A 56,189-nucleotide genomic window follows, 5' to 3' on the forward strand; every position below is an offset into this window, starting at 1 on the left:
CCTGGAGGACTGGGACCTCGACGGCCTCTGGATCGCGATCCAGGACGTCTGGCCCGTCAGCTTCCTCCAGGACGAGATCGACCTCGACGGCGTCGACCGCGAGACGCTGATCGACACGCTCGCCGAGGACGCGATCAAGCTCTACGACAAGCGCGAGGAGGAGCTCGGCGAGGAGCTCATGCGTGCGCTCGAGCGCTACCTGCTGCTGCAGATCATCGATCAGCGCTGGCGCGAGCACCTGTACGACATGGACTACCTGCGCGAGGGCATCCACCTGCGCGGATTCGCCCAGATCGATCCGCTGATCGCGTACAAGAACGAGGCCTACGACCTCTTCACCGACCTGATGAACACCATCTGGTCGGACTTCGCCCGCATGATCTTCCACGTCGAGGTGGAGATCGAGGGCGAGGGCGAGGAGGCCGCCGGGCAGCTTCCGCCCCCCGTGTTCCCGTCCGCCGCGGGGCAGCCCGCCGGGCTGAACTACTCCGGCGGGGTCGGCACCACCCAGCCGAGCGCCCTGATGGACGCCGCGGCCGGTGGCACGGTCGCCGGCGAGCCGTACTACGCGGACGGCGAGGAGCTGCCCGCCCCGGTGCAGCAGCGCGTGCTGGACAGCCACGAGACGACGGGTCGCAACGACCCGTGCTGGTGCGGATCGGGCCGGAAGTTCAAGAAGTGCCACGGCGCCTGACCTAAAGGACCGCGGCGGTGCGGTCGATGCATCTCCGGATGGGCCGCTCCGCCACCTCCCCCGCCGTGCCGTTCGGCACGACCCCGAGCGAACGCGTCACGATGGCGCGGTCGCTGGCCGTGCTGTACGCGGCCGGGGGCGCGCTGGCGAACGTGACGGTGCTCGTTCCGCACGCGCACAACACCGAGGAGCTCGGTGTCCTCGCACCGGGGACGCTGGCGCTGATCGTCGCCGTCCTGCTGTACCGGTTCTCGGGCCGCGTCAGCGTGGGCGCGCTGCGGCTCCTGCTCGCCCACGGCGCGATCCTCGTCACCGTCTGCGTCATCTTCGGCGGGGACAGCGCGGACGCCTACCCGTTCCTGTACCTGTGGGTGTCGCTGTACGCCTGCTATTTCTTCAGCACGGGGATCGCGGCCGGCATGGTCGGCTTCTGCATCGTGCTGCACGCCGGCGCGCTGACGATCGGGCTGACCGACCACACGACACCGGGTGTGCACTGGCTGATGGCCACGGGCACCCTCGTCGTCGGCGGGCTCCTGATCAGTCGGCTGACCGCGGCGATCCGGGCCCAGTCGGAGGACCTCGCGACGGTGTCGCGGATGGCCGGCGGGCTCTCGGACGTGGAGGAGTTCGCGCAGGCGACCTGCGAGTCGCTCCGGGGCTCCTCCGGGGCGGACGTCGTCATCTTCCTCGAGCCGGTCGAGGTCGGGCTGCAGGTCACCGCGATGGCGGGCGCCTCGGAGGCCGGCATGGCCTTCGCGGGGGACGCCGCCCGCAAGGGCATGCAGCGGGCGTTCCGCGGCGGCGAGCCGGTCGAGCTGCTCGACGACGTGGACGACGGGCACCGCAGCCGGCTGAGCGGGCACATCATCGGGCTCGCGCAGCCGGTCGTGCGGGACGGGGAGACCGCGGCCGTGCTGGCGGTCGCGTGGACACGGCCGCGGCGCGCCCTGCCCGACCGCGTCCGCACCGCCGCCATGCTGTTCGCGGCGGAGGCCAGCCTGGCCCTCGACCGCGCGGCCCGCGCGTCGGAGGATCGCGAGCGGCAGGCGCTCGAGATCAACGACAACATCGTGCAGGGCCTGGTCGTCGCGAAGTACTGCGCGCAGCGGGGCGACAACGAGGAATCGATCCGGGCGATCGACGAGACGCTCGGCCGGGCGCGGCGGCTGATCACCGATCAGCTGCAGAACGTCTCGCGCGGGCGCAGCGGCGCCATCCGTCCCGGCGACCTCGCCCGCACCGAGGCGTCGAGCGTCGACCTCGAGGACCCCGCGGCCACCCGCTGAACATTCCTCGGAGGATGGCGGGGGTCTGGCCCGCCGGATCCTCCGGTCGCATCCGTCAGGACGTCGGGCGCGGGGCCGGGAGGGGGACGTCGCGCGCCCGCTCCACCGCCGCGCGGACGGTCCGCGCGTTGATCCGCACGCCGTCCCAGACGTCCGGCGGGTAACCGCCCGCGAGGGTGACGAGGATCGGGACGCCGGCCGCCCCCGCATGGTCCAGGACCAGCGCGTCGCGCGCGGCCAGCCCGTCGAACGACAGCGCCAGGCGGCCCAGCCCGTCGCCCTCCCACGGGTCCGCGCCCGCGAGGTAGACGATCAGGTCGGGCACCCCGAAGGCGCGCGCGGCCACCTGCAGCGCGTCGGCCAGCGCGCTCAGGTACGCGGCGTCCCCCGTCCCCGCCGGCAGCTCGACATCGAGGTCGGAGGGGATCCGCTTGAACGGGTAGTTGCGCTCGCACTGCACGCTCAGGGTGTACGCGTCCGGGTCCGGCCCGAGCAGCTCGGCGGTGCCGTCGCCCTGGTGCACGTCGCAGTCGACGATCAGGACGCGCTGCGCGGCATCTTCGGCCCGCAGGGCGAGCACGGTCACGGCGAGGTCGTTGAACAGGCAGTAGCCGCGGGCGCTCGCACGGCCGGCGTGGTGCGTGCCGCCGCCCAGCATCACCCCGACGCCCTGGCCGTCGAGGGCGTCCCGGGCGGCGTGCAGCGTGCCCTGCGTGCCGCGGCGCGCGCGCTCGACGAGCTCCGCCGACCACGGAAGGCCCAGCACGCGGGACTCGCGACGCTCCAGGGCGCCCGTGCGCAGGCGCTCCAGGAACGCGTCCTCGTGGACCGTGCCCAGCGCCGCCCACGAGATCGCCTCAGGGGTCAGGACGTCCGCCGCCCGCAGCGTCCCGTCGTTCACGAGCGTGTCCCGCAGCAGCCGGTACTTGCCCAGCGGGTAGCGATGCCCGGCGGGGAGGGGGAACGGGAAGTCCGCGTGGGACCAGGTGCGCATCCCGCTTGAGGATGGCGGGTCGGGGGACCGTTCAGGTGCCGCGTGGCGGCGGGCCGCCCACGCTGCCGCCGGCGCCGCCACCGCCCTGCTGCGCAACGCCGCCCGGGCCGTGTCGCCCGCGGCCGCCCGGCAGGCGGTCGACGATCCGGCCCGCCCGCTCGATCGCGCCCTCGAGCGGCTCGCCGAGGTCCAGCGCCCGCTGCAGCAGCGGGAGCGCCGCCGCGATCTCGGCCCCGCGCTTCGCGATCTCGGCGCCGACGGCCTGGGTCGACCGCGCCTCGGCCAGCAGCGCGTCGCCCAGGTGCTCGAACTGGCTGCCGAGCGCCGTGATGTCGCTCGCGCCGCGCTCCAGGCGGTTGCCGAGCGCGGTCAGGACGTCGAGCTGCCCCTCGATCCGATCGGCCTTCGCCTCCAGCCGCTCGAGCAGATCGACCGCCCGCTCAGCCGTGGTGGCCAGGGTGTGCAGATCGTCGAGCGTCCGCAGCGCGAGCCGGGACGGGAGCAGGACGGCGTCGATCAGCGGGTTCACGCCTCCGACGATACCCTCGGACGAGCCATGGCCGCCCCATCTTCCAGTGATCTGACCGTCTCCCAGCGCATTGCGGCCATCCAGTCCGCGCTCGTGGTCCTGCACGACGGCATCGACCCCGACGCGCTGCAGGCACGCGCCGCCGAGCTCGAGGCGCAGATGGGCGAGCCGGGCTTCTGGGACGACTCGGACGCCGCCGCGAAGGTCAGTGCCGAGCACGCGCGCGCGTCCCGCAAGGCCGAGGCCTTCACGACCCTGACTGCGGATGCCGAGGACCTCGAGGCGCTCGCCGAGATGGCGCTCGAGGACAAGGAGATGGCGGGCGAGCTGACCGAGCAGATCGCGTCGGTCGAGTCGCGGATCGCCGCCCTCGAAGAGGAGCGGCTGTTCAGCGGCAAGTACGACGGCGGCGACGCGCTCGTCACCGTCAACGCGGGCGCGGGCGGCACGGACGCGCAGGACTGGGCGGAGATGGTCCTGCGCATGGAGATGCGCTGGGCCCAGGCCCGCGGCTTCAAGGTCGAACTGCTGGAGGCCAGCGCGGGGGAGGAGGCCGGCATCAAGACCGCCACCTTCCGGGCCGAGGGCGAGAACGCCTACGGCCTGTTCGGCGCCGAGAAGGGCGTCCACCGCCTGGTCCGCATCAGCCCGTTCGACTCGCAGGCGCGCCGGCAGACGGCGTTCGCCGGCCTGGAGGTCGCGCCCGTCATTGACGACGTGGGGGAGATCGTCATCGACATGGACGACGTCGGGGTCGACACCTACCGCGCGTCCGGCGCCGGCGGCCAGCACGTCAACAAGACCGACTCGGCCGTCCGCCTGACCCACCGCCCGTCCGGCATCGTCGTGCAGTGCCAGAACGAGCGCTCGCAGACCGCGAACAAGGAGACCGCGCTGAAGATGCTGCGCGGCAAGCTCGTCGAGCTGCGCGAGCGCGAGCGGATGGAGGAGATCGCCAAGGAGAAGGGCGAGGTCCAGGACGTCGGCTGGGGCTCGCAGATCCGCTCCTACGTGCTCGCGCCCTACACGATGGTCAAGGACCACCGCACCAACGTGGAGGTCGGCGACCCTACGAAGGTCCTGGACGGCGACCTCGACAACTTCATCCGCGCCGAGCTGCTGCGCCGGGCCGGGGTCGCCGACGCCGCGCCGGCGGGGGACGGGGCCTAGCCACGATGCCCGGGGCCGGCGGCGCGGACGGGGACGGATCCGCGGCCGGGGCCGGGGGCGCGGGCGCGGCCGGCGACCACATCCATCCGCGGCAGCCGACCGCGCCGTACTTCGACGCGGTCCTCGCCTACGGCCTGCGGGGCTCGGGCCGCTTCCACGTCCCCGGGCACAAGGGCGGCAGCGGCGCAGATCCGGCCCTCCGCCACGCGCTGGGCGACCGGGCGCTGGCGCTCGACGTCCCCCAGGACATCCACGGGATCGACCTCGGGACGTCGCCCACGCCGTACGAGCAGGCCGAGGCACTGGCCGCCGAGGCGCACGGCGCGGCGCGGACGTTCTTCCTCACCAACGGCGCGACGCAGGGCAACCACGCGCTGATGCTGGCGCTGGCGCCGCTCGGCACCCGCGTCGTCTGCCAGCGCAACTCCCACGCGTCGATCGTCGACGGGCTGGTCCTCAGCGGCGGGCTGCCGACCTTCGTGCACCCTGAGGTCGACGACGCGCTCGGCATGGCGCACGGCGTCACGCCGGACGGGCTGCGCGCTGCACTCACGGCCACCCCGGACGCCGCCGCGGCGTTCGTGGTGTCGCCCACCTACTACGGCATGTGCGCGGACATCGCCGGGCTGGCCGAGGTCGCGCACGCGGCCGGGGTGCCGCTCGTCGTCGACCAGTCCTGGGGGCCGCACTTCGGCTTCCACCCGGACGTCCCCGCGAGCGCGCTGCAGCTGGACGCCGACGCGGTCCTTACCAGCACCCACAAGATCGCCGGGTCGCTCACGCAGTCGGCGATGCTGCACCTGTCGGCGTCGGGACGGGTCGACGCCGAGGCGGTCGCCCGCGCGATGCGGCTCGTGCGGTCCACGTCGCCGTCGTCGCTGCTGATGGCCTCGCTGGACGCCGCGCGGCGGCAGCTCGCGGTCCACGGGGAGGCGCTCCTGCACGAGACGCTCGCGGTCGTCGACCGCACGCGGACGAAGCTGGCCGCGACGGCGGGCCTGCGCGTCCTGGGCCCTGAGCTCGTCGGCCGGCCGGGCATCGCCGCCTGGGACCCGCTGCGGATCGTGCTGGACGTGCGCGAGACCGGCCGCAGCGGCTACGACGTGGCGGAGGCGCTGCGCGGTGCCTACGACGGAAACGTCGAGCTTGCGACCGCGGCGACGATCGTGCTCGTGGTGGGCCTGGCGGAGTCGGCGGTCGCGCTCGACCGCGTGGCCGGCGACCTCGACGAGACGGTCGGCCGGATCGCGCGCCACGGCGATGCCCGCGGCCCCGTCGTCCGACCCCCGGCGGCGCCGCCCAGCGAGACCGTCGTGCCGCCGCGCGAGGCGTTCCTGGGCCCGGCGGAGCAGGTGCCGATCGCCGACGCGATCGGGCGGGTGTCCTGCGAGTCGATCGCGGGCTACCCGCCTGGCATCCCGGCGCTGCTCCCTGGGGAGCGCGTCACGGCGCCGGTGGTCGCCTACCTGCAGGCGATCCTAGCCGGCGGCGCACGCCTGCACGGCGCCAGCGACCCGCAGCTGCAGACGATCCACGTCCTGCGCACCTAGCGCTGCGCGGCCGACACCCACCGCGCCCCCGGACGGCCGAGACCCGGAGTCCGATGCTGGTCGGGTCTCGGCGCCGCCGGGGCGCGCGTCAGGCGACCTGCAGGACCGGCTTCCCGACGACCGTGCGGTCCGCGAAGCCCTGCAGCACGGCCGGGCCCTGCTCGAGCGGGACGGCCGGGCCGGCGTCCAGGTGCATGCGGCCCTCGGCCATCCAGCCGAACGTCTCGGCGGCGGTCCGGGCCGGGAACGTGGGGTCGGCGGCGATGAAGCCGCCGTAGTTCACGCCGACCACGTCGTGCGACCGCAGCAGCAGCCGGTTCACCTTGATCTCGGGGATCGTGCCGCCCGCGAAGCCGACGACGAGCAGCCGGCCCTCCGGCGCCATGCAGCGCAGCGAGCCCGCGGCCACGTCGCCGCCGACCGGGTCCCAGACGACGTCCGCCCCGCGGCCGCCGGTCAGTTCCTTGACCGCGGCGCCCCACTCGCCGGTGCTGTCGATCGCCTCGTCGGCCCCCGCAGCCAGGGCCGCCGCGCGCTTCTCGTCGGTCGACGCTGCCGCGATCACGCGCGCGCCCAGGGCCTTGGCCACGCCGATCGCCGCCAGGCCCGTCCCGCCGGCCGCCCCGTGCACCAGGAGCGTCTCGCCCGCGGCCAGGCGTCCACGGCGCACGAGGCCCAGGTGCGCGGTCCCGGCGTTGATCACGGCACCGGCCGCGGTGACGTCGTCCACGCCGTCCGGAAGCGGGAAGGTCAGCGATGTGGGGGCGGCCGCGACCTCGGCGTAGCCGCCGGTGAACGTCATCGCCGCCACGCGCTGCCCGACGACCAGCGACGAGCCCGCCGGCGCGCTGCGCACCGTCCCGGCGATCTCCATCCCCGGGATGAACGGCAACGGGGGCTTGATCTGGTACTCGCCCTTGGTGATGAGCATGTCGACGAAGCCGACCCCGGCGGTGCGGACGTCGATCAGCACCATGTCGTCCTGCGCCTCGGGGACGGGGACGTCCTCGATCTTCAGGCCGCTCGGGCCGACGGTGTCACGGAGCATCAGGGCACGCATGGGACAGACCCTAGATAACCACCCGAGGTCCTATCCTTCCGCGTCCCATGGTCAGCCCCGCCGTCGACCCCGCCCTGATCGCCGACCTCGTCGCGCGCGCCCTCGCCGAAGACGTCGGGACGGGGGACCTCACCAGCGCGGCCACCGTGCCGCCGGGGACCCGGGCAACGGCACGCGTCCGGCAGAAGGCGCCCGGGGTGATCTACGGCCTGGCGGCCGCGGCGGAGGCGTTCCGCCAGACGGACCCCGGCGCGGCTTTCACCACCCTGGTCGAGGAAGGCGTCTGGCGCGAGGACGGGCCCGTCTTCGAGGTCGCGGGGGACGCCGCCGCGCTGCTGGCCGCCGAGCGGACCGCGCTGAACATCCTCGGGCGCCTGAGCGGCGTCGCCACGATGGCTGCGCGCTACGTGCGGGAGGTCGACGGCACGGGCGCCACGATCCTCGACACGCGCAAGACGACCCCGGGCCTGCGGCTGCTCGAGAAGGCAGCGGTGGTCGCGGGCGGGGCCAGCAACCACCGCATCGGCCTGTTCGACGCCGTGCTCATCAAGGAGAACCACTCCGCGATGGCGGGCGGTGTCGGTGCCGCTGTGCGTGCCGCCCGGGCCCACGCCGGCGATGGTGTCCTCGTCGAGGCCGAGGTCCGCAACCTGGCCGAGGTCGACGAGGCGCTGGAGGCCGGGGCGCCGCGCGTCCTGCTCGACAACATGTCCGTCGCGCAGCTGCGGGCCGCCGTGCAGCACATCGCCGGTGCCGCCGAGACCGAGGCCAGCGGGAACGTGAACCTGGACACGGTCCGGGCGATCGCGCAGACGGGAGTACAGTTCATCTCTGTCGGGGCGCTCACGCACTCGGCTCCGACGCTCGATCTGTCCCTGATCCTGACTCCAGAGAAGGCCCGATGATGAGCGAGCTCCTGACCCTCGAATCGATCCCGGCCCTCCAGGCGGAGGTGCGCGCGCTGGCCAAGGAGCGCGACGCCGTGATCCTCGCGCACAACTACCAGCTGCCCGAGATCCAGGACGTCGCCGACTACGTGGGCGACTCGCTCGGCCTGAGCCAGATGGCCGCGAAGTCCGAGGCGTCCGTCATCGCGTTCTGCGGCGTGCACTTCATGGCCGAGACCGCGTCGGTCCTGTGTCCGGACAAGAAGGTCCTGATCCCTGACGTCGACGCGGGCTGCTCGCTCGCCGACTCGATCACCCCGGGCGAGCTGCGCGACTGGCAGGCCAAGTATCCCGGCGCGCAGACCGTGATGTACGTCAACACCACCGCCGAGATCAAGGCGCTGACCGACTACTGCGTCACCTCGTCCAACGCGGTCGCCGTCGTCGAGCACATCTACCGCGAGCACGGGCAGGACACCGAGATCCTCTTCGGGCCGGACATGTTTCTCGGCGCCTACGTCGAGAAGACGATCGGCCGCCCGCTGCACGTCTGGGACGGCGAGTGCCACGTGCACGCCGGCATCCGTCCGTCGGACATCGAGGACGTCCGGGCCGCCAACCCCGGCGCCGACTTCCTGATCCACCCGGAGTGCGGCTGCTCGACGAGCGTCATGGAGTACGTCGCCGCCGGGGACGTCGACGCGTCCGGGGTGCACATGCTCTCGACGGGCGGGATGCTGCAGTACGCCGAGGACCACAAGGGCGACGGCAGCACGGTCATCATGGCGACCGAGGTCGGGATGATGTACCCGCTGCAGCAGGCGGCGCCGGACGTGAACTTCATCGCGGCCAACGAGAAGGCCAGCTGCCGCTACATGAAGATGATCACGCTGCCGAAGCTGCGCGACTGCCTGCGCGACCTGTCCGGCGAGGTCAAGGTCGCCCCCGCGATCGCAGAGAAGGCGCGCATCCCGATCGAGCGCATGGTCTCGATCAACGCATAGCCGACCCCGCAGCGCGCCACTTTCACGCAGAAGCGACAACGAGAGCGGTACGGGCGTGCCAGACTTGCGCCCATGCTGACCGACCACACCCGCCGCGGCTTCGTGGCGGGCAGCGCGCTGACCGCCGGCGCCGTCCTGCTCGACGGGCCCAGCGCCCTGGCGAAGGGCTTCCGGGCGGCCAGGCCGAAGGTCCCGGTGGCCACGCGCGGCGGCTTCTCACTGGGGGTGTCGTCCGGCTTCCCGAACACGACCGGTGCTGTGCTGTGGACGCGGGTCGACGACCTCGCGAAGAGCTCGCTCATCACGCTCGAGATCAGCACGGACAAGGGCTTCCGCAAGGTCGTCCAGCGCAAGCAGGTCACGGCGTCCTCGGTGCGCGACTTCACCGCCCGGACCCAGGTCAAGGGCCTGAAGCCGGGGACCGAGTACTTCTACCGCTTCCACACGAAGAAGACCGACTCCATGGTCGGCCGCCTGCGCACGCTGCGGCCCGCCGACTCCGCCGAGCCGGTCCGGGTCGGCGTCCTGTCCTGCCAGTCCTACGAGGCGGGCTACTACACCGCGATCGCCGGGCTGGCCGCCGAGCCGGACCTCGACCTCGTCCTGCACCTGGGCGACTACATCTACGAGCACCACTTCTACGACGGCCCGGCCGAGCGCAAGGACACCACCGGCCCCAACAAGGACGGCGACGTGCAGACGCTGGCCGAGTTCCGCGCGAAGTACCGCCTCTACAAGAGCGACCCGGACCTCATCGCGATGCACGCCGCACACCCGTTCGTGTCCATCTGGGACGACCACGAGGTCGAGGACAACTACGCCGGCGACCGGCCGGACTCGGCCAGCACCGACCCGGAGAACCTCGAGAACGACAACGAGTACCCGCGCCGGGTGCCGTTCGCCGAGCGCCAGCGCGCGGGCTACCTGTCGTACTTCGAGTACATGCCGCGGATCCGGAAGGCGAACGACACGACCATCTACGGGTCGATCCCGCTCGGTGCGAACGCCACGGTCTTCCTCACCGACCAGCGCCAGTACCGCACGCCGCAGCCCTGCAACGACGCGCTGCTGGCCCCCTGTCTGGACGGATCGAACCCCGCATCCTCGATGCTCGGCGCGAAGCAGAAGACGTGGTTCAAGAACGCGCTGAGGTCCGACAAGGCCAAGTGGAAGCTGTGGGCCAGCGAGGTCATGCTGATGAGCCTCGACGCGGCACCGGGCCTGGCCGTCAACCAGGACGGCTGGGACGGGTACGCCGCCGAGCGCGCGGAGCTCCTGAACTTCGCGCGCAGCAACGGCATCAAGAACCTCGTCGCGCTGACGGGCGACATCCACACCTACGCGGCGGGGACGATGACGACGACCGGGCGCGCGTCGGGCACCCCGGTCGGGACCGAGTTCGTGGGCGGCTCGGTCAGCTCCCTCGGGCTGTCGGACATCTTCGGCCCGGCCGCCGGCGCGCTGGCGCTGCTGCCCGCGACGAACCCGCACCTGGCCTACCTGAACACCGAGCGCCGCGGCTACATGGTCGTCGAGGCGACCGCGGACCGCCTCGACGTGGCGTTCCGCTCACCGGCGTCGACGCTGGTCGCCAAGAGCCCGGTCACCACGCTGAAGTCGTTCAGCGTGGCGAGCGGCTCGACGCGGGTCGTGGTCCGCTGAGCACGTCGACCGACGCTCGGCGGCCGGCCGGTGGCGCCGGCCACACCCGCTGTCAGGTTCTGCCCATGATGAGGTGCACAACCTGACAGCGGACGGCTACCAGGCTCGCGCCCCGGGACCCGGCCGTTGCGGCAGGCAAGCGCCGACCCCGTCCCGGCCCGCCGTTCCCACAGCCGCCACGACCGCGACGGTCCTCGGCGTCAGCGCCACCTACCCACCCACGCGAGCATCACCGCCCTGTCCGCGCGAAGGAGCGTCTCTCCGTCGCGCCCGCCGGAACCGTGTGCCGCCTCAGCCGAACTCGGACGCCTCGTGCGGGCCCACGCAGGCGATCGCCAGCGTCGTCGGGTCCACGCGCCGGGCGATGTCCGCGACCTCGTCGAAGGTGACCGCGTCCATCCGCGCGATGTGGACGTCGGGGTCGATCTGGTCGCCGTAGACGATCGTCTGGTTCGCGGCGGTGCGCGCCACCGCGTTCGTGTTCTCGAAGCCCAGGACCAGGCGGCCGGCGGTGTACGCGCGAGCCCGCTCGACCTCCTCCTCCTTCGGCCCGTCGGCGTGCAGCTCGGCGACGATCTCCTTGATGCGCGTGAACGCCTCGGCGCACTTGCCGGACTCCAGGCCCGAGCCGATCTGCAGGACCGGGGTGTCCGCATAGGCGTGCGCCACGGAGTAGACCGAGTAGCAGAGCCCGCGCTGCTCGCGGATCTCGTCGAACAGCCGCGAGCCCATCGAGCCGCCGAGCAGGGTCGAGTAGATGCTCAGGGCGGCACGCTCCTTCGGGTTGCTCACGTCGACGTCCGGGCGGTAGCTCAGCCGAAGGTGCGACTGGTTCGAGTCGCGCTGCGTCACCAGGACCTTGGGGTCGAACGCCGGGGCGGGCTCGAAGGACTCGGGCGGCGCGACGTCCGGGAAGCGCTCGAAGAGCTCGTGCGTCGCCGCGCCCTCGGCCAGGTGGGACACGTTGCCGACCACGAACGCCCCGCCGCGCGTCCCGGCCCAGCGCCGGTCGCGGAAGGCGACGATGCCGTCGCGCGTGAACGTCCGCAGGTGCTCCTCGGGGCCCAGGACGGGACGGCCGAGCGGGTGGTCGCCGAACGCAGCCCGGTCGATGAGCTCCTCCGCGACGGCCGAGGGCTGGTCGGCGTAGCGCGCGATCTCCTGGATGACGACGCCGCGCTCCTTGTCGAGCTCCTCGGCGTCGATCAGCGGACGGCCGACGAAGTCGCTGAGCAGGTCCAGCGCCTCCATCGTCGCCTCGGCGCGGACCGTGATGTGGAACGCGACGAGGTCGTGGCTCGTGTACGCGTTCAGCGAGCCGCCCATGCGCTCGGCGGTTTCGTTGACCTTGCGGTAGTCGTCGTACTTCTGGCCGCCCTTGAACACGAGGTGCTCGAGGAAGTGGGCCATGCCGTTCTCCTCGGGGCGCTCGGTGCGGGCGCCGGCGTCGAAGGCGACGAGGATCGTCGTGGCCTTCGTCCCCTCCAGGCCGATACGGTGCAGGGGCAGGCCGTTGGCGAGCGTCTCGGTGCGGATCTCGGGCATGCGGCCAGTCTATGAATGTCAGCCTGCAACCCGTCTTGCAGTGGGCGGCGTCGTGCAGGGAAAGCAGGAGGGCACGGCTAACCTCGGTCGACGATGGCCATCTCCGAACGGCATGCCCGAAACCTCGAGCGCACTCGTGCGCGGCCGGACCAGCAGGTCCCCAACGTCATCGAGTTCCGTGGCGTCTCCAAGCAGTTCGAGTCCGGGGACACGGGTCTCGACGACGCGACGTTCTCGATCCAGCGCGGGGAGTTCGTCTTCCTCGTGGGCCACACCGGCTCGGGCAAGTCGACGATCATGCGCCTGCTGATCAAGGAGCACGAGCCGTCCGGGGGCACGATCCGCGTCGCCGGCCACGACCTCTCGCAGCTCGAGCGCAAGAAGGTCCCGTACTACCGCCGCAACCTCGGGATCGTCTTCCAGGACTTCAAGCTGCTCCCGAACCGCACCGTGCACGACAACGTCGCGTACGCGCTGCAGGTGACCGGCGGCACCCGCAAGGACATCCGCGCGAAGGTGCCGGACATCCTGCGCCTGACGGGCCTGTCGACGAAGCTGCACAACTTCCCCGACCAGCTGTCCGGCGGTGAGCAGCAGCGCGTCGCCGTGGCGCGCGCGTTCGTCAACCACCCGCCGCTGCTGATCGCGGACGAGCCGACCGGCAACCTCGACCCCGAGACGTCGATCGGGATCATGCAGCTCCTGTACCGCATCAACCGCACGGGGACGACCGTCCTCGTCGCGACGCACGACCACGCCATGGTCGACCGCATGCGCCGCCGCGTGATCGAGCTGGCCGGTGGCCGCGTCGTCCGCGACGAGCTCACGGGCGCCTACCGCGAGGGCGAGGTGTCGACGGGTGAGTTCGGCGCTCTCATGCGCGGTGAGCCCGCGCCTGCCCCGCGCCGCCTGCCGGATCCCGGCGACCTCTTCGACGACGCCTTCTAGGCCGGAGCCTCTTTCAGACATGCGTTTCTCGTTCTTCCTCCGTGAGGCGATGCGGTCCGTCAACCGCAACGCCATCCCCAGCTTCGCCGCCGTGGCCTCCGTCGTCGTGACGGTGCTCGTGCTCGGCGTCTTCATCCCCGTCGTGCAGGCGACGACCGGCGCGGCCAACGAGGTCCGTGGCCGCGTCCTCGTCGACGTGTTCCTCAAGACCGACGCCAAGAAGGCGGACGTCGACCGCGTCGAAGCCCTCCTGGCCAAGACCAAGCACGTCGGCAAGGTCCAGTTCGTCTCCAAGGACCAGGCCTACAAGCAGGAGAAGAAGCGCAACCCGGAGGCCTACCAGCTGCTTGGGTCCAACCCGCTGCCGGACACCTTCCGCGTCACGCCGGACAAGGCCGACAACGCCCTGGCGCTGCGGGACGAGCTGGCGCCGCTGTCGGCGTCCGGCTCGCGCACCTCGATCGACCCGATCATCGAGAAGGTCGAGAACCGCAAGGACCAGACCGGCAAGATCCTCACCGCCACGCGCGTGGTGAAGCTCGCGATGTTCGCGCTCGCCTTCCTGCTGGTGATCGCCTCGATCCTCCTGATTTCCAACACGATCCGCCTGTCGCTCTTCTCGCGGCGCCGCGAGGTCGAGGTCATGAAGCTCGTCGGCGCGACCGACTGGTTCATCCGCTGGCCGTTCGTGATCGAGGGCGTGGTGCTCGGTGCGCTCGGCGGCGTCGTGGCCATCATGCTGCTCGGCGTCGGCAAGATCGCCCTCGTGGATCCGCTCACCAGCGACTTCGCGCTGATCGCCTCACCGGAGACGATCTCGTTCGGGCTCCTCGTGTCGCTCCTGCTCGTGGCGAGCGTCGCTGTGTCAGGCCTGGGCGCAGGGCTGTCGCTCAGGCGCTTCCTGCGCGTCTGACCAGCTAGCCTGACAGGGGCGGCCTGTGCCGTCCCCTCACCGTGAGCACCGTCCGCCGTCTCATCCCCACCGTGTCAATCGTGCTCGTCGTCCTCGTAGGCGGCATGTGGCTCGGTGGGCACCCGCAGTTCCTGCCCGGGTTCGCGCGGGACGCCGTCGTCGACGACAAGACCGACCGGATCGCCGACGCGATCGAGAAGGTCCAGGACGTCTACTACCGCAAGATCACCGACCGGCAGGTCTCGGACACGGCGATCAAGGGCATCGTCGCCGGCCTCGACGACCGCTTCTCGAACTTCTTCACGGCCAAGGAGTACGCGGCCTTCCAGCGCGAGCAGAGCCCGCGGTTCTCGGGGATCGGCGTCGCCGTCGACACCGACAAGGACGGCCTGTTGATCGTCAAGGTCTACCCCGACTCGCCCGCGAAGGACGCCGGCCTGCAGATCGGGGACGTCCTCACCACGGCGGCCGGCCGCAGCCTGCGGGGGCTGACCGTGAAGAAGGCCGCGTCGATCATCACCGGCCCGATCGGCACGACCGTCAAGATCGCCTACCGCCGCAAGGGCAAGACGAAGACGATCACGCCGACGCGCGCGACCATCAAGCAGCCGCTGGTCGAGTCCAAGCTCGTGCGCGAGGACGGCAAGAAGGTCGGCTACGTGAGCCTGTCCCAGTTCGGCCCCGGCGCCCACGCCGAGGTCTACGCCGCGCTCGAGAAGCTCATCAAGCAGGGCGCGGACCGGTTCGTCTTCGACCTGCGCGGCAACGGCGGCGGCCTCGTCAGCGAGGCCCAGCTGATCGCCAGCGCGTTCATCCGCTCGGGCCCGATCGTCACGACCAAGGGCCGCGCCGTCGAGTCCAGCACCCTGAACGCCACCGGGGACCCGGTCGCGCCCACCCAGCCGGTCGTGGTCCTGGTGAACAAGGGCACCGCGAGCGCGTCGGAGATCGTCGCCGGTGCGCTGCAGGACACCAAGCGCGCCGAGATCATCGGGACGCGGACGTTCGGCAAGGGCGTCTTCCAGCAGATCATCGAGTTGCCCGACGGCAGCGCGCTCGACATCACCGCCGGCCAGTACTTCACCCCGAGCGGCCGCAACGTCGGCGGCAAGGGCGTCACCGCGGGGTCCAGCGTCAACACCGGTGCGGGCATCGCGCCGGACGTCGACGTCGAGGACGACCCCGACACCAAGACGCGTGACGAAGCCCTCGACACGGCGCTGTCCGTGGTCGCCGGGCAGTCCGCGAAATAAATGAGTGGAGACGGGAAGGGCAAGCGCAAGGGCCCGCCCGGCGGCTCCAAGCCCGCGAGCAAGAAGAAGAAGGCCCACCGCAAGGGCACGGGACCGGGCGGTCCCAAGAAGGGCGCCGCGGCCGGATCGTCCGGCGGTCCGAAGTCCGCCCGCAAGCCGGGCGCGCACCGGCCGTCCGCGTCCGGACGGGGCGACGAGGGGGGTCCCGTCGAGCGCCCCGCCGCGCCGCGCACCAGCGGGCGCAGCCGCCAGGCCGAGCCCGCCGCCGCCGGCGAGACCGTCGTCTGCCGCCTGGAGCACCGCGGCCGCCAGCTGAGCGCCGTCCCGTTCTTCGCCCGTGGGCCGCGGATCCCGATCGAGCGGGCCCGGGACGGTGGCCCGGACGACCTGGTGCTGCTGCAGACCCCGCGGTCGGCCCGGGGCGCGCCGAAGGTGCTGCGGGTCCTCGGCAAACCGGACAACGCGTCGGTCGTCATCGAGGCGCTGATGCTGGACCGCGGCCTCGCCCGTCGCTTTCCGCCCGGCGTCGAGAAGGCCGCGGAGGAAGCGCGTGACGCCGGCCGCGCCGGGCAGCTGGACCACATCGGTGGAGCCGCACGCGAGGACCTGCGCCGGCTGACGACGTTCACGATCGACCCGGTCACCGCGAAGGACTTCGACGACGCGATCAGCGCCGAGGCGATCGCGCCCGGACACTGGCGGGTCTGGGTGCACATCGCCGACGTCAGCGCCTTCGTCCGCCCGGGCTCCGCCGTCGACCGCGAGGCCTACCGCCGGGCGACGAGCGTCTACGTCCCCGGCAAGGTCGAGCCGATGCTGCCGGGGCAGCTGAGCAACGACGCGTGCTCGCTGCGGCAGGACGTCGACCGCCTGGCGGTCACCGCCGAGCTCGAGGTGCGCGGCGACAGCGTCGTGAAGGCGCGCTTCTTCCGGTCGACGATCCGCTCCGACCAGCGTCTGGACTACGACCGGGTCGACCGCATCTTCGCGGGGATCGAGCGTGCGGAGGAGCCGTGGGCCGAGCCGCTGGCCGCCGCCCGCGGCGCCGCTGCCGCGCTCGGGTCGCGCCGCGCGGGGGACGCGCTCAGCATCGAGTCCGCCGAGCCGCAGTTCAGCTTCGACCGGGCCGGGCACGTCGACGGCGCGCAGGTCGGGGTCCAGACCGAGTCGCACACGCTGATCGAGCACCTGATGGTCGCCACGAACGAGGCCGTCGCGCGGCTGCTGTCCGACCGGTCGGTCTCGTCGCTCTACCGCGTGCACGAGAAGCCGGACGGCGCCCGCGTCGAGCGCCTGGTCGAGCAGCTCGCGTCCCTCGACGTGGCGACGCCCGCCGTCCCCGAGCACATCACCCCGGACATCGCCGCGCGCGCGATCGTCGAGGCGTCCCGCCTCATCGACCAGCACGCCACGCGGACGGGCCACGGCCGGCGGGCGCTGACGTCGCTGCTGCTGCGCTCCCTGAAGCAGGCGCACTACGCGCCGAAGAACCTGGGGCACGCCGGCCTCGGGCTGACCCACTACGCGCACTTCACCTCCCCGATCCGTCGCTACCCGGACCTGATCGCCCACCGGGCGCTCCTGAGCGCGATCGGCGCGGGCGAGGACGCGCCGCGCGGCAGCGCCATGGATGAGGCCGCCGTCACGACGTCCGCCCGCGAGCGGGACGCCATGAAGATCGAGCGTGCCGCCGATGACGTCGCGCGCTGCTTCCTCCTGGAGCGCGAGCTGTTCGAGGGCTCCGGCGGGACGGGCCGCCCGTTCCCCGGTGAGGTCGTCGGCATCATCGAGGCGGGCGCGTTCGTCAGCTTCGGGGGGCCGGACTCGAGGGCGCCTGGCGGGTACGAAGGGATGCTCCCGGTCCGCCGCATGCACGGGGACTGGTGGAACCTGAACGAGGCCGGGACGATCCTGTCCGGCGCGGTCAGCAAGGAGTCGATCCGCCTCGGCGACGCCTTCACCGTGAGCGTGCACCGCATCGACGCGCCGCGGGGCCGCGTCGACCTCGACCTCTCGTAGCTCCCGGGCCGGACGGCCCTGGACAGTTGTCCTACTCAGCTTCCGGCGCCGGACGCCGATGACATTCCCTGCGAGGACAACCAGCTTGGCGTGGTGCAGGGGGGACACCTTCACCGCTCCGGAGTACCAGCTTGTTTCCCCACGCTGCGAGGCGCCCTCCGGGCGTCTCGCGGCGTTTAAGGTCTAGGCTGGACATGTGGCAAAGGGCGGCAAGCGCAAGATCAACGAAGGCGACGTGGCGAGCAACCGGCAGGCGTCGTTCCGGTTCGAGTTCACCGACAAGCTCGAGTGCGGGATGGTCCTGACCGGGACCGAGATCAAGGCGATCCGGACCGGCACCATCCAGCTCAAGGACGGCTACGTCCTGATCCGCGAGGGCGAGCTCTTCCTGCACAACGTCCACATCCCGCCGTACGGCCCGGCGGCGCGCGACAACCACGACCCCGAGCGCGTGCGCAAGCTCCTCGCGAACCGCAAGGAGATCGACAAGCTGGTCGCGGAGACGAAGGAGAAGGGGTACGCGCTGATCCCGACCCGCGTCTACTTCAAGGGGTCCAAGGCCAAGGTCGAGGTGGCGCTGGGCCGGGGCAAGGACCGGTTCGACAAGCGCGAGTCGATCAAGAAGAAGGACATGGCGCGGGACGTCCAGCGCCAGCTCCGCGACGCCGAGCGGTAGCAGGAGCGTTCCGGGCGCCTCCCGTTCAGGGCCGGTCGCCGAGCCAGAAGCGGGGACCCGGGCCGTGTCCGGCCGCGCGGTCGTACGGGTTCGCCATCGGGCAGCGCGCCAGGGACAGGCAGCCGCACCCGATGCAGTCGCCGAGGCTGCTGCGCAGCCGCTCGAGCTCGGCGATGCGCGCATCGATGAGCTCGGTCCAGGGGCCGGAGAGCCGCGACCAGTCCCTGCCGGTGGGGACCCGGTCCGTCGGCAGCTTGGCGAGCTCGCCCGCGATCTGGTCGAGGCTCAGCCCGACGCGCTGTGCGAAGACGATGAATGCGATCCGGCGCAGCACCGCCCGTGGATAGCGGCGATGACCGGAGCCGGCCCGGTCGGACTCGATCAGCCCGCGCTCCTCGTAGAACCGCAGCGCCGAAGCGGCGACACCGCTGCGCGTCGCGACCTCCCCGATGGTCAGCACCTGTGTCATGCCGCACATCGCACCACGATCCGCGCTTGACTTCAAGTTCACTTGAGGTTCTACGGTCGCTGCATGACCACACATGAGATCCCTGACCACACCGTCACCGAGGCCGTCACCGCCTGGCCCGGCATCACCACGGAGTACGGCTCGCGCGGCGAGTTCTCGTTCCGCCTGGGCCGGCGCGAGATCGGCCACCTCCACGGCGACCGCGTGGCCCACTTCGGCTTCCCCCGCGGCGTCTGGGACGAGCTCATGCGCGATGGCATCGTCCAGAAGCACCCGATCGACAAGCCCGGCTGGGCGGCACGACGGATCGCCGGACCGGAGGATGTCGCGATCGTCATCACGCTGATGCGGCTGAACTACGACCGCGTGGTCGCCCGTCACGGCGTCCCGGCGCCGGCGTGACGCGTAGTCGCGGGGGGACCTTACGCGCCAGTGCATGCATGGCATGCACCAGCGCGCGAGGTCCCGATGTGTCTCAGCCCGCGAAGGGTCAGGCGTCGCCGAAGTCCCGCTCGAGGTGCGTCGCGTCCATGCCCCAGACCAGCAGCGCGATCAGGCCCAGGTAGACGACGGCGACCAGGATGCGGTCGCGGGGACGCACGTCGTAGTAGGCCCGCTGCTCGTCCCCGCCGGCGCGGTAGGTCTTCCACCGCCGGTAGGTTTCGAGCCCGGCGAACAGCGCGATCAGGATGATGATCGGGTTCGGGACGAGGAACACGAGCAGCACGATCCCGAAGAAGCCGACGAACCACATCCACGGGGACATCGCCGCCATCGCGCGGCCGCCGTCAAGGGGAACGACCGGCAGTAGGTTGAACAGATTCAGGAAGAACCCGGTGAACGCCAGGGCCCGGAACATCTCGTTCCCGCTCGCCTCCGCGATCGGGATGCACGCCGCGGCGCCCAGCGAGCCGAGGATCGGGCCGGCCAGGCCGACGCGGGCCTCGGCGAGGGCGTTGCCGCCCAGGGACTTGGCCCAGACGACGGCGCCCATGAACGGGATGAAGACCGGCGCGCTGGCCTCCACGCCCTCGCGCCGCAGCTGTATGACGTGGCCCATCTCGTGCACGAACAGCAGGACCACGAAGCCCAGCGCGAACTTCCAGCCCCAGATGAGCGAGTAGGCCGCGACGCTGACCAGCATCGTGCCGGACGTCGTCAGGATCTTCAGCTTCGGAATCGCGAGCAGCGCGACCTTGCCGAACTTCAGGATCAGCAGCCCGAGCGCGAAGAGCGCACCGCCGAGCCGCCGCCACCACGGGCGCTGCGGCTCGCCGAACGCCGTCCCGGACGACGGCGCGGAATCGAGGTACGGCGTGGTCGACGCCGCGTTGTTCGCGACCCCGGTGCCCGTGAGCGGACGCGCCCCCGGCGGTGGGGACGGCGGAAGCCAGCCGGGCGGCGGGGTGGAGGACGGGTGGTCCATCACCCCAGTGTGGCAGCCTCGACCGGCGCTTCCGCGCCGTCCCGTCAGCCCCCGGCGAGCACCGCCTCGGCGGCCGCCTCGGCCTCGGTCAGCTGCTGCTCGACGAGCGCGATGCCGCTGCGCCAGAACCCCGGGTCGGTGAGGTCGAGGCCCGCGATCGCTGCCAGCTCCTCCGGCGACTTGGAGCCGCCGGCGCTCAGCATCGCCACGTAGTCCTCGACGAACGGCTCGCCGACCTCCAGGTAGCGCCCGTAGACCGACAGCGCCAGCAGCTGCCCGTACGCGTACGCGTAGACGTACCCGGGGCTCCCGATGAAGTGGGGGACGTAGGACCACCACGACTTGTAGTTGTCCGTGACCTCGACGGCGTCGCCGAGCAGCTCGACCTGGGTCGCGCCCCAGAGCTCGCCGATCCGGTCGACGGACAGCTCGCCCTCGGTCCGCCGCGCGGTGTGGACCGCGTGCTCGAACTGATTCATGGCCACCTGGCGGAAGACCGTCGCGATCGAGCCCTCGATGTTCTCCGCCAGCAGCGCGAGGCGGCTGGCCGGGTCCTTCGTCTCCTCCAGCAGGCGGCCGAAGACGAGCGTCTCGCCGAAGACGCTCGCGGTCTCGGCAAGCGTCAGCGGCGTGTGCTGCTCGAAGACTCCACGTGGCCGCGCCAGCGCGGCGTGCAGCCCGTGGCCGAGCTCGTGCGCGAGCGTCAGGACGTCCCGTCGGCGGTGCGTCCAGTTGAGCAGGACGTACGGGTGCGCGCCTGGCGTCACATAGGCGCAGAACGCGCCGCCGCGCTTGCCCGGCCGGACCGGCGCGTCGATGTAGTCGCCGTCGAAGAAGTTCTGCGCGGTGTCGCCGAGCAGCGGGGAGAAGTCGCGGAAGGAGGAGACGACGAGGTCGCGGGCGTCGTCCCAGCCGTACTCCTCGTCGACGGTGGCCACCGCGGCCATGCGGTCGTAGTCCGCGAGCTTGTCGACGCCGAGCAGACGGGCCTTCAGCCGGTACCAGCGGCGCGGCAGCTCGTAGGCGTCCTTGACCGCGTCGATCAGCGCCTGGACGGACTCGTCGCTGGCCTCGTTGGAGAGGTTGCGACCCGAGAGCCAGCTGTCGAAGTTGCGCAGGCGGTCGTCCGTCGCCTTGTCGGCGAGCAGCGTGTTGAAGATGAAGGCGCGGGTGCGCAGCCCGGGCTCAAGGGCGTCCGTCACCGCCTGCTGCGTCGCCGCCCGCACGGAGCGGTCCGGGTCGAAGAGCTTGGACAGGGCCACGTCCAGCGCGACCGTCTCGCCGCCGTCCGGCAGCGTCACCTCGATGGCGCTCGTCAGCTCGCTGAAGAGCCGCGTCCACGCGCCGGCGCCCGTGACGGACTTCTCGGTGAGGATCCGCTCCTCCGGCTCGCTCAGCACATGCGGGCGGTAGCGGCGTGCATTGCGCAGGTGATGGCGGCTGGTCTCCAGTCCCTCGGACTCGAGCAGCTGGTCGGCGAGCGCGTCGTCGAGGGCGACCCACTCGAGCTCGAAGAACTGCAGCTTCGTCTCGACCGCGGTGCCCTTCTCCTGCACGCGCTGCATCAGCGCGCCGATCGCGGGGTCGGCCGTGTCGACGGAGAACTGCAGCGACGCGTAGGAGCCGGCCAGGCCGACCAGCTCGGAGATCGCGGCGAGCTCGGCCATCGCCGTCACCAGGCCCGGACCGTCCAGGGCGGCGACCTTCCCCGCGTAGGCGACGGCGAACGCGTCCGCCCGGGTGGCCGCCTCGTCGAGCTGGCGGTCGACGCCGGCGGGCCCCTCCCCGTCGACCAGCGGCTCGAGGTTCCAGGCGACGGTTTCGACGGCGGTGGCGCTCATGGGCGACAGACTAGTAACCGAGCGTCGCCCCGGCACGCGGCCCCCGCTATGCTCAGTCCGGTAGGGCATCAACACGGGGACGACAGGCTTCGACGTGGTCGGTCCCGTTCTGGTGGTAGCGAGCCGAGGTTCCGGGTGGCCTCGTAAAACCCCGGAAAAAACACACATGCGGACTCTCACGAGTACGCCCTCGCTGCCTAGACCTAGTTTAGGTGAGTGAGGACTCAGCCCCCGCCTGCCGGCCGTGGGGTGCCTGGGTTCAAATGCCGGCTCAACCTGGGGAGGAACACCTCTGCCGAACCGGGGAAATCATTAGGGGGGTTGGCTGGACGCAACCCACGCCCGCAAGGCGAGCGTCCGGCGAGATCAGAGCGCGGGCTACGCTCGTAGAAGCTGCCAGTACGCGGCTGCGGACGTGGGTTCAATTCCCACCGTCTCCACCTGTAGGACGAGGCCCCGGAACTCCGCAAGGAGGCCCGGGGCCTTTGTCGTCCCGCCCCTAGCGGTCGACGAGCGCCGCCGGGATGTCCGGGTAGTCGGGCACCAGCCGCAGCGCGAGCTCGGCCGCCGGAGCGTGCGCGGCCACGCGATCGTGGAGGTCGGCGAAGGCGAGCAGCATCCGCACCGACGGCGCGATCTGGCAGTCGGCGGCGTTGCGCTCCGCGCCGCCGATGGTGCCGGCGGCGATCAGCGCGTCGACGTGGTCCAGGTGGCGGTCGAGGGCGTCGAGGTCGGCGACGGTGCTGGCACGGCTCGAGCGGACCAGGGCAGCGAAGCCACGCGCGGTGGGGGCGAGGGCCGCCGCGACGAGGCCCGGCGCCGGGAGCGGCATCGCGGTCTCCGCGAACCAGCGCCGCTGCGAGCCGCTGATCACCAGCGTCCGGCGGATCAGCCGCCGCGGGACGGGCTGCAGCACCTGCTCGCCCCAGCGCTCGGCCGCCTCCACGTCGGCCCGCACCTGCGGGTCGGCCGGGTAGAGCGGGGGCGACGGGACCAGGCGCTCGAGCGCCTGGCAGATCGCCAGCGTCCCCTGGACGCGCTGACCGTCGATGCGCAGCGCCGGGACCGTGGTCGGCCGGAACCCGCGGGCGGCGAGCAGGAGCGGGTGGGCGCCCGCGAGCAGGGTGCGCTCGTCGACGTGCACCCGTTTATGGGCAAGCGCAAGGCGCGCGGTGATGACCGGGTGGGACATCGGGATCCCGTAGAGCGTGGCGTCCACGGCAGGACCCTATCCCGGCGGGCTGGCCGCGCGGCCAGTACGGTGCACGTCCATATGGCATCCCTCACGCAGCTGGCCGACGACGTCCACCTGATCTCGCTCACCCCGCGTAGCGGCGTCAACGCCTACGTCCTTGGCGACGTGCTGGTCGACGCCGGCATGAGCTTCCAGGCCGGTGCGGTGCTGAAGGCGGTCCAGGGTCGTTCGATCCGCGCGCTGGCGCTGACGCACGCCCACGTCGACCACGCGGGCGGGGCGCACAAGGTCGCCGGCACGCTCGACGTCCCCTACTGGGCGGGCGCGCGCGACGCCGAGGCGGCCCGCACCGGTGTCGCCGTCCTGGCCGACGGCCTGCCCGGCCCGCTCCGGGGCATCGCCGCGAAGATCGCGAACTTCCCGGCGCATCCGGTCGCCCGCGAGCTGGCCGAGGGCGACGAGCTCGCTGCCGGCTTCGTCGTCCTCGACACGCCGGGCCACTCGCCGGGCCACGTGTCCTACTGGCGCGAGTCCGACCGGACGCTCGTCTGCGGCGACGTCCTGAACGGCATGAACCTGCTGACCTCGGCCAAGGGCCTGCACACGCCCCCGAGCAAGTTCACGCCGTCGGTCGCCGACAACACCGCCAGCGCCAAGCGCCTCGCCGCGCTGCGCCCGGCCCGCGTCCTGTTCGGCCACGGGCCGGTCTGGACGGATCCGGACGCGCTGGAGGCGTTCGCCGCGAAGCTCTGAGCGCGGCCCGGTCAGGCGTGGGCGGGGGCGCGCTCGCCGGCGGTCACGGTCGTCACCGGCAGGCCGAGCCCGCGCACCTTGCTCGGGAGGTCCAGCTTCAGCCAGCGGGACAGCCGGTGGTCGAGGGTCGACAGGATGATCTCGTCGTAGTGCCCGAGGTTCACGGCGTCCTGGATCGCCGCGAGCGGCTCGGGCACGCCGATGATCCCGTCGACCGGGCCTCCGGCGGCGTCGGACAGCAGCGGGAGCGCCGTCGCGAGCACGGCCGCCGCCTCGGTGTCCGGGATGTCGTCCGGGTCGAGCAGCCGCTGCAGGCTGCCGCCGGCGATCGGGACGAGGAGGCTGAACTGCGCGGGGCTCTCGGCGGCGCGCCGGCGGACGGCGTCGAGGAGCGAGTCGGTCGCCGCGGTGCGGTTGGCGACGACGAGGACACGGACTGGGGAGGACTCCATCGGTGGAACTCCTTGCGATCGGTGTGGGGGTTGTGACGTCTGCCACGACCTTACGCCGAGGGCCACCCACCGCGCAACCTCGGCGGCGTGTGGTCAAGAGCTTCCATAGCGGCAGCTCATGACCACACGCCGCCCGCGGATCTAGGCCTGTTCCGCCTGGGCCAGCGCGTGGCGGGCGGCCGCTGCGTGCGCCGGGAAGCCCTCGTAGTCGGCGAGCGTCGCCGCCGCCGGGCCGATCGACCGCGCCCCGGCCGCCGTCACGTACGCGAACGACGAGCGCTTGATGAAGTCGTCGACACCCACGCACGAGTAGCCCCGTGCGAAGCCGCCGGTGGGCAGGATCGCGTTCAGGCCGATGACGTAGTTGCCGTAGGCGATCGACGAGTGCTCGCCGAGCAGGATCTCCCCGGCGTGCTCCAGGCGGTGCAGGACCCCGAGCCCGTCCTCGACGATCGCGTGCAGGTGCTCGGGTGCCCAGGCGTTGCAGAACGCGATCGCGTCGTCGAGGTCGGCGGCGACGACGATCCCGCCGAACCCGCTCAGGACCGTCTCGACGAACTCGCGCCGCTGGGTCGGCAGGGCCTCGACCAGTGCGGGCAGCAGTGCCGTGACCTCGTCCGCCAGGGCGGCGGACGTCGTCACCAGCACCGCTGCGCTGTCGGGTCCGTGCTCGGCCTCGACCAGCAGCTCGTGGGCGACGACCGACGGATCCGCCGACGCGTCGGCCAGGACGATCGACTCCGACGGCCCGGCGGGCGGCCCCGGGTTCACGACGCCGTAGACCAGGCGCTTGGCGTGGGTGACGTAGCGGTTGCCCGGGCCGACGATCTTCTCGACCTTCGGCAGCGACTCGGTCCCGTAGGCGAGGGCCGCGATGGCCTGGGCACCGCCGACGCGGTAGATCGTGTCGATCCCGCTCAGCCGCGCGGCGTACAGGGACGCGGCGTCGACCTCGCCGTCCGGGCCGGGCGGCGTGCAGACCGCGATGACCGGCACGCCGGCCAGGACCGCGGGGACGGACAGCATCGCCATCACCGACGGGAACGAGCCCTTGCCGCGCGGGACGTAGAGCCCGGTCGAGGCGATCGGGGTGTACCGCTCGCCCGAGATGACTCCCGGCGAGGTCTCCTGCATCCAGTCGGCGCTCGGGACCTGCGCGGCGTGGTGGTGGCGGATGTTCGCGACGGCCAGCTCGATGGCGCGCTTGACGTCGTCCGGGACGGCGGCCTCGGCCGCGTCGAACTCCGACTCGGCGACCTTCAGCGCCGCCGGGTCGAGCTGCACGCCGTCGAACTCGCCCGTGTAGCGGACGAGGGCGGCGTCGCCCTGGGTGCGGACGTCCTCGACGACCCGGGCGACGGTCTCGCCGATGTCGCTGGTGTCCGCCTGCTGGACGCGTGCCAGCAGCGCCTCGCGGCCGGCGGCGTCGAGCTGCACAAGGTCATGGCGCCTGATGTTCACGTGGTGCTCCTGGCGGGGTGGGGCATGGAAGACGGAAGGTCGGCGCCTAGGCCAGCGTGGCCTTGACGCCCGCGATGAGGGCGCGCTTGGCGTGGTTCGGGGCCAGGAGGCCGGCGAGCGCGGTGCCGAGGCCGGTGAAGACGAGCAGCCAGGCCGACTCGACGTCGGCGACGGGCTCCCAGTGCACGACGACGCTGCAGCCCATCCCCCCGACGAAGCCGTCGAGGAAGTCGTCGAGATCCTCGCTGAAGAGGCCGCTGGGGAGCGTCGACCCGATCACCTGGTCGCGCAGCTCTTCGCGCGACCAGCCGATCGGGACGAGCTGCAGGAACTTGCGTCCCTCCCAGGACACGCCGACGCGGATCGGGGCATCGACGTCGATCGACGACCCGGCGCCCTCGATCCCGAAGGCGTTCATGCGGTCGGTCGCGAGCTCCTTTAGCGCGGCGCCGAGGGTCATGCCGACGTCCTCGGCGACGACGTGGCTGGAGCTCAGCTCCAGGGCGCTGAAGTCGATGGTGCCGCTGAGCCCGGCGGCGAGCCCGAGCTCGGCCACGAGGGCGATCAGGCCGTCCGAGTCGACGGCGTCCGACGTCTCGAGCGTCAGCGCCAGGGGGCCGGCGGCGACGGCGACCTCCACGGTGCAGCGCGACTCGGCCGTCGTCCGGAGCATCCGGACGGCACCCGGGGAGGAGGACTCCTGGCGCTGCAGGCCGTAGCCGCGGGCGGCGCGGGTGTCGTCCCGCTCGACGATCGTGGGCCCCGTGCCGTCGGCGTGGGCGGTCAGCGTGCGCGACAGCCCGCGCAGCGCGACCCCGACCGCGCGGAAGATCGCCTCCCACGTGTGATGCGGGTCCTCGACGCTCGCGATGTCGACCCGGATGCCGAGCCCGGCGGCGCGCGCGAGCCCCTCCAGGACGTCGACGAGCGCCTGCCCGTCGGCCAGCTGCTCGACCCGCAGGCCGACGAAGCGCTCCGCGTCGTAGCCGGCGACGCCCTGCAGCATCAGCACGCCGTCGGTCATCCGCGACGTGCGCGTGATCGTGACCTCGCAGCTGCCGTCGTCGATCAGGCCCAGCGCCCGGGCGGCGCGTGCGTCGCCGTCCAGCAGCGGTTCGAGCTGGTCGCCGACGGTCTCGCCGAGCCAGAGCCAGTCGTCGCACGCCCAGTCGAGCGCGAACGAGCAGCCGGTGCGCCACGCGATGTGCTCGAGCATGTGGCTGACGAACTCGTTGGGGCTGTCCAGGCGCTTGTCGGTGACGTCGCCCGGGGCGAGGACGGCGGTGGACGGCGTGAAGCTGCGGAAGGCGCGGTCGACGGTGGGGGCGGCCTTGAGCTCGGCGAAGGTGGCGGAGCCCGTGGCGACGCCGACCACCCAGCAGCCCGCGGACCGCCCGGCCTCGGCGCCCAGCAGGGAGTCCTCGAGCGCGACGCAGCGCTCCGGCGGCAGGCCGACCGCCGCGGCCCCCGCGAGGTACATGTCCGGTGCGGGCTTGCCCGGCAGCCCTTGGTCGTTGCCGACGACGATCGGCAGCGCTGCGGCCAGGCCGGCGCGCTCCAGCAGCTCGACCACGTGGGACGCGGGGTTGTTCGACACCACCGCGACCTTCAGGCCCGCGTCCGCGGCGCCGTCGAGCAGCTCGCGGACCCCGGGGAGGACCTCGGCGCGGCCGGTCGTCCGCACGCGCTCGAGCTCCGCGGTCAGGTCGGTGACCAGGGCCTCGTCGGCCTCGGCGCCCACCGCAGCGAGGATCGCCCGCCAGAAGTCGGCGATCGACAACGCGAACAGCCGGCGCACCGTCTCGCGGGACACGTGGGGCGCGCCCGGGATGCGCGCGGCCACGAGCTCCTGCACCGCGACGAGCTCGAGCGCGAGCGTGTCGAGGAGCACGCCGTCCATGTCCCACAGCAGCGCGCCGGTGTCGGCGGGAAGGCGGATGCGGGAGCTGAGGACCACTGGCGGGCAGGGTACCGGCGCCGGGCTCGATCCAGACGCCAGGCCTGGACGGGACGGCGACCGCACCGTCACGGTCCAGTCCGGGGTCCGACGAATTACAACAACATGGTGCAACGCCGCTGCCACGCCGATGACGCCAGGTATTTGCCTTCGGTCGAGTTCCTACGTTACCGTAGCCTCGCGGCGTCACCTCAATGGGAGGAGGGGGGCCGGGAAACCACTTGAGAGAACCGGTTCTGGGATCGTGAGTCCATGCTGCGCGCCGTAGGCGATCGCACTTTTCTGCCGTTGAAGGAGTTCATCGAGACCATCGGCTCGATGGGTGTCCTGACGGGCAAGACGCTCACGTCCGCGGTGCGTCCTCCGTACCCGTACGGCAAGGAGTTCGTCACCCAGTTCCTCTTCGCGGTGCGCCTCTGCTGGTTCCCGATGATCGTCGCCTCGGTCGCTTTCACGTACGGCCCATCCGGCGTGCAGGCCGCCAACTTCCTGAACCTCTTCGGGGCGATCGACCGCCTCGGCGGCCTGTTCATCGTGGCCGTCGTCCGCGAGTTCGCTCCGCTGGTCTGCGCGATCGTCATGGCCGGCGTCGCCGGCACCGCCATCACCGCCGACCTCGGCGCGCGCAAGATCCGCGAGGAGCTCGACGCGCTCCAGGTCCTCGGCGTGGACCCGATCAAGAACCTCGTCGTCCCGCGGTTCCTCGCGCTGATGCTCGTGACGGGCATGTTCAACGTCTACGCGGTCATCTTCGGGACCTTCGGCGGCATGCTCGTGACCGTCACCAACGGCGCCCCGCTGGGCCCGTTCTTCGCCACCTACTTCACGAACGCGACGCCGACCGAGCTGTGGGGCTCGCTCCTGAAGACGATCCTGTTCGGCGCGATCATCGCGATCGTCTGCTGCTACAAGGGCCTGACCGCGAAGGGCGGCGCCGAGGGCGTGGGCCGCGCGGTCAACCAGGCGGTCGTCATCAGCTTCCTCGGCATCGGCGCGTTCAACTACGTCTTCACGCAGACGCTGCTCGCGACCCACCCCGAACTGACCCTGGTGCGCTGAGCGTGTCCACGTTCAAGGCCATCGGCGACCGGACGACGGCGCCCTTCGGGGACTTCCTGCGCTTCGCGCTGCGCGTGATGGGGGACGTCTACCGGCTGCGCGTGATGAAGTTCTTCGGGGAGACGCTCCGGCAGGCGGGCATCCTCGTCACCGGGTCGGTGCTGATCGTCCTCGGCCTCGTCTTCATCCTCGGGCTGCAGTGCGGCATCGAGGGCGCGTACGGCGCCCGCGCGGTCGGCGCGCCGTCCGTGTCCGGCGCGTTCACCGCCCTCTGCGACCTGCGCGAGGTCACGCCCTACGCCTTCGGCTACATGATGGCCGCGAAGGTCGGCACCGGCATCGTGGCGGAGCTCGGCTCGATGCGGATCTCGGACGAGATCGACGCGCTCGAGGTCATGGGCTTCGACTCGATGCTCTACCTCTGCGCCACGCGCCTGCTCGGCATGTGGCTCGTGCTGCCCTTCGTGTACATCGCGGCGGTCGCCTTCGGCTTCGTCGGCTCGTACATCGCGGTGGTGCAGCAGATCGGCGAGGTCTCGGCCGGCGGGTACTTCCAGATCTTCTGGCAGTTCCAGAATCCCGTCGACCTGCTGTATTCGTCGATCAAGGGCATGCTGATGGCGACGACCGTGGTGCTCGTCGGCTGCTACTACGGCTACAACGTGAGCGGCGGCCCGGTCGGCGTCGGCACCGCGACGGCCAAGTCCATGGTCGTCAACATCTTCGCGATCCATGCCATCGGGATGATCGGCACCCAGCTCTTCTGGGGCGGCAACGCCCGGGCACCGATCGGCGGCTGACCATGGGCGAGGCAAAGGTCAAGACCGCGGCGCTCGTCGCCGCCGCCCTCGCGGCGGTGGCCATCCTGGCCGTCGTCCTCACGGGCGGCTCGTCGCACGAGCTGAACATCCGCTTCGTGGACGCCGGCCAGCTGGTCAAGGGCGACCTCGTCGAGGTCGCGGGTCGCACGGTCGGCTCGGTCGACGAGATCACGCTGACGAACGACAACCAGGCCAACATCAAGCTGAAGATGAAGGACGGCGACGACTGGCCGCTGCGCGTCGGCACGATCGCCGGGGTCCGGGCGGTCGGCCTGTCCGGTGTCGCCAACCGCTACGTCGAGATCACCCCCGGCCCCGAGGGTGCGGAGGAGATCCCCGACGGCGGCGTCATCCGCACGGCGGCCACCCGGCCGATCGTCGACCTCGACCAGGTGCTGACGGCGCTCGACGCGCCGACCCGCGCGAAGCTCAAGCGCCTGATCAAGAACGGTGCGGACGTCTTCGACGGCAACGCGAAGGACGCCAACGACGCGATCATCGTGGCCAACCCGGCGGTCGCGCAGGCCAACGCGGTGCTCAGCGAGATCGACCGCGACCAGGCGGCGGTGGGCCGGCTGATCACGACGTCCGCGACCGTGGCCACCACGCTCGCGAACCGCCGCAACGACGTCCAGGGCTCGATCACCAACACGGCCCGGACGTTCGAGGCCCTCGCCGCCGAGCGGACCTCGCTCCAGAACGCGCTCAGCCGCGCCCCCGCCACGCTCCGCCAGGCCCAGACCACGCTGCGGGACACGCGCGTCGCGCTCACGAAGACCCGCCCCGTCCTGCGCGAGCTGCAGCCGACCGCCGCCCCGCTCGCCACCGTCCTGCGCCAGCTACCGCCGACCGGCGCCGCGCTGCGCCCGGTCGTCGCCCAGCTGCGGGCGCTGCTGCCCGCGACCCGCAAGGGCCTGCTCAGCGTCCCCGCCCTCGATCGCATCGGGCGCCCCGCGCTGGTGTCGACGACCAGCGCGCTCAACGCGGCGCTGCCGATCGCCGCCGGCCTGCGCCCCTACACGCCGGACGTCGTGTCCGGCCTCTTCAACGGCTTCACGGGCACCACGGCCGGCTACTACGACGCGAACGGGCACTACGCACGCGTCCCGCCGATCATCGGCGCAGGCGTGCTCTCCGGCGCGCTCGCCGGCGCCGGCACCGGCACCCTCTCGACGAAGAACGACGCCCGCTGCCCCGGGGCCGCGGCGCCGCCCGCCGATGACGGCAGCAACCCGTACATCGAGGATCCGTCCACCTGCGACCCGGCGGACAGCCAGAAATGATGCGCCGTCCCGCCATGCCGTCGCGACTCCTGCGCTGGTCCGCCGCCGTGGGCATCGCGTGCGCGGTCCTGATCGGGCTGCTCATGGGCCCGGTCACCTCGGGCCGCAGCGGTGCCGTCGCGGACGACACCTACCGCGTCGACGTCATCTTCGACTCCGCGAAGGGCATCATCCCCGGCCAGCTGGTCAAGATCGCCGGCGCGCGGGTGGGGATGATCGACGACGTCGTCCTGACGCCGGACTTCAAGGCGCGCATCCAGATGAAGGTCGACCGGCGGTTCGCGCCGTTCCGGGCGGACGCCCGCTGCGAGATCCTGCCCGAGGGCCTGATCAGCGAGCGCTTCGTCCAGTGCGAGCCCGGCACGCCGGACGCCAAGGCGCTCGAGCCGGTCGGCGACCAGGCGGCGACCGTGCCGGTCGAGAACACGTCCAGCCCGGTCGCCATCACCGACCTCTTCAACATCTTCCAGGTGCCGGTCCGCCAGCGGTTCTCGGTCATCGTCGCCACCCTCGGGATCGGCTTCGCCGGCCGCGGCGAGGACCTCAACGAGGTGCTGCGGCGCGCGAACCCGACGCTCGACCTGACGCGCAAGGCGCTCACGATCCTCGGCTCCCAGCGCGCGGCACTCCGCGACACCGTGACCGCGGTCGACAAGTTCTCGGCCGACCTCGCGAAGCGGCCGCAGAGCGTCACCCGCTTCCTCGACGACGCGGCGGCGGTGGCCAACACCACGGCGCAGCACCAGGATCCGCTGCAGGACGGCATCCGTCGCCTGCCGGGCTTCCTCGACGAGATGCAGACGACGTTCGCGCGGCTCAACGAGGTCGCCGACGCCGGCACCCCCGTGCTGCGCGACCTGCGTGCCGCGACCCCGGGCGTGTCGTCGCTCGTCGACCAGCTCGAGCCGTTCAGCGACGCGGCCAAGCCCGCGCTCACGAGCCTCTCCAAGACGTCGAAGACCGGCCGGGCGACGCTCACGGCTGCGAAGCCCGTCGTGAAGCTGCTGCGGACGTTCGCGAACAAGGCGGGTCCGACCGGGCAGTCGCTGAACGCCCTGCTGGTCAACCTGCAGGAGCGCGGCGGCGTCGAGAACCTGCTCAGCTTCGTCTACCACGGGGCCGCGGCCGCAGCACGCTACGACTCGGTCTCGCACCTGGTCCCGGCGCACATCTTCCTGAGCAAGTGCTCGGTCTACTCCGAGACGCCGATCGAGGGCTGCTCGGCCAAGTTCGGCGCGACGACCACGGCCCGCAAGGCCGCGGCGAAGCCGAAGGAGAAGGCAGCGACGCCGTCCGCGCCGCAGGCGGCCCCGACGGCGCCCGCAACGCCTGAGGCGACCGCCCCGGCTGCGCCTCAGACGCCGTCGGACGACGCGCCCAAGGGCACGACGATCCAGGTGCCGGGCCTCCCGCCGATCACGCTGCCGGCACTCCCGGGGCTGCTCGGCAACGGCAAGGACGCCGGCGCAGGCCCCGTCAAGGACCTCCTCCAATACCTCCTCGGGTCATGAAGCGGCGCAACACCTCCACCTCAGACCTCTTCTCGAACCCGATTCTGGTCGGGTCGATGATCCTCGCCATCGGGCTCATCGGCATCGTGCTGTCCTACAGCGCGAACAAGGGCCTGCCGTTCGTCCCCGCCTACGAGATCAAGGTGCAGGTCCCGGATGCCGCCAAGCTCATCGAGGGCGGCAGCGAGGTCCGCATCGGCGGCGCCCGCGTCGGCCTGGTGACCAAGGTCTCCGCCGAGCCCGGCCTGAACGGCAAGCCGGCGTACGCCGAGCTCACGCTGTCGCTCGAGAAGGCGCAGGAGCCGATCGGCATCGACAGCCAGGTGAAGGTCCGGCCGCGGTCGATCCTCGGCGCGAAGTACCTCGACCTGACGCCGGGGAAGTCCACGACCGGACTGCCGGCCGGCGGCACCCTGCCGCTCAAGCAGGCGATCCCGGTCGTCGAGCTGGACGCGGCCTTCAACGTCTTCGACGACGAGACGACGAGGGGCCTGCAGGCGACGATCACGAACCTCGGCGACGCCCTGGCCGGTCGCGGCCAGCAGGTCAACGACGGCATCGCCGCGACCGCGCGGCTGCTGCCGCCGCTGGAGCGCGTCCTGCGCAACCTGATCGCCCCCGAGACCCAGCTGTCCCGCTTCGTCCGCGGGACCGCCAGCTTCGGCGAGGCGCTGGCCCCGGTCGCCCCCGAGCTGCTGCAGCTGTTCGACAACGGCTCCACGACCCTGCGCGCGCTGCGCGCCAGCGGCTCGTCGCTGGGCGAGTCGATCGACGAGCTCCCGGAGGCGGAGGCGGCCGGCGTGCGCAGCTTCCAGCGGATCCGCCCCGTGCTGGCGGACCTGTCGGCCATCACGCGTGCCATCCGGCCCGGCACCGTCCTGCTGCCGCGCGCCACCCGCGACCTGCGCGACGCACTGCGGGCGGGCATCCCGATCCTGAAGCGCACGCCCGCGGTCACCGACCGCCTGGGCACCACGCTCGCCGCCCTCGGAAGCCTGTCGCGCGACCAGAACGCGTCGCGGTCCGTCAAGAAGCTGACGACGACGGTCACCACGCTGAAGACGACCCTCGACACGCTGCTGCCCGCGCAGGTCACCTGCAACCTGCTGCCCGTCGCCTTCCGCAACGCGGCGTCGGTCGTCGGGACCGGCGACACCCTGGGCACGTGGTTCAACTTCACCGCGCTGCTGGTGTCCAACCAGGACTCGCAGGCCAAGGCGCCGGCCGCGAACCTGCACAACACGCCGTCGCCGAACGCCAACTCCCAGGAGTGCGAGGCCGGCAACGAGCCGTACACGCCCGGCCAGATGATCGGCAACCCCGCCGGGCTGCAGCGCGCGGCCACCGATTCGACCAGCCTCCCGGCGGGCGTCCGCGAGCTCGCGGTCAACGCCGGACTCGTCGGGAGCGTGAAGTAGATGACCGAGATCCGTCGCGGACCCAAGCGGCGCCTGTCGCTGAATGTGCTCGGCCTGCTCGGCGTGCTCGTCATCTTCGGCGTCGTCTACTTCTCGTTCGCCAAGCGGGTGCCGTTCATCTACGGCTACCGCATCGAGGCGGTCGTCAGCAACTCGAGCCAGCTGCGCAAGGGCTCGCCGGTCCGCGTCGCCGGCGTCGACGTCGGCAAGGTGGTCAAGCTCAGCGAGGGCCCCGGGACGACTGCGGTCCTCCAGCTCGAGTTCAAGGACTCGGCGCTGCCGCTGCACCAGGACGCCACGCTGCGGATCCGTCCGCGCCTGTTCCTGGAGGGCGGCTTCTACATCGAGCTGCGCGCCGGCAGCCCGAGCGCCCCGGTGCTCGAGGACGGCGGGACGATCCCGCTCGGCCAGACGAGCGTCCCCGTCCAGTTCGACCAGGTGCTGTCGTCGCTCGACCGGCCGACGCGCGAGTCGCTGCGCCGCACCGTGGACAACCTCTCCACCGGGTTCGACAAGGGTGCAGCCAGGGCGTTCGGCGATGCGGCCAAGCCCTTCACGCCCGCCCTCCGCGACACCGCGCAGATCGCGCAGGCGACCCGCGGGCTCGAGACCCACGACCTGTCCAACCTCATCGGCTCGCTGGCGGAGATCACAGGGACGCTGGCGGCGAACGACGACGCGCTCGGCCAGCTCGTGGGCGGCCTGAACGTCACGGCCGGCGCGCTGGCCTCGCAGCAGGCCAACCTCCGCGCGAGCGTCCGCGGCCTCGACGACCTGTCGCAGACCGCCATCCCCGAGCTCCAGGCCATCAGCCGCGGGCTGCCGTCGGTCGTCCGCTTCACCGACGCACTGCGCCCGACCCTGCCCCGCACGCCCGGTACGCTGCGGAACCTCTCGAAGGTCCTCACGCAGGTGCGCCTCGCGTCCCGGCCGGCCGAGCTGCCCGCTGCGCTCTCGGCCACCGCGCCGACCATCAACCGGCTGCCGACGCTCAGCACGCGCCTCCAGGGGCTGTTCAAGCTCGTCACGCCGGTCACCGACTGCGTGCGCGACAAGGTGCTGCCGGTGCTGTACACCAACATCAACGACGGCGCCAACTCCACCGGTCGCCCGGTCTGGCAGGACCTCGCCCACGCCGCGGTCGGCCTGTCCGGCGCGTCGTCCAGCTTCGACGCCAACGGCCCGAGCGTCCGCTTCCTGGCCGCCGTCGGCACCCAGTCGCTGGCGACCGGAGCCCTGCCCGGCCTCGGGCAGCTGGTCGGCGTCGGCCCGGAGCTCGAGGGCTCCTCGCCCAAGTGGCTGGGCAACGGCGTGACGTCGCCCTTCCGGCCGGACGCGGTGTGCCGCGACCAGCCGTCGGTCAACCTGCAGTCGCGCACGCCGTTCCCGGAGGCGGCGCCGCAGACGACCGCGATCGCCAAGCGCGCGGCCAAGCAGGCCGCCGCCGAGCCCGCGAGCACCGTGAGCCGCCGGATCGGCAGCCGCACCAAGGACGCCGCGCCGTCCGCCCTCCGCGACGCGCTGCGCGACGTCGCGACCTCGGTCACGTCGGCAGTCGCCGGGAAGGACGGTGGCTGACATGCTCAAGGGCATCCGCGACAACGGCAAGTGGCTGGCCGTCATCGCCTTCCTGATGATCACGGCGACGGTCGCCGGCGGGTACATCCTCGTCCAGCAGCGTCTGCCGAACCCGTTCGCCGACCGCTACGAGCTGAAGGCGGAGTTCAGCACGACCGCGGGCCTGAACCCCGGCCTCGGCCAGGCCGTGAACGTCGCCGGCGTCCGGGTTGGGACGATCTCCAGCAGCGAGCTGAAGGATGGGCTCGCCGTGGTGAAGATGCAGGTCGACCCCGGGAAGCTGAAGACGGTCTACAAGGACGCGCACGCGGTCCTGATCCCGAACACGCCGCTGAAGGACATGCTGATCGAGCTGTCCCCGGGCACCCCGGAGGCCGGCGACGCACCCGACGACTTCACGATCCCGGTCGCCCGCACCGCGCCGCCGGTCGACAGCGACGAGCTGACCGCGGCGCTCGACGTCGACACCCGCCGCTTCTTCCAGGTGCTGGTCAACGGCGTCGACAAGGGCCTCGACGGGCGCGGCGCCGACCTGCAGGCGCTCCTGAAGACGCTCAAGCCGACCGCACAGCAGCTGCGCCAGGTGACGGGTGCGCTCGCGTCCCGGCGCAAGGAGCTGCGCCGCCTCGTCAACAGCATGGCGATCCTGACCAAGGCGACGGCGACCAAGGACTCCGAGCTCGCGCAGGTGATCGACAGCGGCAACGCCACCGTCCAGGCCCTCGCGAAGCAGGACGACGCCCTCCGCGCGTCCGTGCAGAAGCTCCCGGGGGCGCTGCAGACCACCAGCTCGACGCTCACCAACCTGCGGCAATTCTCCCAGCAGGCGGCACCGACCCTGGACGGCCTCGTGCCGGTCCTCAAGAAGCTGAACCCGGCGCTGGACGCGGCCGACGAGCTCGCCGTCAAGGCCGAGCCCGTGCTGCGGCAGGACCTGCGACCGCTCGTCCGCCAGCTCACGCCGGTTGCGAAGGACCTGTCGCCGACGACACGCGACCTCAGCGCCGTGACGCCGGCCCTCACCAGCGCGTTCAAGGTCCTCACCTACGTGACCAACGAGCTGGCGTTCAACCCCGAGGGCGACAACGAGGGCTACCTCCACTGGCTCTCCTGGTTCGCCCACAACGGCAACTCGTTCACCTCCACCCAGGACGCCAACGGCGCGGGCTGGCGCGGGCTGATCCTGCTCTCGTGCAACGCGGCCGTCGACAGCCTCGGCCCGCTCGCGGCCGTCGCCAAACAGGTCCTCGGCGCCTCGCCGGTCTGCAAGTAGGTCACTGCCATGGGATCCAAGCCTCCTTCAGCCGCCGCCATCGCCACCGCCGTCCTGTTCGCGCTGTCGTGCTTCTGCGCGACCCTGTTCGTGTGGAAGGCGTTCGGCGGGACGACCCCCTTCCAGGCCGAGGGCTACCGCTTCCGCGCGTCGTTCGGATCCGACGCCACCAACCTCACCGGCGGGTCGTCGGTGCGGATCGCGGGCGTCCCGGTCGGCAAGGTCGTGAAGGTCAAGCCCGCGAACGGCCGGTTCGAGGCGACGATCGAGCTCAAGTCGCGGTACTCGCCGATCCCGGAGGACGCGAAGGCGACGACGCGGATCAAGACCCTGCTCGGCGAGACGTTCGTCGAGCTGACCCCGGGGTCACCGACGGCGCCGAAGCTCGCCGAGGGCGACAGCCTCAAGGCCGCCAACATCGGTGAGCCGCAGGGCGTCGACCAGGTGCTCGGCGCGTTCGACCTGGAGACCAGGGAGGACTTCAAGGACTTCCTCGCCGACCTGGCGGTGGGCCTCGACGGCCGGGGCCGGGACCTCAACGCGATCCTCGGGAACGCGACCCCGGCGACCGAGCAGCTCGACCGGCTGGTGCGGACGCTCGACCGCCAGCAGCCGGCCGTCCGTGCGTTGATCCGCGACGCCGGCAGCGCGCTGTCCGCGGTCGGCGAGCGCGCGAGCGACGTGCAGTCGCTCGTCCGCTCCGGCAACAGCCTGCTGAGCGCGACCGCAGCGCGCAACACCGAGCTGACCGAGACCATCAAGGCACTGCCCCCGTTCCTGCGGGAGGGCCGCGTGGCCGCCGACCAGCTCGCGCTCGTCGCCGACGACGCGCGGCCGACGCTGCGCACCCTGCGTCCGGTGGCCCCGCTCGTCCGGCCGGCCCTGGTCGAGGCGACGCGCCTCGGGCCGCAGCTCACCGGCACCTTCAAGGAGCTCGGGCCCGTGCTCGATGCCGCCAACCCTGCGCTGCCGGCGCTCACGCGCACCCTCAAGGTCGCGCGCCCGCTCGTGAAGACGCTGCAGGACAACGGCCGCGAGCTCGTGCCGGTCGTGCAGTACCTGAACCTCTACCGGGGCGATCTCGTGACCGCGCTGTCGAACCTCGGCGCGGCGACCCAGGCGAAGGGCGAGCGCGGCCAGAACTACCTCCGCGTGATCCTGCCGCTGAGCAACGAGCTCAACCTCGGGGCGACCTCGCGGGCCGGGACGCATCGCGGCAACGCCTACTTCGCGCCGGGCGGGATCGGCAAGCTCGCCACCGGCCTCGAGGCCTCCGACTGCCGCGACGCGGGCAGGCCGAACGGGCTTGTGATCGGGTCGGGCGCACCGCCCTGCAAGGTCCAGCCGGGCTTCGAGTTCAACGGGAAGACCGGCTACTACCCGCAGGTCCAGCGGGCCGCGCCGTAGATCCGCGTGCGGCGGACGGCACAGCCTGCGAAGGGACGCCGTCGCTACGCCGCCCGCCTGCCCGCCGTCGAGCGGCGCGAGCAGCTGCTCGAGGTCGCGATGGGCATCGTCGTCAGCCAGGGCTACGCCGGGCTGACGATGGAGGCGGTCGCCCGCGAGGCGGGCGTGACCAAGCCCGTCGTCTACGACTCGTTCGCCAACCGCGACGAGATCATGGGGACGCTGCTGGCCGCGGAGGAGCAGCGGGCCGTCGCGGAGATCCTGACCGCGATCGGAGGCGACCCGACCGGTGCGGTGGACGTGGGGACGTTCGTCGCCGGCGCCGTGAGCCGCGCGCTCCGGACGATCGCCGCCCGCCCGCTGACCTACCGCCTGATCCTGATGCAGATCGAAGGCACGCCGCCGCTCGTCCGCGAGCGCATCGACAAGGGGCGGGCGACGATCGTCGCCCGGGTGCAGGCGATCCTGGCGGCGGCGACGCGGCGGGCGGACGGAACGCCGACCTTCGACGAGGAGCTGCTCGCGCTCGGCGTCGTGGCGATGGGCGAGCAGGCCGCGATCCTGCTGCTGTCGGATCCCGAGCGGTTCGCACCCGAGCGCTTCGACGCCGCGCTGGCCCAGCTGCTCTCCGCGCTGCTGCCGTCCTCGCTCACCGCCTGAGCGGCCGGACGGCCGGCGGGCTACTCCTCGACGCGGCGCAGCGCGCCGGTGTCCACGTCGTAGACGTAGCCGTGGATGCTGTCCGTGTGCTCGATGAACGGTGACGTGCGGACGCGCGCGATCGACTGGCGCACGTTCGCGTCGAGGTCGGTGAACGACTCGATGGCGAACGTTGGAGCCTGGCCGGTCGCCTCCTGGAGCTCGGCGCGGAAGCCGTCGTCGGTAATGCCGAGCATGCCGCACTGCGTGTGGTGGATCAGGATGATCTCGCGCGTGCCGAGCTTGCGCTGGGAGATGGCGAGCGACCGGATCACGTCGGCGGTGACGACGCCGCCGGCGTTGCGGATGACGTGCGCCTGCCCGTTCTCGAGGCCGAGCACCGCGAAGACGTCGATGCGCGAGTCCATGCAGGTGACGACGGTCAGCTTGAGCTGCGGGGCCGTCGGGAGCTGTTGCTCCTCGAAGGCTGCTGCGTAGCGCTGGTTCTGCTGCTCGAGGCCCGGGATCACGCTCATTGCGCGCACAGCCTGACTGATTCCGGGCCACGATGACTTGCGGTCCGCGTGCCACGACCGGTGCCGGCCGCCGACAAGTGCGAGGATCCCCGACGAGATGCGCGGCAGCTGGCAAGTGGTGTGCTTCTGCGCCGCCGAGGCGGCGCTCGTGGTCGTCGACGTCCTGTTCGGCGACGAGATCGCCCTCAGCAGCGTCTACCTGGTTCCGGTCCTGCTCCTGGCGCTCACCGCCGGCCGGCGGGCCGTGACGGCCGCAGGCCTCGCCGCGGTGCTGCTCGCGCTGCTGAGCGGCGTGAGCCACGACATCTTCCTCACGACTCGGCACCTGGTGCGGGTGGCCCTCGTGGCGGGCGGCTGCGGGGCGGCGATCGCGTTCATGGTCATCCGCGTGCGGCTGCGCGCCGAGCTGCAGCGCCAGCAGGTCCTCGGCCAGGAGAACGACTCCCTTCTGGCCGACGTGCACACGAAGGAGCGCGAGCTCTTCGCCGTCATCGCGGCGATCGCCGACGCCGTCCTGGTGCACGACGTCGCCGGCGTGACGGTCTACGCGAACCAGGCCGCCGCCGACATCCTCGGGTTCGCCGACGCCGCGGCCCTGCTCGCGGCGCCGCCCGGCGCGATCCCGGGCCGCTTCGACTTCGCCGACGAGGAGGGCCGGCCCGCCACCGCCGACGCGTTCCCCGGCCGGCGGATCTTCGCGGGTGAGCTGAACCCGCCGGCGGTGCTGGTCCGGAGCGTGGAGCGTGAGACCGGGCGCGAGATGTGGACGGTCACGAAGGCGACCGCGGTGCTCGGCGCCGACGGGGCGCCGGTCCTGGCGGTCAACGTCATCGAGGACGTGACGGATGCCCGCCGCCGCCAGGCCGCGACCAGCCTGCTCGCGGAGGCCGGTCAGGTCCTCGGCGCGTCGCTCGACGTCCCGCGGACGCTGGAGCGCATCGTCGAGCTGACGGTGCCGCGGCTCGCCGACTGGTGCAGCGTCGACTTCCCCGACGGCGAGCTCATCGTCCCTGCGGCGACGGCGCACGTGAACCCGGACGGCCGACCGGCCGCCCTGGCGACGCTCGAGCGGTTCCCGGCCCGCACGGACGAGGAGCTCGGCATCGCCGCCGTGCTGCGCGGCGAGCCGAGCTTCGTCCGCGCCGACCTCACGGCCGAGATCCTGGCCAACTACGCGCGGGACCCCGAGCACCTCGCCGCACTGGTCGCCACCGGGATCCGGCACGTGATGATCGTCGGCATGCGGGCGGGCGAGCAGACGATCGGCGCCATCACGTTCGCCCGCGGCGCGCGGCGGCCGGCCTTCGGTCCCGACGAGGTCGAGCTCGCCGAGGAGCTCGCACGCCGCGCGGGCACCGCCGTGCTGAACGCCCGCCTCTACCAGGCGCGCAACGAGGTCGCGGACATCCTCCAGCGCAGCCTGCTGCCGCCGGAGCTGCCGTCGCCGGGCGGGCTCACGATGGCCGCCCACTACCGCTCGACCGGGGGCGCACGTCAGGCCGGCGGTGACTTCTACGACGCGTTTCCCCTCCCCGACGGCTGGCTCGTCGCCATCGGGGACGTCACCGGCAAGGGGGCCGCGGCCGCCGCGCTCACGGGGCTCGCGCGGGCGGGCCTGGAATCCGTGGCGACGCTGACCGGACGTCCGTCGCTGGCCCTGGCCCACCTGGACGGCCTGCTCGCGCGGCGCGGCGACATGGCGCTGGCCAGCGTGGCGGCGCTGCACTTCCACGCGGGCGCTGCGCCGCTGCGCGTGTCGGTGTTCTCCGCGGGGCACCCTGCCGCGCTCCTGCTCCGGGACGGGACCGTCACCCCGGTCGCCGCTTCGGGGTCCTTGCTGGGCGCCTTCGGGGCCCAGGCCTGGTCGGCCACCGAGCTCGAGGTGCGTCCCGGCGACGTGGTGCTGCTGCGCACCGACGGCGTGACCGACTCGGTCGGCGCCGTCGGTCGCCTGGGGGAGGAGCGCCTGCGCGCGGCGCTGATCGGCAGTCCGCCCGGCGACGCGCAGGCGGCGGTCGATCGGGTGCGCGAGCTCGTGGAGGGCCACCAGCAAGGGCAGCCGCGCGACGACGTCGCAGTCCTCGCGGTCGCGGTCACCGGTCCGCGGATCGAGCTGCCACCGGCCGATCCGGACATCGTCCTGCCGTCGCTGGCGGTGACCATCACGCTCGACGGGACCACCGGCTCGGTGGCCCGGGCGCGCGGCGCGATCGACGACAACCTCGGCGGGATCCTGGACGTCGAGCGCGTGGAGGAGGTGCGGCTCCTGGTCTCCGAGCTCGCGTCCAACGCGGTCAAGCACGCGGGCGGCCTGGACTACGTGCTGTCGCTCGACCTCGACCCGCACCGCCTGCGGGTGGAGCTGGCCGACAGTGGTCCCGGGCCGGTGGCGGGCGCGTCGTCGAAGGTCCGCGGTGCGCTGCCCGAGGGCGGCTACGGCCTGGGGATCGTGGACCGGCTGGCGTCGCGGTGGGGCGTGGAGCGCGGGACCGGGCCGACACCGACGAGCGTCTGGTTCGAGATGCTGCGGGACTGATCAGCCGGCGATCGGCGTCAGCGTCCCGGGTCCTGCAGCTCGCCCGCGACGCGCTCGCGGACCAGGGCGAGGGCGATCGTGCCGGCGCTGACGCGCAGCAGTCGTAGTCCGGCCTCGGTCAGGACCTCGCGCTCGTCGAACAGCATGAGCACGGCACCCAGGCCCTGTCCGGCCGCGTGCAACGGGACAGCGAGCAGCTCCAGCCCCGCGGGCGCGCCGAACGCGGCCGCGACGCTCTGCGGCATCCACGTCGGGTCGCCCTCGCGCAGCGCGTCGGAGAGGTCGTCGAACCGCGCCACCGTGACGAGGTCCGGCCCGAGCAGGCCACGGCTCGAGCGACCGAGGACGAGCGCGCCGCCCATCATCGGGGCCAGGCCGGCGTCGACCGCACCCAGCCGCCGGACGAGCACGGTCGTCGCGTCCGCCAGGGTCGACGCGCCCGCCTGCGTCCGGAAGATCTCCGCGACGGCGCCGGCGGCGGCGGCGAACCCGCGGTCACGCTCGAGCTCGGCCCGCACCCGGGTCAGCTCGGCCTCGGCGTCCTGCAGCAGCTTCCGCGTCCGCCGCTCCCGCGAGGTGTCGATCCCGATGAGCGCGACGAGCGGCTGATGGCCGAGCTCGTGGGGGAGGCAGTAGGCGAGCGACTGCGCGCCGGGCCGCAGCCCGCCCGTCCAGTCGGGATGGGTGCACGGGGCCGCCATGAGGTCGTCGGTGAACAGCCGCCGCAGGGTTGCGTACCCGGGGTCGTCGGCGAACCAGGGCGCGAGCTCCAGCAGGTCGTCGCCGGGCTGCGGCGCGTCGGGTCGGGCCGCCACGACGGCGTTCACCGAGCGGACGATCAGCGGCTCGGGCCCGGACAGCGACACGATCGACAGCGGGGCGTGCTCGGCGAGGCCGGCGGCGACGCCGCTGCCGATGTCCGCGGGCTCGCTCGACTCGGCCTCGATCGCGACCGTGACGGGGATCCCGGCCTCGACGGCGCGACGGATGCCGACGACCCGGGTGACCTCGGCGACCTCGTAACGGCGCGGCCCGCCGTGCGACCGGACGGGGACCGGGTAGCCGTGACGGCGCTCCCAGGTCCGCAGGCGCTCGCGCGAGACACCGGTCAGCGCGGCGAACTCGGTGGCGCTCACGGTCTGCCCAGGCTTGTCCACCCGGTCAGCCTGTCATACCGGGCGGCGCTGCCGCCCGCTTCGATTCCGTGCGCCGCTCAGGCGGGAGCGGGGCCGTCGACGAGCTCGATCTCGATCAGCGAGTCGAGGCCGGTCCAGCCCATCAGCTGCGCGACCGGGCCGCCGGCCCGGCAGCGCAGGCTCATACGCGTCTCCGCCGCGGTGGCGAGGCGGCGGCAGCGGTTCACCGCGGCGACCCCGGCCGAGTCCATGAACTCGACACCGGTCAGGTCCAGGATGAGGTTGCCCTGCTTCGGCACCGCGCCCTCGACGGCTGCCACGAGGGTGTCGACGGTCGCGAGATCGACCTCGCCCGTGATCCGGAGGATCGTGGCCTCGGGGGTCGTCTCGTCGTCGATCTTCAGTTGCCCTTGCGTCATGCTCGGCCCATGCTACGGGGCGCCACGGCGGCGCGCACATCCGGGTCGCCGATCACCGTCGCGTCGACGATCACAAAGGCGAGGTCGTCGTCGAGGTGGCTGGGCTCACGGTCGGCAAGTCTACGGACGGTGGCCAGCAGGTGCGCGGCGTCCGGACGACCGTCCGGGCCGCGTCCCCAGGCCATCAGCCCGGGCACCCCGAGGCGCTCGGACTCGGGCGTCGCACGCGCCTCGATCAGCCCGTCGGTGTAGAGCGCGAGTGCCCAGCCGTCCGGGAGGTCCTGCGTCCCGATCGGACGCGGGCCGACCGCGCCGAGCCCGAGCGCCGCCCCGCGCGGCGCGTCGAGCGCGACGACGTCGTCCGGGAGCAGGAGCAGCGGCGGCGGGTGGCCGGCGAGCGCGTAGGTCAGCGTGCGCCCGTCGGGGCTGATCTCCGCGCACGCGAGCGTCGCGAACAGGTCGAGGTCGCGGCGCTCGCCGTCGACCAGTGCGTCGAGCAGGTCCAGGCGCGTGACGCCGACCCCGGCGCTGGCGAGGGTCCGCCAGCCGGCGCGCAGCGTCGCACCGAGGGCCGCGGCGCGGGGGCCGTGGCCGCAGACGTCGCCGACGAGGATCGCGAGGCCGCCGTCCGGGGTGGGGAGGGCGTCGATGAAGTCGCCGCCGAGCAGCATCCGGCGCTCGCTGGCGCGGTAGATCGAGTGGACCCCCGGCGGCATCTTGGACGGCAGCAGGTCGCGCTGGAACGCCTCCTGCACGCCGAGCGCGTCGCGCGCGCGGCTGAGCCGGCCGACGAGCAGCGGGACGAGCCACAGGAACACGAAGGCTGCGAGTCCCGACGCCGCCAGGACGGTGGCCCGCAGGCGCGGGACGTCGCGGTAGGCCTCGGACGCAGGGACCCGGGCGAGCACCGCCCAGCCCGTACCTGCGACGGGCGCGTAGCCGGACACCGTCCGCTCACCCCCGACGGAGCCGTCCAGCGTCCCGGAACGGCCCGCGAGCGCCCGCTTGACCAGCGGGTCGCCGGCCAGCGAGATGAGGCGCTGCGCGTCCGAGCCCGTGGCGCCGACGATCGTCCCCGCCTGGTCGGTCACGGTGATGCCCGTGCCGAACTGCGAGCCGAACGCGTCGGTGAAGCGCTGGGTGCGCTCGGTCTCCGTGGCGAGCAGGATGCCGAGCGGGCGCCCGTCGGGATCCTGGACGCGCACCGCGGTCACCGTGACCTTGCGGCGCCGCCCCTGCGAGATGTACGCGCGCGACAGGTAGGGCGAGCGCTCCCGCAGGCCGCGGTACCAGTCACGACCCGAGAGGTCGGTGCCGATCGGCAGGACGGGGGGCGGCGACGCCGCGACCAGTCGTCCGCGGCTGTCCGTGAAGCTCGCGGACGTGACGCCGTCGACCTCCGAGCGCAGCGCGAAGAGCGCGGCCGCGAGGCGCCGGCGGTCGGCCGGCGGGAGCGTCGCCCGCCGCGGCGCCGGCAGGTTCGACAGCCGCGAGGCGTAGGACCCGACGACCTCCCCGACCCGCAGGGACTGCTCGCGGACGAGCCGCGCGCTCAGCGCCGCGGTGGTGCCGACCCGTCCCCGGGCCTCGCGGCGCACCGCGTTCTCGGAGAGGCGCAGCACGAAGAAGGTGAACAGCACCAGCACCACGAGGCCGCCACCGATGAGGGCGATCATCGCGCGCCGGCGTCCGGCGCCTACGGATCTGGGGGTGGGGCCCGCCACATCAGCAGACTAAGCGGTCGGGGGGCGCTCGGAGGTCAGCCGGTGCCGACGGCCTCGAGGGCCGCCTCGCGCGTATCGACGATCGTGAAGATCCGGTCCAGTCCGGTGATCTGGAACGTCTTCGCCGTGGACGGCTCGGTGTTGACGATCGCCATCCGCCCGTCGAGCGGGCGCAGGCGCTTGACCGCCCCGATGAGCACGCCGAGGGCGGTCGAGTCGAGGAACCGCGTGAGCGTGAGGTCGATCACGAGCAGACGGGTGCCGCCCTCGATGGCCTGGGCGATGGTCCGCTTCAGGTCCGGGGCGGTGAAGATGTCGACCTCACCGGACACGGCGATGACGTGCGTGCCACCGCTGGTGCGCTCCTCGGTGAGGGCGAAATCGAAGGTGATCGGGTCGGTCGCGGGATCGCTCATGCCCGCCCCATGCTACCCGGCACCGGCATCGTCCTAACCTGCCGACGCGAGCTCGGGACCGGACGGCTGGGCGTCGACCCGCAGCAGCAGGATCTCGTCGCCGCCCGCGCCGACGCGGACGCGGACCTCGTCCGCCAGCAGGCCCATCAGCGGGCCCGTGTCGGGGAGCGCGGTGCCGTCGACCAGCCGTTGCGCGGCACCGGGGCGCAGCGGTCCCACCCGCAGCTCGATGCGTCCCGGCGCCGACTGGATGCTGAGCTCGAGATGGCTGGCGCCGAGGGCGTCGGCCGCGCAGTCCGCGAGCGCGTCGGTGATCAGGACGGCGTCGTCGAGGCGGTCGACGGTCAGGCCCGCACGCGCTGCGTGCATGCCGACGAGACGCGCGAGGACGGGCGCAAGCAGCGGACCGACCGCGATGGTCGCACGGGTGCGGTCCAGCCGGCCGGCGGCGGGATCGGGGGTCGACGCGGCGGCCGGGGGCTCGCCGAGGGTCACGGGTGACGCTCGCGGGACTCGGCGAGCGGGCGCGGCCGGGCGTCGTCGGCCGAACCCGGGGCCGGGGGCGTCCCGGGGGTCACCGTGCCGTGCTCAGCAGGACGGGGCGGGCCTCCCGCGGATTCGTGAGGAAGGGGGAAGCGCATCCGCACCTCGGTCCCGCCGCCCTCGGGGGCGATCAGCTCCATCGAGGCCGCCAGGGTCGCCATCAGCGGCAGGCCGACGCCGAGCCCGGGGGAGTCGGTCCGCGGCGCCATGCCCCCGCCGTGGTCCCGGACGCTGATCTCCAGGTCCGTCATTCGTGCCCGCACGCGGACCTCCATCAGGCCCGCCCCGTCGACGTATGCGTGGATGACCGCGTTCGCGCAGGCCTCGCTGACCGCGAGCCGCATGTCGTCGAGCTGCTCGTCGCCGACGTGCAGCGTCTCGGCGACGGCCCCGAGCACGTGGCGGATCACGCCGACGTTCTCGGCGCGGGCAGGCAGGGTGAGCTCGAGGTCGGGAAGATCGGTCATCGCGGGTGCCACGTGGTTGGCAGCCCCTGCCCTACAGCCGCAACCCGGAAACCTGTCGGATGCGCCCGAACACCGCGCTGGGTCGGATTCGCCCCCGTGACCAGTCGTGTCCACCCCAGCTCCTGGCGAACCTGGCGGCGGCGGGCTCGTTGACCGGGTTTGACCGGTTTGTTCGACTGCTGCCGACCGACACCATGAGCGTCACCCATCGCACACCGCTACGGGAAGGCACGCCCCAGCATGAGCACGAACGAGACCGTCATCACCCCCACCGCCGCCCTCGACGACGAGGCGGAGCTGCTTCGCCGGTACCACGTCGAAGGCGACATGCACGCCCGCACGATCCTGATCGAGCGCATGATGCCCCTCGTGCGTCACATGGCGCGGCGCTACGCCGGCCGCGGTGAGCCGCTCGACGACCTCGTCCAGGTCGGCTCGGTGGGTCTGCTGAAGGCGGTCGACCGGTTCGACGTCGAGCGCGGGTTCAAGCTGTCCACGTTCGCGGCGCCCAACATCGCGGGCGAGATCAAGCGCCACTTCCGGGACCGCGGCTGGTCGATCCGCGTCCCGCGCGACATCCAGGAGCTCAACGCCAAGCTCAGCCGTGCCGTCGATCGCCTGACCGCGCAGCTCGGCCGCACGCCGACGATCGCCGAGCTCGCCGAGGCCACCCAGTCGACCGAGGAGCAGGTCCTCGAGGCGATGCAGGGTGCGCAGAGCTACTCGACCGTGTCGTTCGAGGAGCCCGTCGGCGACAGCCGTACCGCCGAGGACCTCCTCGGCGAGGAGGACGAGGGCTTCACCACCGCCGAGCGCCGCGTGCTGCTCGACGACGGCCTCCGGACCCTCGCGGGCCGCGAGCGGGAGATCGTCCGGCTGCGCTTCTTCGAGGGTCTGACGCAGCGGGAGATCGCCGACCGGGTCGGCGTCTCGCAGATGCACGTCTCGCGCCTCCTGCGCCGCTCGCTCGACGAGCTGCGGACCAAGATGACGGTCGCCGACGAGGCCCCGCAGGCCCGTCCCGCCCTGCGCGCCGCGTAGCGCCGTACCGCCGCCCGAGCTGGCGTCCGGACACTCCGGACGCCGGCCGCGTCGCGGCAGCCGCGGGTTAGGGTGGCGGCATGAAGATCCGCGCTGCTGTCCTCGAAGAGTTCGCCAAGCCGCTCGTCGTCCAGGACGTCGAGCTGCACGGCCCGAAGGCCGGCGAGGTGCTCGTCCGCCTCGTCGCCTGCGGGGTGTGCCACACCGACATGTACACCGCGTCGGGCGTCGACCCGTCCGGCTACGCGCCGACGGTCCTCGGCCACGAGGGCGCCGGTGTCGTCGAGGCGATCGGCGAGGGCGTGACCAGCCTGGCCGTCGGCGACCACGTCGTCACGCTGTTCTCGCCGCAGTGCCGCGAGTGCGTGCACTGTGAGTCCACCAAGACGAACATCTGCCTCGCGATCCGGGACGAGCAGGGCCAGGGCCACCTGCCGGACGGGACCACGCGCCTGCACCGCATCGGTGACGGCGGCGAGCCGCTGCGCCACTTCATGGGCACCAGCACGTTCGCCGAGGCGACCGTGATGCCGGAGATCGCGCTGGCCAAGGTCAACCCCGAGGCGCCGCTGGACCGCGCCTGCCTCTTCGCCTGCGGGCTCTCGACCGGCCTCGGTGCGGCGATGAACACCGCCAAGGTGGAGGCCGGGTCGTTCGCCGTCGTCTTCGGTGCCGGCATGGTCGGCCTGGGTGCCGTCGCGGGGGCGCGGCTGCAGGGTGCCGAGCGCATCGTCTGCGTCGACCTCTCCGAGGACCGCCTCGAGCTGGCGCGTGGCCAGGGCGCGACTGACACGTTCATCGGCGGCGATGACGCGGTCGAGCGCATCCTGGAGATGACGGACGGCTTCGGCGCCGACTACACGTTCGAGGCCACCGGCAACGTCAAGGTCATGCGGCAGGCCGTCGAGTCGGCCCGCATGGGCTGGGGCCTCTGCACCGTCACCGGCGTCGCGGGCAAGGGGGAGACCCTGGACGTCGTCCCCCGCTACCTCATCACGGGACGGCGGATCGCCGGCTCGAGCTTCGGCGGCGTCAAGGGTCGCGACCAGGTCCCGCAGCTCGTCGACCGCTACCTGGCCGGCGACATCGACGTCGACCCGTTCATCTCCCACCGGCTCACCCTGGACGAGGTCAACAAGGGCTTCGACCTGATGCACGCGGCGGACGGGATCCGCTCCGTGATCGAGTTCTGACGACATAAAGATTTAGTCATGCCATAATCCCGGTCGTGGACAACCTCACACGACGGGGAATGCTGGCCGGGTCGCTGCCCGTGCTCGGCGCGGGCGCGGCCCTGCTGGGCGCCGGCGGGGCCAAGGCCCAGCACGGCCAGCACGGGGCAGCGACGACGACGACGACGGTCCCGCCGGGTGCCGGGCACGTCGCCGGACACGGCGGGCACGCGGACTTCGCCGGCGGGGCCACCGTCGACCACGCCCGCAACGGCTTCGACCCGGCGGACATCGTCCGCGACTTCGACTGGGGCAAGACCACGAAGCTCGCCTCCGGCCGCGTCCTGAGGGAGTGGGAGCTGATCGCGGTCGACAAGGAGATCGAGGTCGCCCCCGGTATCCGCTTCGCCGCCTGGACCTACAACGGCCGGATCCCGGGCCCGACGCTCCGGGCCCGCGAGGGCGAGCGCCTGCGGATCACGTTCATCAACGGCTCCGAGCATCCGCACACGATCCACTTCCACGGCATCCATCCGGCCGAGCAGGACGGGGTCGCCGGGATCGGCGCCGGCGAGATCGCCCCGCGCGGGCGGACGGTCTACGAGTTCGACGCGCTGCCGGCGGGCCTGCACCTGTACCACTGCCACGTGCGGCCGCTCGCGGAGCACATCGCCAAGGGCCTCTACGGCGCGTTCATCATCGACCCGAAGGAGCCGCGCGAGGAAGCCGACGAGCTCATCATGGTGATGAACGGGTTCGACACGAACTTCGACCGCCTGAACGAGCTCTACGCGGTCAACACGATCGGGTTCGCGTACATGAGCAGCCCGATCCAGGTGCGGCTCGGGGACAAGGTCCGGGCGTACGTCGTCAACGTGCTCGAGTACGACCTGATCAACTCGTTCCACCTGCACGGGAACCTCTTCGACTGGTATCCCACCGGCACGTCGAAACGCTCGTCGGAGTTCACCGACACGGTGATGATGTGCCAGGGGATGCGGGGCATCGCCGAGTGGCAGTTCGCCTACCCCGGCAAGTACATGTTCCACGCGCACCAGTCCGAGTTCACCGAGCTCGGCTGGCAGGGCTTCTTCGAGGTGACGGGCTCATGAGCACCGCGGACGCGACGGACGACTGGGGCGCCGGGGGCACCGGGCGGGGAGTCGAGCGCAAGGCGGACCCTGGCCCGGGATCGGGCGGCGCGGGCGGCCTGCCGGTCTGGGTCCTCGGCCTGCTGCCGCTGCTGCTCGTGATCGTCACCATCGGCGGCTTCGTCGCCCTCGACGGGCCTGGCATCGGCGACCGGACCGGCCCGCCGGCCGAGGAGCTCGTGGTCGAGCAGACGGTCCTGAAGCCCGGCACGATCGAGCTGACCGTCCGCAACGACGGCCCCGATGCCGTCCGCATCGCGCAGGTGCAGGTCAACGACGCCTACGCGCAGTTCACGGGGCCCAGCGAAGGCGTCGGGCGCCTGGCGACCGCGAAGGTCAGGGTCCAGCAGCCGTGGGTCGAGGGCGAGGCCTACGAGGTCGTGCTGCTGACGTCCACCGGCGGAACGATCGTCCACCCGATCGACATCGCCGTGGAGACCCCCGACGAGGACGGCTCGTTCTTCGGGCTCATGGCCCTGCTCGGCATCTACGTCGGCGTCATCCCGGTCGCGCTGGGCATGCTCTGGCTGCCGTGGATCCGCCGCATCCCGGCGGGGGTATTCCGTGTCGTGATGGCGGTCACCGTCGGCCTGCTCGCGTTCCTGGCGATCGACTCGACGCTCGAGGGCCTGGAGCTCGCCACGCTCGGGTCGCAGGCGTTCGGCGGCACCGCCCTCGTCTGGATCGGGGCGGTGGTGGCCTACCTGCTGCTGAGCGGGGTCTCGTCCTGGCTGTCGGGCCGCCGCCGATCGGCCGAGGCATCCGGCGCGTCGCCGACCCAGCTGGCCACGCTCGTCGCGGTGGGCATCGGCCTGCACAACATGGGGGAGGGCGTGGCGATCGGGTCCGCCTACTCGTCGGGCGCGCTCGCGCTGGGCGCCTTCCTCGTCGTCGGCTTCGCGATCCACAACACCACCGAGGGGCTCGCGATCGTCGCGCCGATCGCGCACACCAAGCCGTCGCTGGGCCGGCTCGCGCTGCTCGGGCTGCTCGCGGGCGGACCGGCCGTGCTGGGCGCCTGGATCGGCGCTGCGGCGTTCAACACGAGCGTCGCCGCGTTCCTGTTCGGGTTCGGCGCCGGGGCTATCGTGCAGGTCATCGTCCAGCTCGCACCCACCATCCGCGACGGCGAGGGCCGGACCCTGCACCCGCCGGCGGTGGCGGGTCTGCTCGCGGGAATGGGCATCATGTTCGTCACCGGCCTGCTCGTGGCCGGCTGATCTGTCCAGGGCGCGGGTCGACCCGAGGAGCGTGCGCTGATGTCCGTCGGACCCCATCGTGTCTCGCACACCGGCTCCTCGGAGGCGGTGGAGGACTACGTCAAGGCGATCTACTCGATCGCGACGGCGGGCGACGGCGCGGCCGTCGGGACGAACGACCTCGCCGACCGGCTGGGCGTGACCGCGGCCTCGGTGTCGGCGATGTTCCGCAAGCTCACCGAGCTCGGGCTGGCCGACCACATGCCGTACAAGGGCGTGCGCCTGACGGCCGAGGGTGAGCGCCTGGCGCTCGAGGTCCTCCGCCACCACCGGCTGCTCGAGCTCTACCTCGCCGAGCACCTCGGCGTTCCGTGGGACCGCGTCCACGAGGAGGCCGACGCCCTCGAGCACGTGATCTCCGCCGACCTCGAGGCGCGGATCGCGGCGAAGCTCGGGCATCCCACGCACGATCCGCACGGGGCTCCGATCCCGTCGGCGGAGCTGCTGCTGAGCGCGGACGACACGCAGTCCCTCGCAGCGCTGGCCCCGGGCACCCGCGGGACGTTCGCCCGCATCGCCGGGGGCGACCCGGAGATGCTGCGCTACCTCGACGCCCAGGGCATCCGCCTCGGCGACACCGTCCAGGTGATGGACCGCCAGCCGTTCGGCGGCCCGGCGACCGTGTCGATCGGGGTCAGCATCCACACCATCGGCGGCGGGCTCGCGGACGCGATGCGCGTGAGCCTCGAGTAGGACGGGAGCCGTCCCGGGCGGGACGGCGGGACGGGCTACTGCAGCGTCTCGGGCCAGCCCGGGTCCATCTCGTACTCCTCCTCGCCGAGGCTGAGGACGATCGGGTCCTCGTCGCGCGCGGTGAGCGAGAGCGGCGCCTCGACGTCGTTGGTCGCGAACGTGACGAGGGCCACCGCACCGGGCCCGAGGGCGCGGGCCAGGCCGCGGACCGCGAACCCGTAGTGCTCGACGCCGCCGAGCGGCGCGGCGATCTGGCCCTCGTCGGCCTTGACCTCGAAAGGCGGGAGCTGGCGCACGTCGTACATCTCCAGCGGCTCGGCGTCGAGCGTGATCGCGTGGGGGAGGTGGACCGTCCGCCCGTGGGCGACGACCTCGATCGGCTGCAGGCGGGCGCAGTCGATCAGGTGCGGCGGGTCCTCGGCGTGGTCGGCGGGAAGCAGCGTGAGCGCGCGCACGGCCCCCGAGCGGTGCAGGAACTCGCGCAGCGTGACCACCACGGTGTCGAGCGGGCCGACCGTCGTGACGACGTCGATGACCTCGACCTCGACATCGTCCTCGAGGTCGGAGGGCCCATCGGGTAAGGACGACGACGGACCCCCGAGGCCGAGCGGGTCCTGGGGGTCGAGATCATCGTCGGCGGACATGCGCGCACGGTAGCGTGCGGCGCGCGATGGAGGGCGACGCGCCACACGAGGTTGAGGTTCCCCGCCGGAGTGCCGATCATCGGAAGGTGTTGGAGACGACCGCCAGCGACGCGATCCCCGAGCGCGACGCGTTCGCCCGGCTGCGCGACCTCGTCGCGACGCTTCCGGACGAGGTGCAGCGGGTCGCTGCGCTCGCCGCCGTCGCCGATGCCCAGGACGCGACCCGGCGCGCCGAGGAGGAGCTGCAGGAGATGCTCCACGTGGCCTCCCACGACCTCACGGAGCCGCTGCGGATGGTCACGAGCTACCTCAAGCTGCTCGAGCGGCGGGCCGGGCCGGCACTCGACGAGCGTGCGCGCGAGTTCGTCTTCTACGCCGTCGACGGCGCCGACCGCATGAAGGCGCAGCTCGACGACCTGCTGCACTACTCGCGCGTGGGGCACGGGGTCGCCGCGCCGACGGTCGTCTACCTCGACACGCTCGTCGTCGAGGTCCTTCGCGACCTCGGCCCCGCGATCGCCGACGCCGGCGCGATCGTCGAGGTCGACGGGCATCTCCCGGCCGTGGTGGGGGACCGCCAGCAGCTCGGTCAGCTGCTGCAGAACCTCGTCGGGAACGCGGTCAAGTTCCGCCGTCCCGAGCGCGGGAACACCGTGCGCCTGGCCGCGACCCGGATGGCGGACACCGAGGCGTGGGAGCTGACCGTCAGCGACGACGGCATCGGCATCGACACCGCGCAGGCCGCCCGGATCTGGCGGGTCTTCCAGCGCCTGCACAGCCGCGAGCAGTACGCGGGCAACGGCATCGGCCTGGCGCTGTGCCGCCGGATCGCCGAGCGGCACGGCGGCCGCATCTGGGTCACGCCAGCCGACGGCGGCGGGTCCGTGTTCCATGTCTGCCTGCACGACGACCCCGTCGCCGCGGGCGTGCTCAGCGTGCAGGAGCGCCGCTGAGCCGCGCCCGGCGCCGACGCGTGTGCGGCGGTCAGGCCACCGGGCCGGACTGCGAGGTCCCGTCGGCCTCCCACAGGTTCAGCCGTCCCGCGCCGTCCGGGTATTCGCCCATCGCCGCCTTGAAGCGCCCGTCCGCGCCGTAGAGCTCGAGCGTCGCCGGCTCGCCGTCGATCCCGCCGCGCTGGCCGAGCCGCGTGCGCAGGGTGCGGTCCGGGTCCAGCAGCTCGACGCCGGTCCCGCCGTCCGGCCATGTCCCGAGTCCGGCGCGGTAGTGCCCGTCGCGGTCCCAGAACTCGACCGACGACTCGCGGTCGGGGGCCGGGCCCTGCGCCAGCGCGGCCCGCAGGTGGCCGGCCGCGTCCCACACGCTCACGCCCGCCGGGCGACCGGGCCCCTCGCCGAGGCTGACGCGCTGGTTGCGCTGCGAGTCGTAGAGGTCGACGGAGGCGCTGCCGTCGAGCCACGACCCGATGGCGACCCGCGAGGTGCCGTGCTCGTCGGCGAGGCGCAGGGACGACGAGCCGCCCGGATGCACGCTGAGCGCGGCGCGGACCAGGCCCTGGTCGTCCGCGAGGTCCAGCGACAGCGTGCCGTCGGGGCTGAGGCCCAGGCGCGCGCGGACGCGGCCCGCGTCGTCGACGATCTCGAAGGCTGAGGCTTGCTGGTCGTCCATACGGCTTGTACGTCCCGCCGGCCCGACGGGACGATCCGGCGGCTCGCTCAGAGGGCGAAGCGGGCCGTGCGCAGCCAGCCGGCCACGATGGTCGCCCACTGCTCGCCACGGTCTTCGAGCGCGGCGATCACGATGCTGCGGTCGTAGTCGACGCGGTGCAGCGTGACCGTCCCGTCGTCCGCGATGCGCGCGTAGGCCGCGCGCGGGTCGCCGTCGAACGGCAGCCCGACGCTGCCCGGGTTCACGAGCTCGACGCCCTCGGGGCCGCGGCGCCGCAGCTGCACGTGCGTGTGGCCGAAGACCACCCGCGCCACCCCGGCGTCCAGCGTCCCCAGGCGCTCGCGGTCCTCGGGCTCGGGGTTCGGGCCGAACGAGGCCATGTCCGAGTGGGGCGAGGCGTGGCAGAACAGGGTGTCGCCGATCCGGGCCGTCGGTGGAAGGCCGCTCAGCCGCGCTGTCACGTCGCTGTCCAGCGCCGCCTGCTGGGCCTCGGTGGCCGGGCCGACGAGCGGCCCGGGCGGCGCATCGTGGCGGTCGCCGCCGAGCCACCGCTCGTGGTTCCCGGCGATCCAGGTGGCGTCCGGCAGCGCCTCCAGGCGACGCACGGTCTCCCGCGGCCAGGCGCCGAACCCGGCGTAGTCGCCGCCCAGCAGATAGCGGTCCGCGCCGGCTGCCTGCGCGTCCTCGAGGACGGCGTCGAGCGCCGGAATGTTGCCGTGCAGGTCGTAGAGGACGGCGAGCATGGTGTAGGGATACCCGAGATGGCCGACGCAGCGCACCTCGCGGTACACGGACCGACGCTCACCCTTCGCCTGCCGACCGAGGACGACGCCCCCGCGCTGCTGCGCCTGGCGGGCGACCCCGAGGTGACGCGCTGGTTCTCCTGGGGTCCGTACCGCACGCTCGACGAGCCGCTCGGCTACATCGAGCGCCAGGCGGACCGGCGCGAGGACGGCGTGCAGCTCGACCTGCTGGTCGACCACCACGAGGCCGGACCCGTCGGCGTGATCGGCCTCAGCGAGCTGAGCGCCCGGGACCGGCGCGCGATGGTCGGCACCTGGCTGGGACGGGACTGGTGGGGGACGGGCGTCAACGCCGAGGCCAAGGCGCTGATCTTCCACCTCGCGTTCGGCTGGTGCGGTCTGGTGCGCGTCGGCGCCTACTCGGACGTCGCGAACGCCCGCTCACGGACCGCGCTGTCCAAGGTCGGCCTCGTGCACGAGGGGATCCTGCGGGGCTGGCACCGGCACGCCGAGGTCCAGAAGGACGTCAACGTGCACGGGCTGCTGCGGGCCGACTGGCGCGAGTCGCGGCTGTACGACGTCCCGGTCCGCGTCGAGGGTGCGGTGCCGGAGGCGTTCGTCGTCGGCTGAGGATCAGGCCGGGGTCTGCTCCGGCTGCGGGACGCGGGTCCAGATGTTGTTGCACTCCGCGCAGACCTCCTCGGGGATCAGGCCGAGGCGCATCAGGACTGCGAACATCTTGCAGCCCACGCAGAGGGCGAAGACCGACTCGAGGGTGGCAAAGACCACCATCATCACGAGGATCACGTCGGCCGCCGTGTTCCAGCCGAAGCCGACCGCGAAGATCGCGCCGAGCGTCGTGCAGACCGCCCCGATCGCCTGAGCGAACCGCTTCGGCGGGCCTGCGACCTGCTTCTTCTCGCCCAGGCGCGGCGCGATGACGTCCATCGCGAGGCGGCCGAGCGGGCTCAGCGTCGGCCCGGTCAGGGCGCGCGCGATGAAGCCGTAAGCGAGCGGGATGAGCAGCCACCGCCAGCCCGTGGCCAGGGCCAGGAGCGCGGTGAGCGCCACGACACCGGCGACGACGCGTGCCGCCTTCTCGTTGACGGGATTCGGAAAGCTGAAGAGATCGTTCATCGGGCCGTGCTCCGCGAGGGGGTTTCGGACTGCCCAGACTACCACCCGGGACCTATTTCCTATAAAACCTATGGGGAATGAGATATAACTCCGGGACGCGGCAACGGACGGGGCGTCTGGACGGAGTATAAATCCAAATCCCCATCCGTTTTGTACGCTTTTGCCCGTACGGGTTGGGAGCCCGGCGATTACATGCGATTCAGGAGGCAG

Annotated in this window: 53 protein-coding genes and 1 other RNA gene (1 of these 54 only partly in view); 32 read left to right on the forward strand and 22 right to left on the reverse strand. The window is 72.4% G+C overall.

The features are described from left to right. Positions 1-694: the 3' portion of a preprotein translocase subunit SecA gene (secA, locus tag DSM112329_RS08085; protein ID WP_354701304.1), read on the forward strand. It extends 2,177 nt beyond the left edge of the window; only the last 694 of its 2,871 coding nucleotides appear in the window; the start codon falls outside the window, past its left edge; it ends in the stop codon at positions 692-694. 38 nt (positions 695-732) lie between these two features. Next, complete coding sequence (locus tag DSM112329_RS08090; RefSeq protein WP_354701305.1) at positions 733-1,983, forward strand: GAF domain-containing protein; 1,251 nt, start codon at positions 733-735, stop codon at positions 1,981-1,983. Positions 1,984-2,038: 55 nt separating this feature from the next. On the opposite strand, the gene DSM112329_RS08095 is transcribed toward DSM112329_RS08090, so the two are convergent. Further along, on the reverse strand, positions 2,039-2,977 hold the full coding sequence (locus tag DSM112329_RS08095) for a histone deacetylase (RefSeq protein ID WP_354701306.1): 939 nt from the start codon (positions 2,975-2,977) through the stop codon (positions 2,039-2,041). 31 nt (positions 2,978-3,008) lie between these two features. After that, the gene (locus tag DSM112329_RS08100) at positions 3,009-3,506 is read right to left on the reverse strand and encodes a hypothetical protein (RefSeq protein WP_354701307.1); all 498 of its coding nucleotides are present in this window, start codon (positions 3,504-3,506) and stop codon (positions 3,009-3,011) included. 27 nt (positions 3,507-3,533) lie between these two features. Between DSM112329_RS08100 and prfB the strand changes: the two genes are divergently transcribed. Together prfB and DSM112329_RS08110 are read left to right on the forward strand one after the other, a co-directional pair. Next, positions 3,534-4,676 carry a peptide chain release factor 2 gene (gene prfB, locus DSM112329_RS08105; protein ID WP_354701308.1) on the forward strand — a complete coding sequence of 381 codons (1,143 nt, stop codon included), beginning with the start codon at positions 3,534-3,536 and terminating at the stop codon, positions 4,674-4,676. Positions 4,677-4,681: 5 nt separating this feature from the next. Then, positions 4,682-6,226: a DegT/DnrJ/EryC1/StrS family aminotransferase gene (locus DSM112329_RS08110; protein ID WP_354701309.1), complete on the forward strand. Its 1,545-nt coding sequence runs from the start codon at positions 4,682-4,684 to the stop codon at positions 6,224-6,226. A gap of 88 nt (positions 6,227-6,314) precedes the next feature. Here the strand turns inward: DSM112329_RS08110 and DSM112329_RS08115 are convergent, their stop codons facing one another. Further along, the gene (locus tag DSM112329_RS08115; RefSeq protein ID WP_354701310.1) at positions 6,315-7,286 is read right to left on the reverse strand and encodes an NADPH:quinone oxidoreductase family protein; all 972 of its coding nucleotides are present in this window, start codon (positions 7,284-7,286) and stop codon (positions 6,315-6,317) included. A gap of 47 nt (positions 7,287-7,333) precedes the next feature. Between DSM112329_RS08115 and nadC the strand changes: the two genes are divergently transcribed. The 3 genes from nadC (at position 7,334) to DSM112329_RS08130 (ending at position 10,839) form a co-directional block, all read left to right on the forward strand. Next, a complete protein-coding gene (nadC, locus tag DSM112329_RS08120) occupies positions 7,334-8,191 on the forward strand; it encodes a carboxylating nicotinate-nucleotide diphosphorylase (RefSeq protein ID WP_354701311.1) in 858 nt (285 codons plus the stop codon). Continuing rightward, positions 8,191-9,177, forward strand: coding sequence for a quinolinate synthase NadA (gene nadA / locus DSM112329_RS08125; RefSeq protein WP_354701312.1), 987 nt, complete (start codon positions 8,191-8,193; stop codon positions 9,175-9,177). The genes nadC and nadA overlap by 1 nt, the downstream gene beginning before the upstream one ends. A gap of 72 nt (positions 9,178-9,249) precedes the next feature. After that, positions 9,250-10,839: an alkaline phosphatase D family protein gene (locus DSM112329_RS08130; protein WP_354701313.1), complete on the forward strand. Its 1,590-nt coding sequence runs from the start codon at positions 9,250-9,252 to the stop codon at positions 10,837-10,839. A gap of 291 nt (positions 10,840-11,130) precedes the next feature. Here DSM112329_RS08130 and DSM112329_RS08135 read toward each other — a convergent pair whose 3' ends face one another. Continuing rightward, positions 11,131-12,384: a pitrilysin family protein gene (locus DSM112329_RS08135; RefSeq protein WP_354701314.1), complete on the reverse strand. Its 1,254-nt coding sequence runs from the start codon at positions 12,382-12,384 to the stop codon at positions 11,131-11,133. Positions 12,385-12,477: 93 nt separating this feature from the next. Here DSM112329_RS08135 and ftsE point away from each other — a divergent pair, with 93 nt between their 5' ends. The 5 genes from ftsE to smpB all read left to right on the forward strand — a co-directional run bounded on the left by ftsE (position 12,478) and on the right by smpB (position 18,193). Further along, complete coding sequence (ftsE, locus tag DSM112329_RS08140) at positions 12,478-13,332, forward strand: cell division ATP-binding protein FtsE (RefSeq protein ID WP_354701315.1); 855 nt, start codon at positions 12,478-12,480, stop codon at positions 13,330-13,332. Positions 13,333-13,351: 19 nt separating this feature from the next. After that, positions 13,352-14,245 carry a permease-like cell division protein FtsX gene (gene ftsX, locus DSM112329_RS08145; protein WP_354701316.1) on the forward strand — a complete coding sequence of 298 codons (894 nt, stop codon included), beginning with the start codon at positions 13,352-13,354 and terminating at the stop codon, positions 14,243-14,245. Positions 14,246-14,286: 41 nt separating this feature from the next. Beyond that, positions 14,287-15,498: a S41 family peptidase gene (locus DSM112329_RS08150; protein WP_354701317.1), complete on the forward strand. Its 1,212-nt coding sequence runs from the start codon at positions 14,287-14,289 to the stop codon at positions 15,496-15,498. Then, positions 15,499-17,517 carry an RNB domain-containing ribonuclease gene (locus DSM112329_RS08155; protein ID WP_354701318.1) on the forward strand — a complete coding sequence of 673 codons (2,019 nt, stop codon included), beginning with the start codon at positions 15,499-15,501 and terminating at the stop codon, positions 17,515-17,517. 196 nt (positions 17,518-17,713) lie between these two features. Next, complete coding sequence (gene smpB / locus DSM112329_RS08160; RefSeq protein WP_354701319.1) at positions 17,714-18,193, forward strand: SsrA-binding protein SmpB; 480 nt, start codon at positions 17,714-17,716, stop codon at positions 18,191-18,193. Positions 18,194-18,218: 25 nt separating this feature from the next. Here the strand turns inward: smpB and soxR are convergent, their stop codons facing one another. Beyond that, positions 18,219-18,662, reverse strand: a complete 444-nt coding sequence (gene soxR, locus DSM112329_RS08165; protein ID WP_354701320.1) for a redox-sensitive transcriptional activator SoxR — start codon at positions 18,660-18,662, stop codon at positions 18,219-18,221. A 63-nt stretch (positions 18,663-18,725) separates the two neighbouring features. Here soxR and DSM112329_RS08170 point away from each other — a divergent pair, with 63 nt between their 5' ends. Beyond that, positions 18,726-19,064 carry a luciferase family protein gene (locus DSM112329_RS08170; protein ID WP_354701321.1) on the forward strand — a complete coding sequence of 113 codons (339 nt, stop codon included), beginning with the start codon at positions 18,726-18,728 and terminating at the stop codon, positions 19,062-19,064. 88 nt (positions 19,065-19,152) lie between these two features. Here the strand turns inward: DSM112329_RS08170 and DSM112329_RS08175 are convergent, their stop codons facing one another. Beyond that, positions 19,153-20,088 (reverse strand): site-2 protease family protein, encoded by a 936-nt coding sequence (locus DSM112329_RS08175; protein WP_354701322.1) that lies wholly within the window; start codon positions 20,086-20,088, stop codon positions 19,153-19,155. A gap of 44 nt (positions 20,089-20,132) precedes the next feature. After that, on the reverse strand, positions 20,133-21,929 hold the full coding sequence (locus DSM112329_RS08180; protein WP_354701323.1) for a M3 family oligoendopeptidase: 1,797 nt from the start codon (positions 21,927-21,929) through the stop codon (positions 20,133-20,135). A 75-nt stretch (positions 21,930-22,004) separates the two neighbouring features. Here DSM112329_RS08180 and ssrA point away from each other — a divergent pair. Next, positions 22,005-22,372: a transfer-messenger RNA gene (gene ssrA / locus DSM112329_RS08185) on the forward strand. Between the two features lie 56 nt (positions 22,373-22,428). Here the strand turns inward: ssrA and DSM112329_RS08190 are convergent. After that, on the reverse strand, positions 22,429-23,148 hold the full coding sequence (locus DSM112329_RS08190; protein WP_354701324.1) for a glutathione S-transferase N-terminal domain-containing protein: 720 nt from the start codon (positions 23,146-23,148) through the stop codon (positions 22,429-22,431). Between the two features lie 54 nt (positions 23,149-23,202). On the opposite strand from DSM112329_RS08190, the gene DSM112329_RS08195 reads away from it, so the two are divergent. After that, complete coding sequence (locus DSM112329_RS08195) at positions 23,203-23,877, forward strand: MBL fold metallo-hydrolase (RefSeq protein WP_354701325.1); 675 nt, start codon at positions 23,203-23,205, stop codon at positions 23,875-23,877. An 11-nt stretch (positions 23,878-23,888) separates the two neighbouring features. Here the strand turns inward: DSM112329_RS08195 and DSM112329_RS08200 are convergent, their stop codons facing one another. The 3 genes from DSM112329_RS08200 to DSM112329_RS08210 form a co-directional block, all read right to left on the reverse strand. Continuing rightward, positions 23,889-24,329 (reverse strand): hypothetical protein, encoded by a 441-nt coding sequence (locus tag DSM112329_RS08200; RefSeq protein ID WP_354701326.1) that lies wholly within the window; start codon positions 24,327-24,329, stop codon positions 23,889-23,891. 141 nt (positions 24,330-24,470) lie between these two features. Next, the gene (gene hisD / locus DSM112329_RS08205; protein WP_354701327.1) at positions 24,471-25,790 is read right to left on the reverse strand and encodes a histidinol dehydrogenase; all 1,320 of its coding nucleotides are present in this window, start codon (positions 25,788-25,790) and stop codon (positions 24,471-24,473) included. Positions 25,791-25,836: 46 nt separating this feature from the next. After that, positions 25,837-27,747 (reverse strand): HAD-IA family hydrolase, encoded by a 1,911-nt coding sequence (locus DSM112329_RS08210; RefSeq protein ID WP_354701328.1) that lies wholly within the window; start codon positions 27,745-27,747, stop codon positions 25,837-25,839. 252 nt (positions 27,748-27,999) lie between these two features. Between DSM112329_RS08210 and DSM112329_RS08215 the strand changes: the two genes are divergently transcribed. The 9 genes from DSM112329_RS08215 to DSM112329_RS08255 are packed head-to-tail and all read left to right on the forward strand — an operon-like array spanning position 28,000 to position 38,757. Continuing rightward, positions 28,000-28,806: an ABC transporter permease gene (locus DSM112329_RS08215; protein ID WP_354701329.1), complete on the forward strand. Its 807-nt coding sequence runs from the start codon at positions 28,000-28,002 to the stop codon at positions 28,804-28,806. Positions 28,807-28,808: 2 nt separating this feature from the next. Then, on the forward strand, positions 28,809-29,606 hold the full coding sequence (locus tag DSM112329_RS08220; protein ID WP_354701330.1) for an ABC transporter permease: 798 nt from the start codon (positions 28,809-28,811) through the stop codon (positions 29,604-29,606). Positions 29,607-29,608: 2 nt separating this feature from the next. After that, positions 29,609-30,910 (forward strand): MlaD family protein, encoded by a 1,302-nt coding sequence (locus tag DSM112329_RS08225; RefSeq protein ID WP_354701331.1) that lies wholly within the window; start codon positions 29,609-29,611, stop codon positions 30,908-30,910. Between the two features lie 14 nt (positions 30,911-30,924). Further along, positions 30,925-32,421 (forward strand): MlaD family protein, encoded by a 1,497-nt coding sequence (locus DSM112329_RS08230; protein ID WP_354701332.1) that lies wholly within the window; start codon positions 30,925-30,927, stop codon positions 32,419-32,421. After that, a complete protein-coding gene (locus DSM112329_RS08235; protein WP_354701333.1) occupies positions 32,418-33,839 on the forward strand; it encodes an MlaD family protein in 1,422 nt (473 codons plus the stop codon). The genes DSM112329_RS08230 and DSM112329_RS08235 overlap by 4 nt, the downstream gene beginning before the upstream one ends. Beyond that, entirely contained in the window at positions 33,840-35,417 is a 1,578-nt protein-coding gene (locus DSM112329_RS08240) for an MlaD family protein (RefSeq protein ID WP_354701334.1), read from the forward strand. A gap of 1 nt (position 35,418) precedes the next feature. Next, positions 35,419-36,690: an MlaD family protein gene (locus DSM112329_RS08245; RefSeq protein WP_354701335.1), complete on the forward strand. Its 1,272-nt coding sequence runs from the start codon at positions 35,419-35,421 to the stop codon at positions 36,688-36,690. A gap of 9 nt (positions 36,691-36,699) precedes the next feature. After that, positions 36,700-38,097: an MlaD family protein gene (locus tag DSM112329_RS08250; RefSeq protein ID WP_354701336.1), complete on the forward strand. Its 1,398-nt coding sequence runs from the start codon at positions 36,700-36,702 to the stop codon at positions 38,095-38,097. A gap of 6 nt (positions 38,098-38,103) precedes the next feature. Then, positions 38,104-38,757, forward strand: a complete 654-nt coding sequence (locus tag DSM112329_RS08255) for a TetR family transcriptional regulator (protein ID WP_354701337.1) — start codon at positions 38,104-38,106, stop codon at positions 38,755-38,757. Between the two features lie 20 nt (positions 38,758-38,777). On the opposite strand, the gene DSM112329_RS08260 is transcribed toward DSM112329_RS08255, so the two are convergent. Then, complete coding sequence (locus tag DSM112329_RS08260) at positions 38,778-39,272, reverse strand: carbonic anhydrase (RefSeq protein WP_354701338.1); 495 nt, start codon at positions 39,270-39,272, stop codon at positions 38,778-38,780. Between the two features lie 97 nt (positions 39,273-39,369). On the opposite strand from DSM112329_RS08260, the gene DSM112329_RS08265 reads away from it, so the two are divergent. Next, positions 39,370-41,808 carry a SpoIIE family protein phosphatase gene (locus tag DSM112329_RS08265; protein ID WP_354701339.1) on the forward strand — a complete coding sequence of 813 codons (2,439 nt, stop codon included), beginning with the start codon at positions 39,370-39,372 and terminating at the stop codon, positions 41,806-41,808. A gap of 17 nt (positions 41,809-41,825) precedes the next feature. Here the strand turns inward: DSM112329_RS08265 and DSM112329_RS08270 are convergent, their stop codons facing one another. The 6 genes from DSM112329_RS08270 to DSM112329_RS08295 form a co-directional block, all read right to left on the reverse strand. Continuing rightward, positions 41,826-42,944, reverse strand: a complete 1,119-nt coding sequence (locus tag DSM112329_RS08270) for a MerR family transcriptional regulator (protein WP_354701340.1) — start codon at positions 42,942-42,944, stop codon at positions 41,826-41,828. A gap of 77 nt (positions 42,945-43,021) precedes the next feature. Beyond that, positions 43,022-43,363 (reverse strand): STAS domain-containing protein, encoded by a 342-nt coding sequence (locus DSM112329_RS08275; RefSeq protein ID WP_354701341.1) that lies wholly within the window; start codon positions 43,361-43,363, stop codon positions 43,022-43,024. Further along, on the reverse strand, positions 43,360-45,039 hold the full coding sequence (locus tag DSM112329_RS08280; protein ID WP_354701342.1) for a SpoIIE family protein phosphatase: 1,680 nt from the start codon (positions 45,037-45,039) through the stop codon (positions 43,360-43,362). Before DSM112329_RS08280 ends, DSM112329_RS08275 begins: the two co-directional genes overlap by 4 nt. 83 nt (positions 45,040-45,122) lie before the next feature. After that, on the reverse strand, positions 45,123-45,503 hold the full coding sequence (locus DSM112329_RS08285) for an STAS domain-containing protein (RefSeq protein WP_354701343.1): 381 nt from the start codon (positions 45,501-45,503) through the stop codon (positions 45,123-45,125). Between the two features lie 33 nt (positions 45,504-45,536). Next, complete coding sequence (locus DSM112329_RS08290; protein WP_354701344.1) at positions 45,537-45,998, reverse strand: hypothetical protein; 462 nt, start codon at positions 45,996-45,998, stop codon at positions 45,537-45,539. Continuing rightward, positions 45,995-46,513 carry an ATP-binding protein gene (locus DSM112329_RS08295; protein ID WP_354701345.1) on the reverse strand — a complete coding sequence of 173 codons (519 nt, stop codon included), beginning with the start codon at positions 46,511-46,513 and terminating at the stop codon, positions 45,995-45,997. The genes DSM112329_RS08290 and DSM112329_RS08295 overlap by 4 nt, the downstream gene beginning before the upstream one ends. Positions 46,514-46,753: 240 nt before the next feature. On the opposite strand from DSM112329_RS08295, the gene DSM112329_RS08300 reads away from it, so the two are divergent. The 5 genes from DSM112329_RS08300 to DSM112329_RS08320 all read left to right on the forward strand — a co-directional run bounded on the left by DSM112329_RS08300 (position 46,754) and on the right by DSM112329_RS08320 (position 51,829). Beyond that, entirely contained in the window at positions 46,754-47,554 is an 801-nt protein-coding gene (locus DSM112329_RS08300) for a SigB/SigF/SigG family RNA polymerase sigma factor (RefSeq protein ID WP_354701346.1), read from the forward strand. An 80-nt stretch (positions 47,555-47,634) separates the two neighbouring features. Beyond that, on the forward strand, positions 47,635-48,747 hold the full coding sequence (locus tag DSM112329_RS08305; protein ID WP_354701347.1) for an alcohol dehydrogenase catalytic domain-containing protein: 1,113 nt from the start codon (positions 47,635-47,637) through the stop codon (positions 48,745-48,747). Positions 48,748-48,782: 35 nt separating this feature from the next. Then, positions 48,783-49,838 carry a multicopper oxidase domain-containing protein gene (locus DSM112329_RS08310; RefSeq protein ID WP_354701348.1) on the forward strand — a complete coding sequence of 352 codons (1,056 nt, stop codon included), beginning with the start codon at positions 48,783-48,785 and terminating at the stop codon, positions 49,836-49,838. After that, positions 49,835-51,097: a ZIP family metal transporter gene (locus tag DSM112329_RS08315; protein WP_354701349.1), complete on the forward strand. Its 1,263-nt coding sequence runs from the start codon at positions 49,835-49,837 to the stop codon at positions 51,095-51,097. Before DSM112329_RS08310 ends, DSM112329_RS08315 begins: the two co-directional genes overlap by 4 nt. 39 nt (positions 51,098-51,136) lie before the next feature. Beyond that, on the forward strand, positions 51,137-51,829 hold the full coding sequence (locus tag DSM112329_RS08320; protein ID WP_354701350.1) for a metal-dependent transcriptional regulator: 693 nt from the start codon (positions 51,137-51,139) through the stop codon (positions 51,827-51,829). Positions 51,830-51,864: 35 nt separating this feature from the next. On the opposite strand, the gene DSM112329_RS08325 is transcribed toward DSM112329_RS08320, so the two are convergent. After that, on the reverse strand, positions 51,865-52,473 hold the full coding sequence (locus DSM112329_RS08325; protein ID WP_354701351.1) for a hypothetical protein: 609 nt from the start codon (positions 52,471-52,473) through the stop codon (positions 51,865-51,867). Positions 52,474-52,559: 86 nt separating this feature from the next. Here DSM112329_RS08325 and DSM112329_RS08330 point away from each other — a divergent pair, with 86 nt between their 5' ends. After that, a complete protein-coding gene (locus DSM112329_RS08330; RefSeq protein ID WP_354701352.1) occupies positions 52,560-53,426 on the forward strand; it encodes an ATP-binding protein in 867 nt (288 codons plus the stop codon). Positions 53,427-53,457: 31 nt separating this feature from the next. Here DSM112329_RS08330 and DSM112329_RS08335 read toward each other — a convergent pair whose 3' ends face one another. Together DSM112329_RS08335 and DSM112329_RS08340 are read right to left on the reverse strand one after the other, a co-directional pair. Beyond that, positions 53,458-54,099, reverse strand: coding sequence for a hypothetical protein (locus DSM112329_RS08335; RefSeq protein WP_354701353.1), 642 nt, complete (start codon positions 54,097-54,099; stop codon positions 53,458-53,460). A 47-nt stretch (positions 54,100-54,146) separates the two neighbouring features. Further along, a complete protein-coding gene (locus tag DSM112329_RS08340) occupies positions 54,147-54,842 on the reverse strand; it encodes a metallophosphoesterase family protein (RefSeq protein WP_354701354.1) in 696 nt (231 codons plus the stop codon). A gap of 18 nt (positions 54,843-54,860) precedes the next feature. Here DSM112329_RS08340 and DSM112329_RS08345 point away from each other — a divergent pair, with 18 nt between their 5' ends. Next, positions 54,861-55,472 (forward strand): GNAT family N-acetyltransferase, encoded by a 612-nt coding sequence (locus tag DSM112329_RS08345; protein ID WP_354701355.1) that lies wholly within the window; start codon positions 54,861-54,863, stop codon positions 55,470-55,472. Positions 55,473-55,475: 3 nt separating this feature from the next. On the opposite strand, the gene DSM112329_RS08350 is transcribed toward DSM112329_RS08345, so the two are convergent. Beyond that, positions 55,476-55,979: a DUF4395 domain-containing protein gene (locus DSM112329_RS08350; RefSeq protein WP_354701356.1), complete on the reverse strand. Its 504-nt coding sequence runs from the start codon at positions 55,977-55,979 to the stop codon at positions 55,476-55,478. Between the last annotated feature and the right edge of the window lie 210 nt (positions 55,980-56,189).

It is taken from the genome of Paraconexibacter sp. AEG42_29 (assembly GCF_040581415.1).
Taxonomy (GTDB): domain Bacteria; phylum Actinomycetota; class Thermoleophilia; order Solirubrobacterales; family Solirubrobacteraceae; genus Paraconexibacter.

Coding starts and splice junctions, on each gene's coding strand:
- DSM112329_RS08350 (WP_354701356.1), bottom strand. CDS start 55,979: ATGAACGATCTCTTCAGCTTTCCGAATCCCGTCAACGAGAAGGCGGCA.
- DSM112329_RS08175 (WP_354701322.1), bottom strand. CDS start 20,088: ATGGACCACCCGTCCTCCACCCCGCCGCCCGGCTGGCTTCCGCCGTCC.
- ftsX (WP_354701316.1), top strand. CDS start 13,352: ATGCGTTTCTCGTTCTTCCTCCGTGAGGCGATGCGGTCCGTCAACCGC.
- DSM112329_RS08305 (WP_354701347.1), top strand. CDS start 47,635: ATGAAGATCCGCGCTGCTGTCCTCGAAGAGTTCGCCAAGCCGCTCGTC.
- DSM112329_RS08155 (WP_354701318.1), top strand. CDS start 15,499: ATGAGTGGAGACGGGAAGGGCAAGCGCAAGGGCCCGCCCGGCGGCTCC.
- DSM112329_RS08250 (WP_354701336.1), top strand. CDS start 36,700: ATGGGATCCAAGCCTCCTTCAGCCGCCGCCATCGCCACCGCCGTCCTG.
- DSM112329_RS08340 (WP_354701354.1), bottom strand. CDS start 54,842: ATGCTCGCCGTCCTCTACGACCTGCACGGCAACATTCCGGCGCTCGAC.
- DSM112329_RS08170 (WP_354701321.1), top strand. CDS start 18,726: ATGACCACACATGAGATCCCTGACCACACCGTCACCGAGGCCGTCACC.
- DSM112329_RS08135 (WP_354701314.1), bottom strand. CDS start 12,384: ATGCCCGAGATCCGCACCGAGACGCTCGCCAACGGCCTGCCCCTGCAC.
- DSM112329_RS08300 (WP_354701346.1), top strand. CDS start 46,754: ATGAGCACGAACGAGACCGTCATCACCCCCACCGCCGCCCTCGACGAC.
- DSM112329_RS08260 (WP_354701338.1), bottom strand. CDS start 39,272: ATGAGCGTGATCCCGGGCCTCGAGCAGCAGAACCAGCGCTACGCAGCA.
- DSM112329_RS08215 (WP_354701329.1), top strand. CDS start 28,000: ATGCTGCGCGCCGTAGGCGATCGCACTTTTCTGCCGTTGAAGGAGTTC.
- nadA (WP_354701312.1), top strand. CDS start 8,191: ATGAGCGAGCTCCTGACCCTCGAATCGATCCCGGCCCTCCAGGCGGAG.
- DSM112329_RS08130 (WP_354701313.1), top strand. CDS start 9,250: ATGCTGACCGACCACACCCGCCGCGGCTTCGTGGCGGGCAGCGCGCTG.
- DSM112329_RS08090 (WP_354701305.1), top strand. CDS start 733: ATGGGCCGCTCCGCCACCTCCCCCGCCGTGCCGTTCGGCACGACCCCG.
- DSM112329_RS08280 (WP_354701342.1), bottom strand. CDS start 45,039: ATGATCGCCCTCATCGGTGGCGGCCTCGTGGTGCTGGTGCTGTTCACC.
- DSM112329_RS08230 (WP_354701332.1), top strand. CDS start 30,925: ATGCCGTCGCGACTCCTGCGCTGGTCCGCCGCCGTGGGCATCGCGTGC.
- DSM112329_RS08295 (WP_354701345.1), bottom strand. CDS start 46,513: ATGACCGATCTTCCCGACCTCGAGCTCACCCTGCCTGCCCGCGCCGAG.
- DSM112329_RS08240 (WP_354701334.1), top strand. CDS start 33,840: ATGACCGAGATCCGTCGCGGACCCAAGCGGCGCCTGTCGCTGAATGTG.
- DSM112329_RS08235 (WP_354701333.1), top strand. CDS start 32,418: ATGAAGCGGCGCAACACCTCCACCTCAGACCTCTTCTCGAACCCGATT.
- DSM112329_RS08115 (WP_354701310.1), bottom strand. CDS start 7,286: ATGCGTGCCCTGATGCTCCGTGACACCGTCGGCCCGAGCGGCCTGAAG.
- prfB (WP_354701308.1), top strand. CDS start 3,534: ATGGCCGCCCCATCTTCCAGTGATCTGACCGTCTCCCAGCGCATTGCG.
- soxR (WP_354701320.1), bottom strand. CDS start 18,662: ATGACACAGGTGCTGACCATCGGGGAGGTCGCGACGCGCAGCGGTGTC.
- nadC (WP_354701311.1), top strand. CDS start 7,334: ATGGTCAGCCCCGCCGTCGACCCCGCCCTGATCGCCGACCTCGTCGCG.
- DSM112329_RS08110 (WP_354701309.1), top strand. CDS start 4,682: ATGCCCGGGGCCGGCGGCGCGGACGGGGACGGATCCGCGGCCGGGGCC.
- DSM112329_RS08195 (WP_354701325.1), top strand. CDS start 23,203: ATGGCATCCCTCACGCAGCTGGCCGACGACGTCCACCTGATCTCGCTC.
- DSM112329_RS08345 (WP_354701355.1), top strand. CDS start 54,861: ATGGCCGACGCAGCGCACCTCGCGGTACACGGACCGACGCTCACCCTT.
- DSM112329_RS08095 (WP_354701306.1), bottom strand. CDS start 2,977: ATGCGCACCTGGTCCCACGCGGACTTCCCGTTCCCCCTCCCCGCCGGG.
- DSM112329_RS08200 (WP_354701326.1), bottom strand. CDS start 24,329: ATGGAGTCCTCCCCAGTCCGTGTCCTCGTCGTCGCCAACCGCACCGCG.
- DSM112329_RS08335 (WP_354701353.1), bottom strand. CDS start 54,099: ATGGACGACCAGCAAGCCTCAGCCTTCGAGATCGTCGACGACGCGGGC.
- DSM112329_RS08265 (WP_354701339.1), top strand. CDS start 39,370: ATGCGCGGCAGCTGGCAAGTGGTGTGCTTCTGCGCCGCCGAGGCGGCG.
- DSM112329_RS08315 (WP_354701349.1), top strand. CDS start 49,835: ATGAGCACCGCGGACGCGACGGACGACTGGGGCGCCGGGGGCACCGGG.
- DSM112329_RS08180 (WP_354701323.1), bottom strand. CDS start 21,929: ATGAGCGCCACCGCCGTCGAAACCGTCGCCTGGAACCTCGAGCCGCTG.
- DSM112329_RS08275 (WP_354701341.1), bottom strand. CDS start 43,363: ATGACGCAAGGGCAACTGAAGATCGACGACGAGACGACCCCCGAGGCC.
- DSM112329_RS08325 (WP_354701351.1), bottom strand. CDS start 52,473: ATGTCCGCCGACGATGATCTCGACCCCCAGGACCCGCTCGGCCTCGGG.
- DSM112329_RS08245 (WP_354701335.1), top strand. CDS start 35,419: ATGCTCAAGGGCATCCGCGACAACGGCAAGTGGCTGGCCGTCATCGCC.
- DSM112329_RS08225 (WP_354701331.1), top strand. CDS start 29,609: ATGGGCGAGGCAAAGGTCAAGACCGCGGCGCTCGTCGCCGCCGCCCTC.
- DSM112329_RS08320 (WP_354701350.1), top strand. CDS start 51,137: ATGTCCGTCGGACCCCATCGTGTCTCGCACACCGGCTCCTCGGAGGCG.
- ftsE (WP_354701315.1), top strand. CDS start 12,478: ATGGCCATCTCCGAACGGCATGCCCGAAACCTCGAGCGCACTCGTGCG.
- DSM112329_RS08285 (WP_354701343.1), bottom strand. CDS start 45,503: ATGAGCGATCCCGCGACCGACCCGATCACCTTCGATTTCGCCCTCACC.